General features: G+C 67.3%; 52 protein-coding genes, 1 tRNA gene and 1 pseudogene (2 of these 54 cut by a window edge). 23 read left to right on the forward strand and 31 right to left on the reverse strand.

From position 1 onward, the window contains the following. Positions 1–532, forward strand: the 3' portion of a protein-coding gene (locus ACTIGJ_RS12285; protein WP_439640611.1) for a FadR/GntR family transcriptional regulator. Its footprint begins 173 nt before the window's first position; the window shows 532 of its 705 coding nt (coding positions 174–705); its start codon lies off the left edge, out of view; the stop codon is at positions 530–532. A 28-nt stretch (positions 533–560) separates the two neighbouring features. Here the strand turns inward: ACTIGJ_RS12285 and ACTIGJ_RS12290 are convergent, their stop codons facing one another. The 4 genes from ACTIGJ_RS12290 to ilvN form a co-directional block, all read right to left on the reverse strand. Continuing rightward, a complete protein-coding gene (locus tag ACTIGJ_RS12290; RefSeq protein WP_439640612.1) occupies positions 561–2,294 on the reverse strand; it encodes a tetratricopeptide repeat protein in 1,734 nt (577 codons plus the stop codon). A gap of 9 nt (positions 2,295–2,303) precedes the next feature. After that, a complete protein-coding gene (locus tag ACTIGJ_RS12295; protein WP_439640613.1) occupies positions 2,304–2,597 on the reverse strand; it encodes a hypothetical protein in 294 nt (97 codons plus the stop codon). 131 nt (positions 2,598–2,728) lie between these two features. Next, on the reverse strand, positions 2,729–3,745 hold the full coding sequence (gene ilvC / locus ACTIGJ_RS12300) for a ketol-acid reductoisomerase (RefSeq protein WP_439640709.1): 1,017 nt from the start codon (positions 3,743–3,745) through the stop codon (positions 2,729–2,731). A gap of 94 nt (positions 3,746–3,839) precedes the next feature. After that, the gene (ilvN, locus tag ACTIGJ_RS12305) at positions 3,840–4,352 is read right to left on the reverse strand and encodes an acetolactate synthase small subunit (RefSeq protein ID WP_439640614.1); all 513 of its coding nucleotides are present in this window, start codon (positions 4,350–4,352) and stop codon (positions 3,840–3,842) included. A 145-nt stretch (positions 4,353–4,497) separates the two neighbouring features. On the opposite strand from ilvN, the gene ilvB reads away from it, so the two are divergent. Continuing rightward, positions 4,498–6,351 carry a biosynthetic-type acetolactate synthase large subunit gene (gene ilvB / locus ACTIGJ_RS12310; RefSeq protein WP_439640615.1) on the forward strand — a complete coding sequence of 618 codons (1,854 nt, stop codon included), beginning with the start codon at positions 4,498–4,500 and terminating at the stop codon, positions 6,349–6,351. Then, on the forward strand, positions 6,351–7,121 hold the full coding sequence (locus ACTIGJ_RS12315; protein WP_439640616.1) for an ATP-binding protein: 771 nt from the start codon (positions 6,351–6,353) through the stop codon (positions 7,119–7,121). The genes ilvB and ACTIGJ_RS12315 overlap by 1 nt, the downstream gene beginning before the upstream one ends. Positions 7,122–7,238: 117 nt before the next feature. Here the strand turns inward: ACTIGJ_RS12315 and ACTIGJ_RS12320 are convergent, their stop codons facing one another. From ACTIGJ_RS12320 to ACTIGJ_RS12345, 6 genes are all read right to left on the reverse strand, one after another. Then, a complete protein-coding gene (locus ACTIGJ_RS12320; RefSeq protein ID WP_439640617.1) occupies positions 7,239–7,496 on the reverse strand; it encodes an acyl-CoA-binding protein in 258 nt (85 codons plus the stop codon). 81 nt (positions 7,497–7,577) lie between these two features. Beyond that, a complete protein-coding gene (locus ACTIGJ_RS12325) occupies positions 7,578–8,063 on the reverse strand; it encodes a dihydrofolate reductase (RefSeq protein ID WP_439640618.1) in 486 nt (161 codons plus the stop codon). Further along, positions 8,060–8,857, reverse strand: a complete 798-nt coding sequence (locus tag ACTIGJ_RS12330; RefSeq protein ID WP_439640619.1) for an alpha/beta fold hydrolase — start codon at positions 8,855–8,857, stop codon at positions 8,060–8,062. The genes ACTIGJ_RS12325 and ACTIGJ_RS12330 overlap by 4 nt, the downstream gene beginning before the upstream one ends. 66 nt (positions 8,858–8,923) lie before the next feature. Further along, complete coding sequence (locus ACTIGJ_RS12335; RefSeq protein WP_439640620.1) at positions 8,924–9,718, reverse strand: thymidylate synthase; 795 nt, start codon at positions 9,716–9,718, stop codon at positions 8,924–8,926. 4 nt (positions 9,719–9,722) lie between these two features. Further along, positions 9,723–10,532, reverse strand: coding sequence for a prolipoprotein diacylglyceryl transferase (lgt, locus tag ACTIGJ_RS12340; RefSeq protein ID WP_439640621.1), 810 nt, complete (start codon positions 10,530–10,532; stop codon positions 9,723–9,725). A 42-nt stretch (positions 10,533–10,574) separates the two neighbouring features. Next, a complete protein-coding gene (locus ACTIGJ_RS12345) occupies positions 10,575–11,771 on the reverse strand; it encodes a class I SAM-dependent rRNA methyltransferase (RefSeq protein WP_439640622.1) in 1,197 nt (398 codons plus the stop codon). A 170-nt stretch (positions 11,772–11,941) separates the two neighbouring features. Between ACTIGJ_RS12345 and ndhC the strand changes: the two genes are divergently transcribed. The 13 genes from ndhC to nuoN all read left to right on the forward strand — a co-directional run bounded on the left by ndhC (position 11,942) and on the right by nuoN (position 26,768). Further along, positions 11,942–12,391 (forward strand): NADH-quinone oxidoreductase subunit A, encoded by a 450-nt coding sequence (ndhC, locus tag ACTIGJ_RS12350; protein ID WP_439640710.1) that lies wholly within the window; start codon positions 11,942–11,944, stop codon positions 12,389–12,391. Positions 12,392–12,403: 12 nt separating this feature from the next. Continuing rightward, positions 12,404–13,066, forward strand: coding sequence for a NuoB/complex I 20 kDa subunit family protein (locus ACTIGJ_RS12355; protein ID WP_439640623.1), 663 nt, complete (start codon positions 12,404–12,406; stop codon positions 13,064–13,066). Positions 13,067–13,080: 14 nt separating this feature from the next. Continuing rightward, complete coding sequence (gene nuoC / locus ACTIGJ_RS12360) at positions 13,081–14,868, forward strand: NADH-quinone oxidoreductase subunit C/D (protein ID WP_439640624.1); 1,788 nt, start codon at positions 13,081–13,083, stop codon at positions 14,866–14,868. Between the two features lie 85 nt (positions 14,869–14,953). Next, positions 14,954–15,415: an NADH-quinone oxidoreductase subunit NuoE gene (gene nuoE / locus ACTIGJ_RS12365; RefSeq protein ID WP_439640711.1), complete on the forward strand. Its 462-nt coding sequence runs from the start codon at positions 14,954–14,956 to the stop codon at positions 15,413–15,415. After that, positions 15,412–16,734 (forward strand): NADH-quinone oxidoreductase subunit NuoF, encoded by a 1,323-nt coding sequence (nuoF, locus tag ACTIGJ_RS12370; RefSeq protein WP_439640625.1) that lies wholly within the window; start codon positions 15,412–15,414, stop codon positions 16,732–16,734. Before nuoE ends, nuoF begins: the two co-directional genes overlap by 4 nt. 22 nt (positions 16,735–16,756) lie before the next feature. Beyond that, positions 16,757–19,495: an NADH-quinone oxidoreductase subunit NuoG gene (gene nuoG, locus ACTIGJ_RS12375; protein ID WP_439640626.1), complete on the forward strand. Its 2,739-nt coding sequence runs from the start codon at positions 16,757–16,759 to the stop codon at positions 19,493–19,495. Beyond that, the gene (gene nuoH, locus ACTIGJ_RS12380; RefSeq protein ID WP_439640627.1) at positions 19,492–20,484 is read left to right on the forward strand and encodes an NADH-quinone oxidoreductase subunit NuoH; all 993 of its coding nucleotides are present in this window, start codon (positions 19,492–19,494) and stop codon (positions 20,482–20,484) included. Before nuoG ends, nuoH begins: the two co-directional genes overlap by 4 nt. Before the next feature lie 6 nt (positions 20,485–20,490). Further along, positions 20,491–21,027, forward strand: coding sequence for an NADH-quinone oxidoreductase subunit NuoI (gene nuoI / locus ACTIGJ_RS12385; protein WP_439640628.1), 537 nt, complete (start codon positions 20,491–20,493; stop codon positions 21,025–21,027). A 19-nt stretch (positions 21,028–21,046) separates the two neighbouring features. Then, on the forward strand, positions 21,047–21,535 hold the full coding sequence (gene nuoJ, locus ACTIGJ_RS12390; protein WP_439640629.1) for an NADH-quinone oxidoreductase subunit J: 489 nt from the start codon (positions 21,047–21,049) through the stop codon (positions 21,533–21,535). 36 nt (positions 21,536–21,571) lie between these two features. Beyond that, positions 21,572–21,910 (forward strand): NADH-quinone oxidoreductase subunit NuoK, encoded by a 339-nt coding sequence (gene nuoK, locus ACTIGJ_RS12395; protein WP_439640630.1) that lies wholly within the window; start codon positions 21,572–21,574, stop codon positions 21,908–21,910. A 6-nt stretch (positions 21,911–21,916) separates the two neighbouring features. Further along, positions 21,917–23,770 carry an NADH-quinone oxidoreductase subunit L gene (gene nuoL, locus ACTIGJ_RS12400; protein WP_439640631.1) on the forward strand — a complete coding sequence of 618 codons (1,854 nt, stop codon included), beginning with the start codon at positions 21,917–21,919 and terminating at the stop codon, positions 23,768–23,770. Continuing rightward, positions 23,767–25,323, forward strand: coding sequence for an NADH-quinone oxidoreductase subunit M (nuoM, locus tag ACTIGJ_RS12405; protein WP_439640632.1), 1,557 nt, complete (start codon positions 23,767–23,769; stop codon positions 25,321–25,323). The genes nuoL and nuoM overlap by 4 nt, the downstream gene beginning before the upstream one ends. After that, positions 25,320–26,768 (forward strand): NADH-quinone oxidoreductase subunit NuoN, encoded by a 1,449-nt coding sequence (gene nuoN / locus ACTIGJ_RS12410; RefSeq protein ID WP_439640633.1) that lies wholly within the window; start codon positions 25,320–25,322, stop codon positions 26,766–26,768. Before nuoM ends, nuoN begins: the two co-directional genes overlap by 4 nt. 132 nt (positions 26,769–26,900) lie before the next feature. On the opposite strand, the gene ACTIGJ_RS12415 is transcribed toward nuoN, so the two are convergent. From ACTIGJ_RS12415 to ACTIGJ_RS12430, 4 genes are all read right to left on the reverse strand, one after another. Then, positions 26,901–27,422 (reverse strand): hypothetical protein, encoded by a 522-nt coding sequence (locus ACTIGJ_RS12415; protein ID WP_439640634.1) that lies wholly within the window; start codon positions 27,420–27,422, stop codon positions 26,901–26,903. Between the two features lie 164 nt (positions 27,423–27,586). Continuing rightward, the gene (locus ACTIGJ_RS12420; RefSeq protein WP_439640635.1) at positions 27,587–28,333 is read right to left on the reverse strand and encodes an amino acid ABC transporter ATP-binding protein; all 747 of its coding nucleotides are present in this window, start codon (positions 28,331–28,333) and stop codon (positions 27,587–27,589) included. A gap of 11 nt (positions 28,334–28,344) precedes the next feature. After that, positions 28,345–29,295 carry an amino acid ABC transporter permease gene (locus ACTIGJ_RS12425; protein WP_439640636.1) on the reverse strand — a complete coding sequence of 317 codons (951 nt, stop codon included), beginning with the start codon at positions 29,293–29,295 and terminating at the stop codon, positions 28,345–28,347. A gap of 118 nt (positions 29,296–29,413) precedes the next feature. Further along, the gene (locus ACTIGJ_RS12430; RefSeq protein WP_439640637.1) at positions 29,414–30,745 is read right to left on the reverse strand and encodes a sensor histidine kinase; all 1,332 of its coding nucleotides are present in this window, start codon (positions 30,743–30,745) and stop codon (positions 29,414–29,416) included. Between the two features lie 168 nt (positions 30,746–30,913). On the opposite strand from ACTIGJ_RS12430, the gene rfbB reads away from it, so the two are divergent. After that, a complete protein-coding gene (gene rfbB / locus ACTIGJ_RS12435; RefSeq protein WP_439640638.1) occupies positions 30,914–31,993 on the forward strand; it encodes a dTDP-glucose 4,6-dehydratase in 1,080 nt (359 codons plus the stop codon). Here the strand turns inward: rfbB and ACTIGJ_RS12440 are convergent. Together ACTIGJ_RS12440 and ACTIGJ_RS12445 are read right to left on the reverse strand one after the other, a co-directional pair. Next, a complete protein-coding gene (locus ACTIGJ_RS12440; RefSeq protein ID WP_439640639.1) occupies positions 31,980–34,904 on the reverse strand; it encodes a valine--tRNA ligase in 2,925 nt (974 codons plus the stop codon). The two genes, rfbB and ACTIGJ_RS12440, sit on opposite strands and share 14 nt — an antisense overlap. A gap of 179 nt (positions 34,905–35,083) precedes the next feature. Beyond that, the gene (locus ACTIGJ_RS12445) at positions 35,084–35,839 is read right to left on the reverse strand and encodes a DsbC family protein (RefSeq protein ID WP_439640640.1); all 756 of its coding nucleotides are present in this window, start codon (positions 35,837–35,839) and stop codon (positions 35,084–35,086) included. Positions 35,840–36,034: 195 nt separating this feature from the next. On the opposite strand from ACTIGJ_RS12445, the gene ACTIGJ_RS12450 reads away from it, so the two are divergent. Together ACTIGJ_RS12450 and ACTIGJ_RS12455 are read left to right on the forward strand one after the other, a co-directional pair. Then, on the forward strand, positions 36,035–37,762 hold the full coding sequence (locus ACTIGJ_RS12450; protein ID WP_439640641.1) for a potassium/proton antiporter: 1,728 nt from the start codon (positions 36,035–36,037) through the stop codon (positions 37,760–37,762). An 87-nt stretch (positions 37,763–37,849) separates the two neighbouring features. Continuing rightward, positions 37,850–39,160 carry a NupC/NupG family nucleoside CNT transporter gene (locus ACTIGJ_RS12455; protein ID WP_439640642.1) on the forward strand — a complete coding sequence of 437 codons (1,311 nt, stop codon included), beginning with the start codon at positions 37,850–37,852 and terminating at the stop codon, positions 39,158–39,160. A gap of 37 nt (positions 39,161–39,197) precedes the next feature. Here the strand turns inward: ACTIGJ_RS12455 and ACTIGJ_RS12460 are convergent, their stop codons facing one another. The 8 genes and pseudogenes from ACTIGJ_RS12460 to ACTIGJ_RS12495 all read right to left on the reverse strand — a co-directional run bounded on the left by ACTIGJ_RS12460 (position 39,198) and on the right by ACTIGJ_RS12495 (position 47,695). Next, on the reverse strand, positions 39,198–41,774 hold the full coding sequence (locus ACTIGJ_RS12460; protein WP_439640643.1) for a DUF1329 domain-containing protein: 2,577 nt from the start codon (positions 41,772–41,774) through the stop codon (positions 39,198–39,200). Between the two features lie 20 nt (positions 41,775–41,794). Continuing rightward, positions 41,795–42,967 (reverse strand): annotated as a pseudogene (locus tag ACTIGJ_RS12465) (cation:proton antiporter domain-containing protein); the annotation flags it as partial. A gap of 44 nt (positions 42,968–43,011) precedes the next feature. Next, a complete protein-coding gene (locus tag ACTIGJ_RS12470) occupies positions 43,012–43,794 on the reverse strand; it encodes an energy transducer TonB (protein ID WP_439640644.1) in 783 nt (260 codons plus the stop codon). Between the two features lies 1 nt (position 43,795). Then, positions 43,796–44,209 (reverse strand): ExbD/TolR family protein, encoded by a 414-nt coding sequence (locus ACTIGJ_RS12475; RefSeq protein WP_439640645.1) that lies wholly within the window; start codon positions 44,207–44,209, stop codon positions 43,796–43,798. 10 nt (positions 44,210–44,219) lie between these two features. Next, positions 44,220–44,759, reverse strand: a complete 540-nt coding sequence (locus ACTIGJ_RS12480; RefSeq protein WP_439640646.1) for a MotA/TolQ/ExbB proton channel family protein — start codon at positions 44,757–44,759, stop codon at positions 44,220–44,222. Beyond that, positions 44,756–46,114, reverse strand: a complete 1,359-nt coding sequence (locus tag ACTIGJ_RS12485; protein ID WP_439640647.1) for a MotA/TolQ/ExbB proton channel family protein — start codon at positions 46,112–46,114, stop codon at positions 44,756–44,758. The genes ACTIGJ_RS12480 and ACTIGJ_RS12485 overlap by 4 nt, the downstream gene beginning before the upstream one ends. Next, positions 46,111–46,908, reverse strand: a complete 798-nt coding sequence (locus tag ACTIGJ_RS12490) for a DUF3450 domain-containing protein (protein WP_439640648.1) — start codon at positions 46,906–46,908, stop codon at positions 46,111–46,113. The genes ACTIGJ_RS12485 and ACTIGJ_RS12490 overlap by 4 nt, the downstream gene beginning before the upstream one ends. A gap of 4 nt (positions 46,909–46,912) precedes the next feature. Next, complete coding sequence (locus tag ACTIGJ_RS12495) at positions 46,913–47,695, reverse strand: SDR family oxidoreductase (protein ID WP_439640649.1); 783 nt, start codon at positions 47,693–47,695, stop codon at positions 46,913–46,915. Positions 47,696–47,797: 102 nt separating this feature from the next. Between ACTIGJ_RS12495 and ACTIGJ_RS12500 the strand changes: the two genes are divergently transcribed. Together ACTIGJ_RS12500 and ACTIGJ_RS12505 are read left to right on the forward strand one after the other, a co-directional pair. Then, the gene (locus ACTIGJ_RS12500) at positions 47,798–48,172 is read left to right on the forward strand and encodes a rhodanese-like domain-containing protein (RefSeq protein ID WP_439640650.1); all 375 of its coding nucleotides are present in this window, start codon (positions 47,798–47,800) and stop codon (positions 48,170–48,172) included. Positions 48,173–48,273: 101 nt separating this feature from the next. After that, positions 48,274–48,350: transfer RNA gene (locus tag ACTIGJ_RS12505), tRNA-Met, on the forward strand. Between the two features lie 83 nt (positions 48,351–48,433). Here ACTIGJ_RS12505 and ACTIGJ_RS12510 read toward each other — a convergent pair. The 5 genes from ACTIGJ_RS12510 to ACTIGJ_RS12530 are packed head-to-tail and all read right to left on the reverse strand — an operon-like array spanning position 48,434 to position 52,827. After that, a complete protein-coding gene (locus tag ACTIGJ_RS12510) occupies positions 48,434–48,712 on the reverse strand; it encodes a hypothetical protein (RefSeq protein WP_439640651.1) in 279 nt (92 codons plus the stop codon). Next, on the reverse strand, positions 48,703–50,535 hold the full coding sequence (gene feoB / locus ACTIGJ_RS12515) for a ferrous iron transport protein B (RefSeq protein WP_439640652.1): 1,833 nt from the start codon (positions 50,533–50,535) through the stop codon (positions 48,703–48,705). Before feoB ends, ACTIGJ_RS12510 begins: the two co-directional genes overlap by 10 nt. Next, positions 50,532–50,777, reverse strand: coding sequence for a FeoA family protein (locus ACTIGJ_RS12520; protein WP_439640653.1), 246 nt, complete (start codon positions 50,775–50,777; stop codon positions 50,532–50,534). Before ACTIGJ_RS12520 ends, feoB begins: the two co-directional genes overlap by 4 nt. A 41-nt stretch (positions 50,778–50,818) precedes the next feature. Continuing rightward, positions 50,819–52,066: a Coenzyme F420 hydrogenase/dehydrogenase, beta subunit C-terminal domain gene (locus tag ACTIGJ_RS12525; protein WP_439640654.1), complete on the reverse strand. Its 1,248-nt coding sequence runs from the start codon at positions 52,064–52,066 to the stop codon at positions 50,819–50,821. Next, positions 52,063–52,827 carry a competence/damage-inducible protein A gene (locus ACTIGJ_RS12530; protein ID WP_439640655.1) on the reverse strand — a complete coding sequence of 255 codons (765 nt, stop codon included), beginning with the start codon at positions 52,825–52,827 and terminating at the stop codon, positions 52,063–52,065. Before ACTIGJ_RS12530 ends, ACTIGJ_RS12525 begins: the two co-directional genes overlap by 4 nt. A 323-nt stretch (positions 52,828–53,150) precedes the next feature. Here ACTIGJ_RS12530 and ACTIGJ_RS12535 point away from each other — a divergent pair, with 323 nt between their 5' ends. Beyond that, on the forward strand, positions 53,151–53,708 hold the full coding sequence (locus tag ACTIGJ_RS12535; RefSeq protein WP_439640656.1) for a DJ-1 family glyoxalase III: 558 nt from the start codon (positions 53,151–53,153) through the stop codon (positions 53,706–53,708). 56 nt (positions 53,709–53,764) lie between these two features. Continuing rightward, on the forward strand, positions 53,765–55,285 hold the full coding sequence (locus tag ACTIGJ_RS12540) for a capsule assembly Wzi family protein (RefSeq protein ID WP_439640657.1): 1,521 nt from the start codon (positions 53,765–53,767) through the stop codon (positions 55,283–55,285). A 15-nt stretch (positions 55,286–55,300) separates the two neighbouring features. Here the strand turns inward: ACTIGJ_RS12540 and ACTIGJ_RS12545 are convergent, their stop codons facing one another. Both ACTIGJ_RS12545 and flgE read right to left on the reverse strand, forming a co-directional pair. Continuing rightward, entirely contained in the window at positions 55,301–56,041 is a 741-nt protein-coding gene (locus tag ACTIGJ_RS12545) for a flagellar basal body rod protein FlgF (protein WP_439640658.1), read from the reverse strand. A 29-nt stretch (positions 56,042–56,070) separates the two neighbouring features. Beyond that, positions 56,071–56,174, reverse strand: the final stretch of a protein-coding gene (gene flgE, locus ACTIGJ_RS12550; RefSeq protein ID WP_439640659.1) for a flagellar hook protein FlgE. It continues 1,120 nt past the right edge of the window; the window shows 104 of its 1,224 coding nt (coding positions 1,121–1,224); its start codon lies beyond the right edge, outside the window; its stop codon occupies positions 56,071–56,073.

The raw sequence follows: 56,174 nt of genomic DNA on the forward strand, positions 1-56,174 counted from the left end.
GCTGAGCCGCCGGCAAGGCGCCGGCACCTTCATCCTCGATGACACCGATCGCCGCACCGCCGAGATCTGGTCGGACATGGTCGAGCGGCATCCCCGGCTGCAGGAAAGCCTGATCGAGTTCCGCACGATGATGGAATGCCGCAGCGCCGAGCTGGCGGCGACACGGCATACCGCCGCCGATCGCCGACGCTTGCAGCAAGTGGCGCGCGATGTCGATGCCGCCTACGGCGCCAGTGACCGGCGCGCCCAGATCGAGGCCGACGTGGCCTACCACCGCGCCATCGCCGACGCCGCGCGCAACCCGGTTTTTTCCTACCTGATGGGTTCGCTACTGAACCTGCTGCACGACCACGTCCAGCTCAGCATTGCCGGCCTGCAGCCGGACACCGAACCGTCGCGACAGCTGCGTGCGCAGCATCAGGCCCTGATCGACGCCATCCTGTCCCGCGATGCCGCCGCCGCCGGCCGTGCCGCCGGCCGGCACATGGACTACGTGCGGGTGCAGCTCAACGATCTGCGCAGCGCCGCGTAGCGCCGCCTGCCCTCGCGAACCAGCGCGGTCAGCGCGCTTCGGGCGGCTGATTCTGCCGGGCGATCGCGGCTTCGGTTGTCGCCAGCGCCTGCTTGAAACGCGGGTCATCCCGGTAGCCGTCCCAGACCGGCGACAGGCGCAGGTCGGCGATGTTCAGGACGGCGGGATCGTCGGCCAGCCGGATCAAGGCATCGAGCGCCTCGTCGCGCAGTCCCGCCAGCGCCAGGACGGCCGCCTCGGTACTGCGCAGCGAAATCCTCGAGAACGCGTCGTTGCCGGCCAGTTCCACGCCGAGCCGGGCGTCGCGGCGCGCGGCATCGACGTCGCCGAGGCCGGCTTCGATCATCGCCAGGCTCGTGGCGATGTAGCCGTTGTCGCCCCAGTGGGCGCGCAGGGCGTTCAGCTGAGACAGCCCTTCCCTGAACGTGGCGGTCGCCGCCGGCAGGTCACCCTGCCAGCGCAGCGACCAGCCCAGCAGCGGGTAGTAGATGAACGTCCAGCCGTCGAGTGCGAAACCCGGCGCCGTCATCGCAGCGCGATAGCCCTTGCTGACTGCCGCATAGTCGCGGCAAACCGTCGCCAGCCAGAGCTGCACGCCCAGCAATGAGGGATCGTCGATATTGACCGAACGCGGATCCAGCAGGCGGCCCGCCGCTGCGATATCCCCCTCGACGAGATGGTTGCCGGCCTTCTGGGCGATCAGGTAGACGTTTCCCGGCTCCAGCGCCAGCCCGCGGTCAAGCCAGCGCTGCGCTGCCACCGTGCGGCCGATGGTGGACAGTGTTTCGGCGAGCATCGACAGGTAGGAGATGTTGCCCGGGTCGAGCACGATCGCCTGCTGAGTCAGTTCGATCGCCTGCTGGTAGTTGCCGGCGCGGCGCTCGACGAGCGCACGCGCACTGAGTGTTTCAGCGCTGTTCGGCAAGCGCCGGCTGGCTTCGGCAAGGGCCGCCCGCGCGCCATCGAAGTCAAGCGTGCGGTACAGGAAATAGCCCTTGGCCAGCCAGCTTTCGGCGGCATCCGGCGCCAGCTGCATGGCCTTGTCCGCACCGCTGCGGGCGGCTTCCAGGCGTTCGGCGGCGCGATCCAGCGCCTGGAAGTAAAGCAGCCCGTCGACGATCGACTTGTAGGCCCAGGCCTGCGCGAAGCCGGGATCGAGTCGCACCGCTTCGGCGAAATTCTCCGACGCGGCGCGCAGCAGCACCGGCGAGAACGCGGCCTTGTGGCCTTCGAGGCCGCGCAGGTAGGCGTCGTAGGCGGCCGGGTTCAAGGTCGGCTTGCGCGCCAGCAGCTGCTGCTCTTCGCCGCTGAGCCGGGTGTCCAGCGTCCGGGCAATGGCGGTGGCCACCTCGCCCTGCACGCCGAGGATGTCGTCGGTGCTGCGATCGTAGATCTCGCCCCACAGATGGCTGTCGTCGGCGGCGCGGATCAGCTGCACATTGATCCTCACCTTGTTGCCGACCTTCTGGACACTGCCTTCGAGGATGTGCGCCACGCCCAGCTTCGCCGCGATGTCCTTGAGATTGCCCGGATGGCCGCCGTACTCGGCGGTCGAGGTCCGCGAGGTCACCCGCAGCGCGCCGACCGTGGCCAGCCGGGTCAGGATCTCGTCCTGGATGCCGGTGGCGAAGTAGGCGTTGTCGGCATCCGCCGACAGGTTCTCGAACGGCAGCACGGCGATCGACTTGTCAGCGGTGGCGGCGGTGGGCGACGGCGTCAGCAGCCGGTCGGTCAGCAGCAGCACCACGGCCAGCGCCAGCACCGCGATGATCTAGCGATCTATCGTCTTGCCCGTTTGCCGGGTCACCGAGACGCTGCGGTCGATCTCGCTTTCCAGCTTGATCCCCTGCGGCGTCCATTCGTAGAACCACGAGAACAGCAGCGCGAACGGAAAGCCGATGACCACGGCGATGACGACGATGCGCACCGTCTCGTCAGGAATGCCGAAGAACGGAAACACCTGGGTGGCCACCTGCACCAGCAGCCAGGCCGCCGCGGCATAGAACATTGCCGCCCGATGGACGTTGCGGCGCTGCAGTTCGACGAGTAGCGAAGGGCGACTCACAACGCTCCGAAGGGCCGGGTCATGACGGGGTGTCGACCGAAGAATAACCCGCCGGCCGGATTCCTCCGACCGAAACGGATCAGGGCGCCGAAGCGCCCTGATCGTTGCAGCCGTTCAGCTGAACCGCAGACTCAGTTCTTGGTCTTGTCGACCAGCTTGTTCTTCGAGATCCACGGCATCATCGAGCGCAGGCGGGTGCCGACTTCCTCGATCTGATGCTCGGCGCCAAGGCGGCGGCGGGCCTTCAGCATCGGCTGGCCGGCCTGGTTCTCGAGCACGAAGTCACGGGCGAACTTGCCGGTCTGGATGTCGGCCAGCACGCGCTTCATTTCCTTCTTGGTTTCTTCGGTGACGATGCGAGGGCCGGTCACGTAGTCGCCGTACTCGGCGGTGTTCGAGATCGAGTAGCGCATCGTCGAGATGCCGCCTTCGTACATCAGGTCGACGATCAGCTTCAGTTCGTGCAAGCACTCGAAGTAGGCCATTTCCGGCGCGTAACCGGCTTCCACCAGCACTTCGAAGCCGGCCTGCACCAGGGCGGAGGCGCCGCCGCAGAGCACCGCCTGTTCGCCGAACAGATCGGTTTCGGTCTCTTCGCGGAAATTGGTCTCGATGATGCCGGCGCGGCCGCCGCCGTTCGCCGAGGCATACGACAGGGCGATCTGCTTGGCGGAGCCGGAGGCGTCCTGGTGGATCGCGATCAGGCTCGGCACGCCGCCGCCCTGGGTGTAGGTCGAGCGCACGGTGTGGCCCGGGCCCTTCGGCGCGACCATGATCACGTCAAGGTCGGCGCGCGGCACGATCAGGCCGAAGTGGATGTTGAAGCCGTGGGCGAAGGCCAGCACGCCGCCTTCCTTCAGGTTGTTGACGACCGACTGCTCGTAGATCGCGCGCTGGTCCTGGTCCGGGGCGAGGATCATGACCACGTCGGCGGTCTTCACCGCTTCAGCCACTTCCAGCACCTTCAGGCCGGCATTGACCGCCTTGACCCAGCTCTTGGAACCCTTGCGCAGGCCGACGGTGACATCGACGCCGGAGTCCTTCAGGTTCTGCGCATGGGCATGGCCCTGCGAGCCGTAGCCGAGGATCGTGACCTTGCGCGACTGGATGATCGAAAGGTCGGCGTCTTTGTCGTAGTAAACGGAAATGCTCACAGCGGTTCCCTCTCGTGGGACGGATGAAGCGCGGATGCGTCTTCAGTGGATCGGATCGTTGTTGTCGTCGGCCGCAGCCGCCGCGTGTTCAGACCGGGGCGGCCAGCACGCTGACGCCGCGCTCCAGCGCGGCAGTGCCGCTGCGCACCAGTTCGAGCACACGGGCGGTGGTGCCGATTTCGGCGAGGAAGGCGTTCACCTCGGCGCCGGAGCCGGTCAGCTGCACGGTGCGGGTGGTGTCGGTCTCGTCGAGGATCTGGCCGTGGTGGCGCAGCACGCTGTCGACGACGCGCTGCAGGTTGTCGCCGTCGACCGCCACTTTCAGCATCACCAGCTCGGCTTCCAGGTGGTCGCGGCCGGCGAGATCGACGATCTCGACGATCTCGATCAGCTTGCGCGACTGCTTGATGATCTGCTCGACGACCGACTCGCTGCCGTAGGTCACCAAGGTGATGCGCGACAGGCTGGGGTCGTGGGTCGGCGCGACGGTCAGCGACTCGATGTTGTAGCCGCGGGCCGAAAACATGCCGGCGACGCGCGCGAGTGCGCCTGCTTCGTTCTGGAGCAGGATGGAAACGATGTGGCGTTGATCTTGGCGCATAGGGCGCGCACGGTAGCCGCAGCGCGCGTCGGACGCAAGACAGGAACGGGCCTGATCCGGCGGGGACATGCTATAAAAGCGCCCCTTTTCGTCTCCCTGACCCGTTGATGGGAGCCTTTTCGCGTCAGAACCCGAGCTTCGACAGATGAACGCACCGCAGCAGCACGACTTTCACCCTCTCGCCGGCCAGACGATGAGTGGTGCCGACATCATCGTCCAGGTCCTGGCCGATGAGGGTGTCGATGTCGTGTTCGGCTATTCCGGTGGCGCGATCCTGCCGACCTACGACGCGATCTTCCGCTTCAACGCCAAGCACCCGACCGCCGCCGGCGGCGATCCGATGCCACTGATCGTGCCCGCCAACGAGCAGGGCGCCGGCTTCATGGCTGCCGGCTATGCCCGCTCCTCGGGCCGGGTCGGCGTGGCGCTGGTCACTTCGGGACCGGGTGCGACCAACACGGTCACGCCGGTGCGCGACTCGATGGCCGACTCGACGCCGATGATCGTCATCTGCGGTCAGGTGCCGACCAGCGCGATGGGCACCGATGCGTTCCAGGAAGCGCCGATCAGCAACATCATGGCCGCCTGCGCCAAGCACGTGTTCCTGGTCACCGACCCGACCAAGCTCGAAGCCACCGTGCGTACCGCGTTCGAGATCGCCCGTACCGGCCGTCCGGGCCCGGTGGTGATCGACGTGCCGAAAGACGTGCAGAACTGGAAGGGTGTGTTCTCCGGCCGTCGCGATGTCGGCGGCCGCCTGCCAGTGCCGGGCTACCGCGCCCGCCTTCGGCTGACCGACGAGGCACGCATCGACGACGCGGCGCTGACCCGCTTCCACGATCTGCTGAAAGCGGCCAAGCGCCCGGTGATCTATGCCGGCGGCGGCGTGATCCACGCCGAGGCCTCCGAGCAGCTGCGCGCGTTTGCCAACGAGTACCGCATCCCGACCGTCGCCACGCTGATGGGCCTCGGCTGCTACGACACGACCGACCCGCTGTCGCTGCACATGCTCGGCATGCACGGCACCGCCTATGCGAACTACGCGGTTGATGACTGCGACCTGCTGATCGCCATCGGCGCCCGCTTCGACGACCGCGTCGCCGGCGTGCCGGCCAAGTTCGCCCGCAACGCCAAGGCGATCCTGCATTTCGACGTCGACGCCAGCGAGATCAACAAGGTCAAGCGGGTCAACTGGTCGCATGTCGGCAACCTCAAGGTGGCGCTGACCCAGGTGCTGGAAAAGACTCGCGCCGAAGGCTTCAAGCCGGACTACACCGAATGGCACGGCCACATCGCCGACCTGAAGCGCGTCCACGCGATGAACTACGACCGCACCTCGAAGACCATCCAGCCGTACGCGATCATCGAGGCGATCAACAAGATCACCGGCGGCGAAGCGATCATCGCCACCGGTGTCGGCCAGCACCAGATGTGGGCGGCGCAGTATTTCGACTTCAAGCATCCGCGCCTGTGGCTGACCTCGGGCTCGATGGGCACGATGGGCTTCGGCCTGCCGGCGGCGATCGGCGCGCAGTTCGCCAACCCCGGCAAGATGGTGGTCGACATCGATGGCGACGCCTCGGTGCGGATGAACATTGGCGAGATGGAAACCATCACCAACTACGGCCTGCCGATCAAGGTTGTGGTGCTGAACAACTCCGGCGACGGCATGGTCCGCCAGTGGCAGAAGCTGTTCCATGAAAGCCGCTTCTCGGCCAGCGACAAGACGCTGCACAAGAAGGACTTCGTGAAGTCGGCGCAGGCCGACGGCTTCGAGTACGCGGTGCAGCTGTCGAACCCGGCCGACATCGAGCGCGTGGTCGGCGAGTTCGTCGCCTTCCCCGGCCCGGCCTTCCTGGAAGTGATCATCGACCGCGACGCCGGTGTCTATCCGATGGTCGGCCCCGGCATGAGCTACGCCGAGATGATCACCGGCGACTGGATCGTCTCGCGCGAGCCGCCGAAGGTGCTCGACGTCTCCAAGACCCAGCTGTTCTGATGACGGCGGCTCCGAGTGCCGGCGACGCGATCGCCTATCGCTGGCGGAACGGCGCGCTACAGCCGATCGCCCATCCGGCGACCACCCGGCTCAACCAGCTGCTCGGCATCGACCGCCAGAAGGCGGCGGCGGTGGCCAACACCGAGCAGTTCGTCGCCGGCCGGCCGGCCAATCACATCCTGCTGACCGGCTCGCGCGGCACGGGCAAGTCGTCGCTGGTGAAGGCGCTGCTGACCGAGTTCGCGCCGCGCGGCCTGCGGCTGGTGGAAGTGCAGCCGCAGGATCTGGTCGATCTTCCGGAGGTGGTCGCGCCGCTGCGCGGCCGCGCCGAACGCTTCGTGCTGTATGTCGACGATTTCTCGATCTCGGCCAACGACAAGGCGCTGACCCAGCTGAAGGCCGCGCTCGATGGCGGCATCGAGGAGCCGGCCGAGAACGTGCTGATCTACGCGACCAGCAATCGCCGTCACCTGACGCCGCAGCTGAAGAGCGACAACGCGGAAGCCCGCTGGGAAAACGACGAGCTGAATCCGGGCGAATCGACGGAGGAAAAGGTCGCGCTGTCGGAGCGCTTCGGCCTGTGGCTGAGTTTCCAGCCGTTCACCCAGAGCCAGTACATCGATGCGGTGCGTCTGCATCTGAGCCGTCTCGGCGTCAGCGCGTGGAATGACGAGATCAAGGTGCTGGCGCAGCGCTGGGCGCTGAACCGCGCCTCGCGATCGGGCCGCGTGGCCCAGCAGTTCGCCCGGGATTACGCGGGGCGAAGCTGATCGGCTTGCCTTGAATGGCAAGCTGATCAGCTTCGCGCCCGGCCATGGATGGCCGGGCCGGCGCCGGAAGCGGAGACTGCACTCAGGACAGGGATGTCCGGGCCGAATGAAGCAGCCTCAGCCCAACAGCGCCTTGACCTTGGCGATGTACTTCTTCATCGCTTCGTCGGTCGAGGTGCCCTTGAGGCCGGCCCAGGCGTCGTACTTGGCGCGACCGACCATGTCGAGCATGCCGGGCCGCGAGCCGGTGACATCGCCGCTGCTGCCCTGCTTGAACAGCGAGTACAGCGTCAGCAGGTCGTCGTTGCTGGGCTTCTTGGTCAGGGTCTTGACGTCTTTCTGGGCTTGTTCGAACTGCGCTTTGAGGTCGGCCATCTCAGGCTCCGGTGGGTGCAAAAAAAGTGCACGAGTGTACCGGTGGCGAACGCCCACCGCAGCCGGTGATGGGCAATCCTTTCAGCCGCGGCGATCCAGGGTCACGAACCGGAAGGGCAGCGGATGGCGCTCATCGGCGATATGCGGCTCGGCGGCGGTTTCGATCCAGTCGGCCAGGTCGAAGGGAGGAAACCAGGTGTCGCCGTCGACCTCGGCCTGCACTTCGGTCAGTTCCAGCCGGCTGGCCAGCGGCAAGGTCTGGCGATACAGCTCGGCACCACCGATCACCATCAGCGCCCGCCCCTGGGCGGCGTTCAGCGCCTGATCGAGCGTGGCGAACACGGTGGCACCTGCCGGCTTGAACGCCGGGTCGCGGCTGAGCACCCAGTTGTCGCGATCCGGCAGCGGCCGCCCCAGCGAGTCCCAGGTCTTGCGGCCCATCAGCACGGTCTTGCCGACGGTCAGGCGCTTGAAGCGCTTCAGGTCGTCCGGCAGCCGCCACGGCAGATCGCCGTCGCGGCCGATCGTGCGGTTGGCGGCCAGCGCCGCAATCAGGGTCAGGTTCACGGTGCGGGGATTCCGGTGCGATCGAGCAGGTCAAGGATTTCGCGGGTGATCAGATCGGGCCGCTTCCAGACCACGAAATGTCCTTCGTCGGGCACCACGATCACCCTGCCGCCGGGCTTCGGCAGCACCGAGGCCGCGTAGTCGGCGGTCTTCGGGTCGACCAGTTCATCGCGCGCGCCCTGCACGACCGTGATCGGCATCGTCAGCCCGGCCCAGCGAGCCGTCTGCGCCTGCAGATCCTGCGGTAGCACCATGATCTCGTCGTTGGCCCAGGCAAATTCCTTCGGCATCAAGGCGCGAACCAGCCCGAACGTCATCGCGCGGTTGTACCAACGCGGCTGCTCGGTATTCGGATCGATCGACGGCGCCACCAGTACCGCCCCGCGCACCAGCGCCGGATGACGCATCGCCAGTTCGGCGGCGATCGGCCCGCCGAGCGAGTGCCCGACGATGACCGTTGGCTTGCCGGGGCCGTCCAGCAGCGGCGCCAGCAGGCGCGCCTGCTCGGCCATCCGGGGCGCCACCCGACCCGGATCGGAGGCGCCGAAACCCGGGCGATCGACGGCGATCAGCGTGGCTCGCTGCTGCAGCTGCCGGTCGGCCAGGTAATGCGCCCAGGCCTTCCAGTCGCCGGGTGTGCCGTGCACGAACAGGATGCGCGCCGGGCCGTCGCCGATCTGCCAGTAATGGATGGTGCGGTCGTCGATCCGGTACTCGTGCTCGACCGGCCGGGGCGGCGTCGGGAACAGTTCCTCGACGCTGCCGCGCGGATATGGCGGGTTCTTCGCCAGCACGCCACAACTCGAAATCGCCAGAAGAACAGCAGCCAAGACCCTGAAAGACATGGTCTTATGGACGAATCAGACGGCGACCGGCGCCTTGATGTGCGGATGCGGGTCGTAACCGGCGAGCGTGAAATCCTCGGGCCGGAACGCGAACAGGTCCGTCACCGCCGGGTTCAGCGTCATCGTCGGCAGCCCGCGCGGCTCGCGGCCGAGCTGCAACCGGGCCTGTTCGAAATGATTGCTGTACAGGTGGCAGTCGCCGCCGGTCCAGATGAACTCGCCGGGGGCCAGGCCGCAGACCTGGGCGATCATCAGGGTCAGCAGCGCATAGCTGGCGATGTTGAACGGCACGCCGAGAAAGATGTCGGCGCTGCGCTGGTACAGCTGGCAGCTCAGCCGGCCGTTGGCGACATAGAACTGGAACAGCGCGTGGCAGGGCATCAGCGCCATCTGGTCAAGTTCACTGACGTTCCAGGCGGAGACCAGCAGGCGACGGGAATCCGGCGTCTTGCGGATCTGCTCCAGCAGCTGCTGGATCTGGTCGATGTGGCGGCCGTCGGCGGTCGGCCACGACCGCCACTGACGCCCGTAGACCGGGCCCAGCTCGCCATCGGCGCGCGCCCATTCGTCCCAGATCGACACGCCGTTTTCCTTGAGCCAGGCGATATTGGTATCGCCCCGTAGGAACCACAGCAGCTCGACGATGATCGAGCGCAGATGCAGCTTCTTGGTGGTGACCAGCGGGAAGCCATCGGCCAGATCGAAGCGCATCTGGTGGCCGAAGATCGACCGCGTGCCGGTGCCGGTACGGTCGCTCTTGTCGCTGCCCGTATCCAGAACAAGCTTCATCAGATCAAGATATTGGCGCACAGACTTAATCCTGATTGCGGCGGTAGCCGATGATCATGAAGGCAGCGCCCAGAGCCAGCATCGGCAGGCACAGCTGCATGCCCATCGTGAACCAGCCGGTGCCGTAGAGGTAACCGAGCTGGCTGTCCGGCACCCGGACGAACTCGACCGCAAAACGGAACGTGCCGTAGAGGATCAGGAACAGGCCGCTGATCGCCATCCGGGGCCGCGGCTTCGAGCCGAACCACCACAGGATCAGCAGCATCGCCAGGCCTTCGAGCCCGGCTTCGTAGAGCATGCTCGGGTGGCGCGGAATGCCGTCCTTCAGCGCCGGGAACACCATGCCCCAGGGCAGGTCGGTCGGCGCGCCGAACAGCTCGCCGTTGATGAAGTTGCCGATGCGCCCGGTCAGCAGACCGAACGGCACGGCGACGGCGATGAAGTCGGTGACCGTCCAGAAGCTCAGGCGATGCTGGATTGCATAGACCTGCATCGCCACCAGCACGCCGATCAGGCCACCGTGGAAGGACATGCCGCCTTCCCAGATCCGGAAGATCACCGCCGGGTCCTTCAGGAAGATCAGGTGGCCGGCGGAATCGACGTTGTAGAAGAACGTGTAGCCGATCCGGCCGCCGAGGATCACGCCGATGACGCCGTAGAACAGCACGTCGGAGATCCGCTCCGGCGTCCAGAACGACAGCCACGGATAGCGCCCGCGACGCACGCTGAGCCAGTAGAAACCAGCGAAGCCGAGCAGGTACATGATCCCGTACCAGTGGATCTTGACCGGCCCGAGCGCGAGCGCGACCGGGTTGATGTCGGGATGGGTCAGCATGCGGTTCTGGGAGAGTGGGTGGTGACCCGGCAGCCCGCGATGCTAGCCGACCTGCTCGTGGATCGTGGTGACGATATAGCCCTTCAGGTAACGGGTTTCCGGAATCGCCGGATGGACCGGATGGTCCGGCCCCTGTTCCAGCGTTTCGAGGATCTGCAGGCGCTTCGCAGCCGCCCGTGATTCGCGCAGCAGCACGCGCTGCAGCTCATCGGCGGCCAGATGGTGCGAGCAGGAGCAGGACACCAGCACGCCGCCCGGCGTCAGCAGGTTCAGCGCCGCACGGTTCAGCCGGCCGTACAGGCCCAGGCCTTCCTCGTGATCCCGCTTGCGCTTGATCAGCGCCGGCGGATCGACGACGACGACGTCGAACCGGCGGCCGTCGACCGCCAGTTGCTTCATCACGTCGAGCGCATCGCCCTTCAGCGTTTCCAGCGTGCGGCCGTTGAGCGCGGCATTGCGCTCGGCGGCGGCCAGCGCCGGGGCCGAGGAATCGACGCAGGCCGCGCTCGCTGCGCCGTGGCCGAGGCTGCGCAGCGCCCAGCCGCCGGCGTAGGAGAAGACGTCCAGCACCGCCGAATCCGGCTTAATGTAGCGGGCCAGCCGGTCGCGGTTGTCGCGCTGGTCGAAGAACCAGCCGGTCTTCTGGCCGCCACGCATGGCGATCTCGAACTTCACGCCGGATTCCTCGATGACCACCGTTTCCGGGACATCACCGACTTCCTCGACGTACAGCGGCAGGTTCTCGGCCTCGCGGGCGGCGCTATCGTTGCGCAGCACGATGCCGCGCGGCTGGAACGTCGCCTGCAGGGCCTCGATCAGCCGGCCTTTCAGATGCTCCATGCCGGCGGTCCCGATCTGCACCACCAGCACATCGCCGTAGCGATCGACGACCAGCCCCGGCAGGCCGTCGGCTTCACCGAACACCAGTCGGTAATGCGGGGTCGAATACAGCCGCGCGCGCAGCGCAGCGGCGGCCGCCAGGCGCCGGGACAGCCAGTCGGCGTCGAACACGGCATCGTACTGCCCGGTCAGCAGGCGGCCGCAGAGCAGCGCCTGCGGATTGATGTAGCCGGCGCCGATCGGCTTGCCGCGGCCATCCTCGAAGCGGCACAGGCTGCCCGCCGCGACACCCTTGATCGGCGTGCGCGCGGTGTCGATTTCGTTGGAATAGATCCACAGGTGGCCGGCGCGCAGACGCCGATCCTCCTGGGCTTTCAGGCGGATGATCAGATTGGACAAGGAAGGGTCGTCGCGTGGAGCCCGAGACAGGGTGTCATCGGGAAGTTGTTCTGCGTATCATACCGATCATCTGAAAAAAGACCCCTTGCCGCGACGTTTTGAGGCTTCATCGACGTCGGGATTCGGGCTAAGTGCCAGCGATCTTGAGAGAACGATCAGACGTGGAATTCCTGACCGCGTTTACACCCCAGACCTGGGCCTTCGGCATTTATGTCGCGGCGGTCATCTTCGTCGTGGCGCTGATGGTGGGCCTGTCATCGCTGCTCGGCAGCCGGAACAACGGCCGCGCGAAAAATGAAGCTTTCGAATCGGGCGTCGTCGGTGTCGGCGGCGGACATTTGCGTTTTTCGGCCAAGTTCTACCTGGTCGCCATGTTCTTCGTGATTTTCGATCTCGAAGCGGTGTTCCTGTATGCCTGGGCGGTATCGGTTCGCGAAAGCGGCTGGGCCGGTTTCATCGAAGCCTGCATTTTCATTGGGGTCCTGCTGATCGGCCTCGTCTATGTCTGGCGGCTGGGTGGCCTGGACTGGGCGCCGAAGTCGCGTGCCGGGAAACGCAGCCTGCCGCAGCTCGATCCGCCGGCCGACATCGTCGTGCCGCCCGCGCCTATCAAGAACTGAACCTTCGCGACCATGGAATACGCTCTCAAGCGCATCGACAAGAACGGCAAGACGCACTCCCCGACCCCGCCCGGTGTCAACGCTGGCGAGGGCTACATCGAAGACGAGGTTCGCAAGAACATCGTCCTGACCAAGCTGTCGGACCTGGTCAACTGGAGCCGCAAGAACTCGATCTGGCCGTACAACTTCGGCATTTCCTGCTGCTATGTCGAAATGGCCACCGCGTTCACGGCGGTGCATGACCTGGCCCGGTTCGGCTCGGAAGTGATCCGCGCGTCGCCGCGCCAGGCTGATCTGATCGTCATCGCCGGCACCTGCTTCCAGAAGATGGCGCCGGTCGTGCAGCGCCTGTACGAGCAGATGCTGGAACCGCGCTGGGTGATCTCGATGGGTTCCTGCGCCAACTCCGGCGGCATGTACGACATTTACTCCGTGGTCCAGGGCGTCGACAAGTTCCTGCCGGTCGACGTCTACATTCCCGGCTGCCCGCCGCGCCCCGAAGCTTTCCTGCAGGCGCTGATGCTGCTGCAGGATTCGATCACCCAGGAACAGCGTCCGCTGTCGTGGGTGGTGGGTGATCAGGGCGTCTATCGCAAACCGATGCCCGCCGAACGGGATCGCAAGCAGGCGGAACGCAACGCGCAAACGATCCTGCGCAGCCCCGATTCCGTCTGAGGCACCTTTAACCGATGGCCGACGACGCCCCTCGCAATCCCAACATTCTGCCGCCGGTGGTGCTGCCGCCGGTGGTCCGTGAGCTGTTCGATCGCTTCGGCGAGCAGAACCTCGTCTACCAGCAGGGCAAGGACGACGCCCCCACTGTCTGGGTGCCGCTGGAACTGCGCGACCCGGTGCTGGTGTTCCTCAAGCACCACGTGCCGAAGCCGTACAAGATGCTGCTGGACTTCCATGCGGTCGACGAGCGCATGCGCCGTCATCGCGAAGGCCTGCCGCCGTCCGACTTCACGCTGTTCTACCACCTGCTGTCGATCGACCGGAATTCCGACGTCCGCATCAAGGTGGCGCTGCTCGGCGAGTTCCCGGCCGTCAAGTCGATCGTGCCGATCTACGCGAACGCCAACTGGTACGAGCGCGAGACCTGGGACCTGTTCGGCATCAAGTTCGAAGGCCATCCGAACCTGCAGCGCATCCTGCTGCCGCGCTATTGGAAGGGTCATCCGCTGCGCAAGGAGTATCCGGCGCGCGCAACCGAGTTCGATCCCTATCTGCTGACCGCCGGCCGCCAGGACGAGGAGCAGAACGCGCTGATGTTCAACCCCGAGGAATGGGGCATGAAGCGGTCCGAGAAGGACCACGACTACATGTTCCTGAACCTGGGTCCTAACCATCCTTCGGCCCACGGCGCGTTCCGCATCGTGCTGCAGCTCGATGGCGAGGAGATCGTCGACTGCGTGCCCGACATCGGCTACCACCATCGCGGTGCCGAGAAGATGGCGGAACGCCAGTCCTGGCACACGTTCATCCCGTACACCGACCGCATCGATTACCTCGGCGGCGTGATGAACAACCTGCCGTACGTGCTGGCGGTCGAGCGGCTGGCCGGCATCAAGGTGCCGGCGCGGGTCGACACCATCCGCATCATGATGGGCGAGTTCTTCCGCATCACCTCGCACCTGCTGTTCCTCGGCACGTTCATCCAGGACGTTGGCGCGATGACGCCAATCTTCTTCATGTTCACCGACCGGCAGAAGGCCTACGACGTCATCGAAGCCGTCACCGGCTTCCGCATGCATCCGGCCTGGTACCGGATCGGCGGCGTCGCCCACGACCTGCCGCAGGGCTGGGACCGCAAGGTCAAGGAATTCCTCGACTGGTTCCCGAAGCGGCTCGACGAATACCAGCGCGCCGCGCTCGACAACTCGATCCTGCGCAAGCGCACCCGCAACGTCGCCCAGTACAACGGCGCCGAAGCCGTGGAATGGGGCATCACCGGCCCCGGCCTGCGTGCCACCGGTGTCGACTACGACCTGCGCAAGAAGCGGCCGTATTCCGGCTACGAGAACTTCGAGTTCGAAGTGCCGCTCGGGCACCATGGCGATGCCTTCGATCGCGCGATCGTCCGCATCAACGAGATGCGCGAAAGCTGCAAGATCATCCGTCAGTGTCTGAACCACATGCCGGCTGGCCCGTACAAGGCCGATCATCCGCTGACCTGTCCGCCGCCGAAGGACCGCACGCTCAAGGACATCGAAACGCTGATCACCCACTTCCTCGGCGTCAGCTGGGGTCCGGTGATGCCGCCGAACGAGTCCTGCCAGCTGATCGAGGCGACGAAGGGCATCAACAGCTACTACCTGACGTCCGATGGCTCGACGATGAGCTACCGCACGCGCATTCGCACGCCGAGCTTCGCGCACCTGCAGGCGATTCCCTACATCATCAAAGGCGCACAGATTCCTGACCTGATCATGCTGCTCGCCACCATTGACTTCGTGATGGCCGATGTCGACCGCTAACTCCAGCTCGAACCCGAGCGCCGATGTCATCAAGCTGGCCGACCTGGTCGCCAGCGCCTCGCTGCCGCCGACCGACGGCTACCGGATGTCCGATGAGGAACGTCACGAAATCGAGGAATGCCTGCATCACTATGACGACAACCGCGCGGCCTCGATCGACGCGCTGAAGATCGTCCAGAAGAAGCACGGCTGGGTGCCGGACGGCGCGATCGCCGAGATCGGCAAGGTCATCGGCATCCCGGCGGCGGACGTCGAAGGTGTGGCCACCTTCTACAACCTGATCTTCCGGCGGCCGGTCGGCCGCAACGTCATCAAGATCTGCGACAGCATTTCCTGCTACCTGACCGGCTACGACGAGGTCCGCAACGCGATCAGTGCGCACCTGCGGATCAACCTCGGCCAGACCACGCCGGACAACCGCTACACGCTGCTGCCGATCTGCTGCCTCGGCGCCTGCGACAAGGGCCCGGTCGCGATGATCAACGACGACACCCACGGCAACCTGTCGCCGGAAACGATTCCCGCGCTTCTGGAGCAGTACAAGTGAGCCCCACCCCGAGCAATCTGGCCGAAACCCGGCCGCTGACCGCCAATATCGTGGCCGGACGCGGGCCGCTGAACCTGAAGGACTACCAGGCCGCCGGCGGTTACCGCGCCGTCCGCAAGGCCCTGAAGGAACTGACGCCAGCCGACGTCACCAAGGCAGTCAAGGACGCCAATCTGCGCGGCCGCGGCGGCGCTGGCTTCCCGACCGGCGTCAAGTGGGGTCTGGTGCCGAGCCTGGAGAAGGCACCGGGCAACCGCTACCTGGTCTGCAATGCCGACGAGATGGAGCCGGGCACCTTCAAGGACCGGCTGCTGATGGAGTCCGACCCGCACCAGCTGGTCGAGGCGATGATCGTTTCCGGCTACGCGATCCAGGCCACCCGCGCCTACATCTTCCTGCGCGGCGAGTACATCGAGGCGGCGAAGAACCTCAATGCCGCGATCGCCGAAGCGAACGCCGCCGGCTATCTGGGCCGCGACATCCTCGGCTCCGGCTGGAGCATGGACCTGCATGTCCATACCGGCGCCGGCCGCTACATCTGCGGCGAGGAAACCGCGCTGATCAACTCGCTGGAAGGCCGCCGCGCCAACCCGCGCGCCAAGCCGCCGTTCCCGGCGATCGCCGGTCTCTGGGGCCGGCCGACGGTGGTCAACAACGTCGAATCGCTGTGCAACGTCCCACACATCGTCAACAACGGTTCGGACTGGTTCCTGGGCCTGAACCAGGGCAAGTCGAAGGACGGCGGCACCAAGCTCTACGGCTGCTCCGGCCGCGCGAAGCGCACCGGCATCTGGGAACTGCCGATCGGCACCACGGCCCGCGAGATTCTCGAAGAACATGCCGGCGGCATGAAGGACGGCCTGAAGCTGAAGGCCTGGCTGCCGGGCGGTGCCTCGACCGACTTCCTGATGCCCGAGCATCTCGACCTGGCGATGGATTTCGACACCATCGCCAAGGCCGGCTCGCGCATGGGTACCGGCCTGCTGACGGTGGTCGACGATCGCCAGAACATGGTCAGCGTGGTGCGCAACCTCGAAGATTTCTTCGCCCGCGAATCCTGCGGCTGGTGCACGCCGTGCCGCGATGGCCTGCCGTGGACCTACAAGACGCTGGTGGCGATGGAAAAGGGCGAAGGCCGCCCGGGCGACATCGAGCAGCTCGAAAAGATGACCCGCTTCCTGGCGCCCGGCCGCCCGTTCTGCGCGCATGCGCCGGGCGCAATGGAGCCGCTGCAATCGGCGCTGAAGTTCTTCCGCGGCGAATTCGAAGCAACGATCAAGAAGATCGACCAGACCGCTGCAACGCACGCAGCGGCCTGATCACAACGGATACGACACCCACGTGGCCATCATTCACGTAGACGGCAAGGAACACACGGTCAACGGAGCAGACAACCTGCTCAAGGCCTGCCTGAGCCTCGGACTCGACATCCCCTATTTCTGCTGGCACCCGGCACTCGGCAGCGTCGGCTCCTGCCGGCAGTGCGCCGTCAAGCAGTACCGCGACCAGAACGACACCGTCGGCCGCATCGTCATGTCGTGCATGGCGCCAGCCAGCGACGGCACCTGGATCTCGATCGACGATGCGGAAGCCAAGGCCTTCCGTGAAAGCGTCATCGAGTGGCTGATGTCGAACCACCCGCACGACTGCCCGGTCTGCGAGGAAGGCGGCCACTGCCATCTTCAGGACATGACCGTGATGACCGGCCATGCCTCGCGCAGCTACCGCTTCACCAAGCGCACCCACAACAACCAGGAACTCGGGCCGTTCATCGGTCACGAGATGAACCGCTGCATCGCCTGCTACCGCTGCGTCCGGTACTACAAGGATTACGCGGGCGGCAAGGATCTCGGCGTCTACGGCTCGGCCAGCCGCGTCTACTTCGGTCGTGCCGAGGACGGCGTGCTGGAATCCGAGTTCTCGGGCAATCTCACCGAGGTCTGCCCGACCGGCGTGTTCACCGACAAGACCCACAGTGAGCGCTACAACCGCAAGTGGGACATGCAGTTCGCGCCCAGCGTCTGCCAGGGCTGCTCGGTGGGCTGCAACATCTCGCCCGGCGAACGCTACGGCGAGCTGCGCCGCATCGAGAACCGCTACAACGGTTCGGTCAACCACTATTTCCTCTGCGACCGCGGCCGCTTCGGCTACGGCTTCGTCAACAACAAGGACCGTCCGCGCCAGCCGCTGGTGAAGCGCGGCGATGCACGGGTCGCGGTCAGTGCCGACGAAGCGCTGCTGAACGCGGTGAACCTGGTGAAGACCGCCAAGGGCCTGGTCGGCATCGGCTCGCCGCGCGCCAGCCTGGAATCGAATTTCGCGCTGCGCCAGCTGGTCGGCAGCACGAACTTCTTTGACGGCCATGCCGACGCCGAAGGCCGGCTGGTCAAGCGCGTGGCCGACGTGCTGCGCACCGGGCCGGTGCCGGCAGCCACGCTGCGCGGCATCGAATCGGCGGACGCCGCGCTGGTGCTTGGCGAGGACGTCATCAACACCGCGCCGCGCGTCGCGTTGGCCTTGCGTCAGGTGGCACGCGGCAAGGCCACCCAGATGGCGGCCGAAAAGCACATCCCGGACTGGCAGGCGATCGCGATCGCCGACATCGGCATGCATCACAAGCATCCGATCTTCATCGCCACGCCGGATGCAACGCGGATCGACGAGATTGCCAAGGACGCCGTGCGCGCCGCGCCGGCCGACATCGCCCGCCTCGGCTACGCCGTCGCCCATCTGATCGACCCGGCCTCCCCTGCGGTTGCCGACCTCGACGCCGCGAGCGCCGAACGCGCACGGCAGATCGCCGACACGCTGCTGGCCTCGACCAAGGCGGTGATCGTCTCCGGTACCGGCGCCGGTTCGGAATCGGTGATCAATGCCGCCGCGAACGTCGCCTGGGCGCTGCACGGCCGTGGCAAAGTCGTCGAACTGGTGCTGGCCGTGCCGGAAGCGAACAGCCTCGGCACCGCGCTGATCGGTGCGCCGGGCCTGGACGAAGCCTTCAAGGCGATCGAATCCGGCCGCGCCGACACGCTGGTGGTGCTGGAGAACGACCTCTACCGCCGCGCGCCGAAGGCGCGTGTCGACGCCGTGCTGGCCAAGGCGCGGCTGGTGGTCATCGACCATCAGCTGACCGACACCGCCGCTCGCGCCGAGCTGCTGCTGTCGGCCGGCAGCTTCGCCGAAGCTGATGGCACCCTGGTGTCCAACGAAGGGCGCGCGCAGCGCTATTTCCAGGTCTACGAGCCGGCCTACTACAAGCCGGACACGGTGATCCGCGAAAGCTGGAACTGGCTGCATGGCATCCGTGCCCAGCAGCTCGGCCAGGCGACTGTCTGGACCCAGCTGGATCATGCGACGGCCGAAATCGCCGCCGTGCTGCCGGCGCTGGCACGGATCACCGAGGCGGCGCCGAACGCCCAGTTCCGCATCACCGGGCTCAAGATCGCCCGCGAACCGCATCGCTATTCCGGCCGCACGGCGATGCGCGCCAACCTGTCGGTGCACGAGCCGCGTCAGCCGCAGGACGCTGACACCGCGCTGGCCTTCTCGATGGAAGGCCACAACGGCGTGCAGGCCGGTGATCGCCCCGCCGCGCTGACGCCGTTCGCCTGGGCGCCGGGCTGGAACTCGCCGCAGTCTTGGAACAAGTACACCGACACGGTCGGTGGTCATTCGCTTGGCGGCGATGCCGGCGTGCGGATCATCGAGCCGGCGGCCAATGCGCCGAAGGCGCCGGCCTACGCCAACCACGTGCCGGCTGCGTTCAAGGCCAGCACGGCGGAACTGCAGGTGGTCGCCTCGCAGCACATCTTCGGCAGCGACGAGCTGTCGGCAAAGGCGGCGCCGGTGCAGAGCCGCATTCCGGCGGCCCATGTTGCGCTGAATGCGGCCGACGCCGCAGCGCTGGGACTGAAGGACGGCGCGCTGGTCGACGTGCAGCTGGATGGCCAAACGCTGCGCCTGCCGCTGCAGCAGCGCGCCGAACTGGCTCGCGGCCTGCTGGTGCTGCCGGTGCTGCCGGGCGTGCCGTTCGCTACCGTCGGTGACGTGGCCCGGATTACCGGAGCAACCGGCGCATGAACGGTCTCATCGAGTTCCTGAAGTCGCCGGCGTTCATCGCGATCCTGGTCGAGGTCGGCAAAGGCCTGGTGATCCTGTTCGGCATGGTGATCGTCGCGGCGCTGCTGATCTGGATCGAGCGCCGCCTGCTCGGCCTCTGGCAGGACCGCTACGGGCCGAACCGGGTTGGTCCGTTCGGCTCGCTGCAGGTGGTGGCCGACATGGTCAAGATCTTCTTCAAGGAAGACTGGATTCCGCCGTTCGTCGACAAGCCCACCTTCATCCTCGCGCCGATGATCGCGATGGGCACGCTGATGCTGGCGTTCATGCTGATTCCGGTCACGCCGACCTGGGGCGTGGCACCGGACCTGTCGATCGGCGTGCTGTTCTTCTTCGCCATCGCCGGACTTGAGGTCTACGCGGTGATGCTCGGCGGCTGGTCGTCGAACTCCAAGTATTCGCTGCTCGGCGGCCTGCGGTCGGCCGCGCAGATGGTCAGCTACGAAGTGTTCATGGGTCTGGCGCTGATGGGCGTGGTCATGCAGACCGGCTCTTTCGCGCTGTCCGACATCGTGGCCGCGCAGAAGGATCTGTGGTTCATCGTTCCGCAGTTCTTCGGCTTCTGCACCTTCGCGCTGGCCGGCATTGCCGTGGTGCACCGCCACCCGTTCGACCTGCCGGAAGCCGAGCAGGAACTGGCGGCCGGCTACCACACCGAATATTCCGGCATGAAGTTCGGCATGTTCATGGTCGCCGAGTACATCGGCGTGATCCTGATCTCCTCGCTGCTGGTGACGCTGTTCTTCGGCGGCTGGCAGGGGCCGGTGCTGCCCCCGATCGTCTGGTTCGTGCTGAAGACCGCGTTCTTCGTGATCCTGTTCATCCTGCTGCGCGCCGCGCTGCCCCGTCCGCGCTATGACCAGGTGATGGCGGGCGGCTGGAAGTTCTGCCTGCCGCTGGCCGTGATCAACATGCTGGTCACCGCGGCATTCGTGCTGTCGAATCCGTAATCCGACATGAAAGCAATCCTGAGCGGTATCTGGAGCAACCTGCGCAGCATGGTGATGGTGTTCACCCACAGCTGGCGCAAGCGCGACACCCTGATGTACCCCGAAGTGCCGATCTACGTGCCGCCGCGTTACCGCGGCCGCATCGTGCTGACCCGCGATCCGGACGGCGAAGAGCGTTGCGTGGCCTGCAACCTGTGCGCGGCCGCCTGCCCGGTTGGCTGCATCAGCCTGCAGAAGGCGGAGCGCGAGGACGGCCGCTGGTACCCGGAGTTCTTCCGCATCAACTTCTCGCGCTGCATCTTCTGCGGCTACTGCGAGGAAGCCTGCCCGACCACCGCGATCCAGCTGACGCCGGACTACGAACTGGGCGAGTACCGCCGCCAGGATCTGGTCTACGAGAAGGAACACCTGCAGATCGCTGGTCCCGGCAAATATCACGACTACAACTTCTACCGCATGTCGGGCATGGCGATCTCGGGCAAGCCGAAGGGCGCTGCCGCCAACGAGACGCCGCCGGTCGACGTCAAATCCCTGCTGCCCTGAACCGGACCGGACGACCATCGTGGAAATCGCGTTCTATCTTTCCGGCTTCGTCGCGGTGCTGGCCACCGTGCTGGCGATCACCAACACCAACCCGGTTCATGCGCTGCTGTACCTGATCGCCTCGCTGCTGGCCGTGGCGATGGTGTTCTTCTCGATCGGCGCGCCGTTTGCCGGTGCCCTCGAAGTGATCGTCTATGCCGGCGCAATCATGGTGCTGTTCGTGTTCGTGGTGATGATGCTGAACCTCGGCCAGGCGGCGATCGAGCAGGAGCGCCGCTGGCTGACGCCGAAGACCTGGATCGGTCCGGGCCTGCTGTGCGGCGTGCTGATGGTGGAAATGATCCGGGTGCTGTCGCCGACGGCCGGCGGCGCCATCGGGGCCGGCGTGATCGACGGCAAGGCGGTCGGCATCGCGCTGTTCGGGCCCTACCTGCTGGTGGTCGAGCTGGCGTCGATGCTGCTGCTGGCGGCGCTGGTGGCCGCCTATCACATGGGCAAACACGACTGACCTGCCACGCGCCCGTCAGCGATCACAACCAGAACCATGACCAATAACGAAATCGCGACCACCGCCGCAGCGACGGTTCCGCTGGAACACGCGCTGATTCTTGCCGGCATCCTGTTTTCTCTCGGGCTGCTGGGTCTGCTTGTCCGCCGCAACATCCTGTTCGTGCTGATGTCGATCGAAGTGATGATGAACGCCGCCGCCGTCGCCTTCGTGGCCTCCGGCAGCCGCTGGGGCGCAGCCGATGGCCAGGTGATGTTCATCCTGATCCTGACGCTGGCCGCCGCCGAAGCCAGCGTCGGCCTCGCCCTCGTGCTGCAGCTGTATCGCCGCTTCGAGACGCTCGACACCGATGCCGCCAGCGAAATGAAGGGATAAGCAGACATGTTCGATCTTCTGTTCCTGGTTTTCCTCGCGCCGATGGTCGGCTTCCTGTTGCTGGCCTTTGGCCGCGACAAGTGGAGCGAGAACGCGGCCGCCGCGATCGGCGTCGGTTCGGTCGGCATCTCGGCGGCGGTGGTCGCCGGCTGCGTGTTCCAGTTCATGACCAGCCCGCCGGACGGCGGCGTGTTCAGCCAGCAGCTGTGGACCTGGATCGATGTCGGCAGCTTCAAGCCGGAGCTGCGCCTGCGGCTCGATGGCCTGAGCCTGACGATGATCTCGGTGATCTGCGGCGTCGGCTTCCTGATCCACCTGTTCGCCTCCTGGTACATGCGCGAAGACCCCGGCTACGGCCGCTTCTTCTCGTACATGAACCTGTTCGTGATGAGCATGGTGTTCCTGGTGCTCGGCGATAACCTGCTGCTGCTGTATCTCGGCTGGGAAGGCGTCGGTCTGGCGTCGTACCTGCTGATCGGCTTCTGGTACAGCGACGCCGCCAATGGTGCCGCCGCCCGCAAGGCCTTCGTGGTCACCCGTGTCGGCGACACCTTCATGGCGATCGCACTGTTCCTGCTGTGGCGCGACCTCGGCACGCTCGATATCCAGGAGATCCTCAAGGCCGCGCCGGCGTTCTATGCCGACAAGCCGGATCTGATCACCGCGATTGCGCTGCTGATGCTCGGCGGTGCGGTCGGCAAGTCGGCGCAATTGCCGCTGCAGACCTGGCTGCCAGACGCGATGGCCGGCCCGACGCCGGTCTCCGCGCTGATCCACGCGGCCACGATGGTCACCGCCGGCGTCTATCTGATCGCCCGCACCCACACCTTGTTCGAGCTATCGCCGTTCGCGCTGTCGATGGTCGGTGCCACCGGCGCGGTGACCCTGCTGATCGCCGGCTTCACGGCGATGGTGCAGACCGACATCAAGCGCGTGCTGGCCTACTCGACGATGAGCCAGATCGGCTACATGTTCCTGGCGCTCGGCGCTGGCGCCTGGAGCGCGGCGATCTTCCACCTGATGACCCACGCGTTCTTCAAGGCGCTGCTGTTCCTGGCCTCGGGCGCGGTGATCCTCGGCTGCCACCACGAGCAGAACATCTTCCACATGGGTGGCCTGCGCAAGAAGCTGCCGCTGGCGTTCTGGAGCTTCGTGATCGGCGGTGCTGCGCTGGCGGCGTTGCCGTACATCACCGCCGGCTTCTATTCGAAGGACGAGATCCTGATCGGCGCCTGGGCCGGCGGCAATCACCCGCTGTTCTACGCCGCGCTGTTCGGTGCCTTCCTGACCTCGATCTACACCGCGCGGCTGATCTTCATCACCTTCTTCGGCAAGTACCACGGCCATGCCGACGTCCATGCCGGCCACGGCATTTCCTACAACCTGCCGCTGCTGGTGCTGATCGTGCTGTCGACGGCGGTCGGCGGCTTCATCCACCCGCCGGTCGATGCTGTGCTGCCGGCCAGCCCGCATGCCGAGCACAGCCTGCACACGACGATTGCGCTGGTGTCGGGCGGTGTCGCGCTGCTCGGTGTCGGCATCGGCTATCTGCTGTTCTTCGGTGAGCGCCGCTTCGTGACCGCGCTCGGCAAGAACCCGACCGCCAAGCTGATTGCGAAGTTCTGGTTCAGCGCCTTCGGTTTCGACTGGCTGTATGACCGGCTGTTCGTGAAGCCCTTCATGTTTTTCGTGCACCTCACCCGCAAGGACGCCTTCGACACCGTCGTCATGAGCCTCACCCAACCGCTGACTGCCCTGAACGGCCTGCTGGCCCGCACCCAGACCGGCCAGATCCGCTGGTATGCCGCCAGCATGGCCGGCGGCGCCGTGCTGATCATCGCCCTGGTGGTGTTGTCATGATCCTTGTCTGGCTGATGGTGATCCCGTTCGTCGGCGGCTTCCTGTGCTGGCAGGGCGAGCGTTTCGGTCGCGGTTTCCCGCGCTGGGTCGGCCTGATCACGATGTCGATCGTGCTGCTGATGTCGCTGTACCTGTGGCACGTCGGCGACTACACGCAGACCCTGCTGAATCCGTCGAGCCCGCAGTGGGTCGCCGAGTTCAAGGCCGACTGGATTCCGCGCCTCGGCATCAGCTTCCATCTGGCGCTCGACGGCCTGTCGCTGGTGCTGATCGTGCTGACCGGCCTGATCGGCGTGCTGGCGATCGCCTGCTCGTGGAATGAAGTCCAGCGTAACGTCGGCTTCTTCCACCTGAACCTGCTGTGGAACCTGGCCGGCGTGATCGGCGTGTTCCTCGCCATGGATCTTTTCCTGTTCTTCTTCTTCTGGGAAATGATGCTGGTGCCGATGTACTTCCTGATCGCGCTGTGGGGACACAACATCCCCGGCGGCAAGGGACGCGTGTTCGCCGCCACCAAGTTCTTCATCTTCACCCAGGCCTCCGGCCTGCTGATGCTGCTGGCGATCCTGGCGCTGGTGTTCGCCCACTATCAGGCCACCGGCACGATCAGCTTCGGCTATCCGGACCTGCTCGCCTGGACTCGTTCGGGCGCGATGTCGGCCCAGCTGGAGTGGTGGCTGATGCTCGGTTTCTTCGTCGCCTTCGCGGTGAAGATGCCGGTGGTCCCGGTGCATTCCTGGCTGCCGGACGCCCACTCGCAGGCGCCGACCGCCGGTTCGGTCGACCTTGCCGGCATCCTGCTGAAGACCGCCGCCTACGGCATCCTGCGCTTCGGCGTGCCGATGTTCCCGCATGCCTCGCAGGAGATCGCGCCGGTGGCGATGTGGCTCGGCGTCGCCGGCATCATCTGGGGCGCGGTGCTGTCGCTGTCCCAGCACGACGTCAAGCGCTTCGTCGCCTACACGTCGGTGTCGCACATGGGCTTCATCCTGGTCGGCATCTATTCCGGCACCGAGCAGTCGTTGCAGGGTGTGGTGATCCAGATGCTGGCGCACGGCATTTCCGCCGGTGCGCTGTTCATCCTGTGCGGCGAAATCTACGAACGCCTGCATACGCGCGACATGCGCGAGATGGGTGGCCTGTGGTCGCGGCTGCCGTTCCTGCCGCCGATCGCGATGTTCTTCTCCGCAGCTGCCCTCGGCCTGCCCGGCATGGGCAACTTCGTCGGCGAATTCCTGATCCTGGTCGGCAGCTTCCCGATCAACCCGGTGATCACCATCGTGTCGGCCACCGGCCTGATCCTGGCCGCCGTCTACTCGCTGATGATGATGCAGCGCGCCTTCTTCGGCGCCGCGAAATCGGACGAGAAGCTGCGTGACCTCAATGTCCGCGAAATGACCACCATGCTGAGCCTGATGGCGCTGATCCTGTTCATGGGCCTGTATCCGCAGCCGATCCTCGATGTCACCAAGGCCACCATGGCTGGCGTGCAGACCATCTACGCCACCGGCCTCGTGCCGCCTGCCGCTTCCGTGGCCGAGGTGCTGCCATGAGCCGCGACCAGCTGCTGGCCCTGCTGCCGATCCTGTTCAGCAGCGCCACCGTCGTCTGGGTGATGACGGCGATCGCGATCCGCCGTCATCACTGGTGGAACGCGACGTTCTCGGTGGTCGGCCTGAACCTGGCGCTGATTGGCTGCGTGGTCGCCTACTTCGTGTCGCCGCAGATCGTCACGCCGCTGCTGGTCGTCGACAGCTACTCCTGCCTGTACATGGCGATGGTGCTGGCCACCGGCCTTGCCACGGCAACGCTGTCGCATGCGTACATGGAAGGCTTCGACGGCAACAAGGAAGAGGTCTACCTGCTGCTGAACCTGTCGGTGCTGGGCGGCCTGGTGCTGGTCTGCGCCCGCCACTTCGCCAGCTTCTTCATCGGCCTGGAACTGCTCAGCGTGCCGCTGTACGGCCTGATCGGCTACCTGGTCAAGGAACGCCGCTCGCTGGAAGCGAGCATGAAGTACCTGGTGCTGTCGGCTGCCGCGTCGGCGTTCCTGCTGTTCGGCATGGCGCTGATCTACTCGCAGACCGGCGCGCTTGGCTTCGCCGACATCGGCGCCCGCACGGCCGCGATCACGGCTGGCGCGCCGCACACGGTGCTGGTGATTGGCGGCGCGATGATCCTGATCGGCATCGGCTTCAAGCTGTCGCTGGCGCCGTTCCACCTGTGGACGCCGGACGTCTATGAAGGCGCGCCGGCGCCGGTCGGCGCCTACCTCGCCACCGCCTCGAAGGTCGCCGTGTTCGCAGTGCTGCTGCGCTTCTTCGTCGAAGCCAAGGCCTACCAGTACGGGCTGCTGCTCGACGTGCTGTCGGCGCTGGCGATCATCTCGATCGTCGCCGGCAACCTGCTGGCACTGCTGCAGGAAAACCTGAAGCGCCTGCTGGCCTACTCGTCGATCGCCCATTTCGGCTATCTGCTGGTGGCCTTCATCGCCGCCGGCCAGTTCGCCACCGAAGCGGTGGGCATCTACCTGCTGACCTACGTCGTCACCACGCTGGCGGCTTTCGGCGTCGTGACCTTGGTGTCGAGCCCGTACAAGGGCCATGACGCCGACCGCCTGTGGGACTACCGCGGCCTGTTCTGGCGTCGTCCGTACCTGACCGCGATCCTGACGACGGCGATGCTGTCGCTGGCCGGCATCCCGATGACGGCCGGCTTCATCGGCAAGTTCTACGCGATCACCGCCGGTGTCGAGAAGCGCCAGTGGTTGCTGCTAGCAGCGGTCGTGTTCGGCAGCGCGGTCGGCCTGTACTACTACCTGCGCGCGATGGTGCAGCTGTACCTGCGTACGCCTTGGGTGCGGAAGTACTCCGCGCCACTGGACTGGGCCTCGGGCACCGGTGGCGCGATGGTCGTCGCGCTGATGCTGCTGATGATCGTGCTGGGCATCTACCCGCAACCGTTCATCACTGCGATCCAGGCGGCCGGCCTGCACTAGCCGGCCCTTGCCCCGCCGCTGGGATCTGCGGCGCGGCCACAAAAAAGGCGGGCATCTCGCGATGCCCGCCTTTCTTGCTTTCAGGCGCCCGGCAGCATCGTCAGCGGCTGCCGGGTACTTGGTCGCGGCGGCTCAGCGCCGGAACGACAGCCCCTCGAGGCCCGGCAGCGAGGCGCCGGCGTTCGACGAACGCAGGTTGCCCAGCCGCAGCGCTGTGCCGTCGATGGCGATGGCGAGCTGCACGGCAGCGTCGGCGATCGTCGCACCGACCGGCGTCAGCAGCGGTTCGGCCGGCGTGGTCAGCCGCACCAGCACCGGATCGGCGGCCTGATACAGCGGCAGCAGCGTGTCGTAGAAGGTGTTGAACATCTTCACCGAGGTATCACGCAGGCCGTGCAGGCGCGGCGTGTCGGCGGTCAGCACGATGACGGCGCTGCTGAAGCCGTTGCGGCCGGCGGCAAAGCCGTCGACCGAGTTGCCGGCGAAGAACAGCGGAACCGAGTTGCCGAGGCCACCCGGCAGGGCCGGCGTGCCAGCCAGCAGCGCAGCGGTGGCACCGCGGCCATTGAGCAGACCGAACTGCGGCGCGGTCGGGGCGGCAGCGGCGCTGCCGGCAGCCAGCAAAAGAGCGGCAGCGATGAGTGAACGCTTCATGTCGAAAACCCTCCGGAAGACTTCTGATTTGAATTCGTAGGGGTCGGGCCGATGACCCGCCCCGCACACTTGAGGCCTGCAAAGCTTGCGCGGCACGACGTTCCCGTGCAAGCCGCAGAAGGAGAGTATGGCGGAATCAGGCCGTGCTCGGTCCGCCGCCACGCTCAAAGCACCTGCCGAAGGAAGCTCTGCAGCCGTTCGTGCCGGGGCGCGCCGAAAAAGGTCTCCGGCGCGTCCTCGCAAAGAATTTCGCCGCCGTCCATGAAGATCACCCGGTCGGCGACCGCGCGGGCAAAACCCATCTCGTGGGTGACCACGCACATGGTCATGCCGTCGACCGCCAGTTGCTTCATGACTTCCAGCACCTCGCCGACCATTTCCGGATCGAGCGCGCTGGTCGGCTCGTCGAACAGGATAACCGCCGGCTGCATCGCCAGCGCCCGGGCGATCGCCACCCGCTGCTGCTGGCCACCGGACAGCTGCGCCGGATAGCAGTCCCACTTGTTCGACAGCCCGACCTTGGCCAGCAGCGCCCGCGCCCGCTCGTCGGCCTGCGCGGCGCTCAGCTTCAGCACCTTGACCGGTGCCAGGCACAGGTTTTCCAGCACGGTCAGATGCGGAAACAGGTTGAACTGCTGGAACACCATGCCGACCCGCTGGCGCAGCGCGCGCAGATCCGCCGAACGCTGGTGCAGCACGTGACCGTCGACGACGATCTCGCCGCCAGTGATCACCTCCAGACCGTTGAAGGTGCGCAACAGAGTCGACTTGCCGGAGCCGCTGGGCCCGACGATCACCACCACCTCGCCTGCCTTCACCGACAGCGAGGCCCGCTTCAGACCGAGCACGCCGTTCGGATAGCGCTTCTCGATGTCACGCGCCTCGATCAGCACTGTCGCCGGCTGGTCCATCGTCGCCTCCGTCATCCCTGCACCGCATAGCGGCGTTCCAGCCGCCGCACCGCGACCGACAGCACGCCGGTCAGCAGCAGGTACATCAGCGCCACCACGAACCAGACCTCGAACGGGCTGAAGGTCGACGACACCACTTCGCGGCCGGCCTTGGTCAGGTCGGTCAGCGCCATCACCGACACCAGCGAGGAATCCTTGATCAGGTTGATCGACTGCCCGGCCAGCGGCGGCAGGATGCGCCGGGTCGCCTGCGGCAGGATCACGTAGCGCATGGTCTGGAAGCCGGACAGGCCGACGCTCTGCGCGGCCTCGGTCTGGCCCTTCGGCACCGCTTCGATGCCGGCGCGGACGATCTCGGCGACATAGGCGGCGGTGAACACCGCCAGCGCCACCACGCCGGCCGCGAACGCCGACAGCTGCAGCACCGTGCCGATGAAGAAGTAGACGATGAAGATCTGCACCAGCAGCGGCGTGCCGCGAATCACCTCGACATAGAACGCCGCCAGGTCACGCGCCGCCGGATTGCGCGATACCCGGCCGAGCCCGACCAGCAGGCCTAGCAGCAGCGCGAACACCAGCGACAGCGCGGAGATCTTCAGGGTCAGCCACAGGCCGACCAACAGCGGGCCAGCGCTGATGGCGTCGGTCTTGGCGATCACGTCGCCTTCGAAGACCAGGTCGCCATTGCCGGCGACGATCCGGCTGAAGCCGGTGAACTCGGCCGTCTCGGCGCCGCGCAGCGCCGTCATCGACAGCGCGCGCCCGTCTTCCGACACTGCGACGAAGCCATCGAACGGCGCTTTCTGGTCGTCGCCTTCGGTGGAAATCAGGTATTGCGGAATCCGCTCCCAGCGCCAGGTGTAGTCGATGCGCTTGCTGGCCAGGTACAGGCCGCTGCCGATGGCGACCAGCAGGGCGGCCGCAACGGCGTGCCAGAGCCAGCGAGAGAGTGAGGGCGACATCGGACGTGGGCGTGGCAGGCCCGCGCGATCTGCGGGCAGGTCATGAACAGATGGTTGCTCGGACGATACCGGTTTTGCCGGACCCTGTTAAGAAAGCCGGCCGCGCATGGCCGCCGTGTCAGCGGGCAACCGGCAGGCTCAGGCTGACGCACAGGCCGCGACCGCCCGAGCCTTCGCTGTCGCCGGCATTGGCCAGCAGGATGCGTCCACCATGGGCTTCGGCGATCTCTCGGGCCAGCGCCAGCCCCAGGCCGGTGCCGCTGCGCTTGGTCGAATAGAACGGCAGCAGCGCATTGGCCAGCACCGTCTCGCTCATGCCCGGGCCGCCATCGCGCACGTCGATCCGCCATTCACCGCCGAGACGCTGTACCGACAGCACGATGGCCTCCGGCGCGCTGCCGGATTCATGGGCGTTGCGCAGCAGGTTGATCAGCACCTGCTCGATCTGCGCGCGGTCGATCAGCGCCGGTTCGTCGGGCACCGGGCCCTCGATACGGAACGGCCATTGCTCCTGCAGACCCGCGAGAAATGCACGCCAGACCACCGGCTGCCGCTGCGGCGCCGGCAGCTTGGCGAAGCGCGCATAGCCGCCGATGAAGGTATGCAGGTGCCGGGCCCGTTCACTGATCGAGGCGAACACCGCGCCGACCCGCGCCAGCTCGCCGCGTCGCGCCAGTTCGGCGCCGGAATGGGCCATCGAGGAAATCGGCGCCAGCGAATTGTTCAGCTCGTGGCTGATGACCCGGATCACCTTCTTCCAGGTCGCCACTTCCTGCCGCGACAGCTCGCGGGTCATGCGCCGGAACAGCAGCAGCCGGTGCGGCTGGCTGGCCAGCCGGAAGCCGCGGGTGGAGGCGTGGTACATCTCCTCCTGCCCGGCCAGCTCGACGCCGAACAGCGCGTCCTCGCCGCGTGTCACGGCATCCTGCAGCGCCGGCGGGCAGTGGCCGAGAATCGCCGCGAAATCATGGCCATTCATGCTTCGGCCTTCATTGAGCAGCTGGCGGGCCGCGATGTTCGAGTAGGCCACCCGATTGCCGGCATCGACCAGCACCAGCGCCACCGGCGTGTTCTGCACCACGGTGTCGAGCAGCAGTTCGCGCTGCACCAGGTTCTGGCGCTGCTCGCGCAAGGTCGCACCGAGCGCGTTGTGGGCGCGCGCCAGCTCGCCCAGCTCGTCGCCCCGGCGGCTCGCCAGCGAGATGCTGAAATCGCCATCGCGATAGCTGTCGACCAGCGCCGTCAGACCGCGCAGCAGCTGCATCACCGGATCGATCAGCGAACGCGCCGCCACCAGCACCACCGGCATGCCCAGCAGCAGCGCCGCCGCCACCGCCACACGGCGATCGGCGAACAGCTGGCCGAAACCCACGCCCAGCAGCACGCCGAACGCCACGGCCAGCGACAGCGCGGCAGCGAGCTTGCCATGCAGAGAAAATCGGCGGTTCACGGATCGGCGCGCAGCGGTTCGAAGGTCGAGGCCGGAAGGCTAACCGACGTCCCTGCCCGGCGGCGAAGCGGGTGCCGAGCCACGGGCCGCGCCGCGACGTCCGGACGCCGCGCGTCAGGCTTCATACTGCCGGCCTGCCCTGCATCCCCGTTCCCGCCACCAGCTGACATGAGCGCTTCCCGCCCCCGCCGCGTGCTGGTCACCGGTTGCGCCGGCTTCATCGGCTCGGCCCTGGTCGGGCAATGGCTGCGCGAAACCGACTGGCAGCTGTTCGGCGTCGACAGCCTCGGCTACGCCGGCCTGCGCGCTTCGCTGATCGAAGCGCTCGGTGATCCCCGTTTCTCGCTGACCGTCGCCGACATCGCCGACGCCGCCGCGATGCAGGCGCTGTTCGCCCGCGCGCAGCCGGATGCGGTCATCCACCTGGCCGCCGAAAGCCATGTCGACCGCTCTCTGGAAGGTCCGGCGCCGTTCATCCACACCAATCTGGTCGGCATGGCGGTGCTGCTCGACGCCGCCCGCAGCCACGTCGACACGCTGGATGCCGACCGGCGTGCCGCCTTCCGCTTCGTCAACGTGTCCACCGACGAAGTGTTCGGCGCGCTCGGCGCCAGCGGCCGTTTCGACGAAGCCTCCCGGCATGCGCCGAACTCGCCGTACTCGGCGACCAAAGCCGGCGCCGACCATCTCGCCCGCGCCTGGCACCGCTCCTACGGCCTGCCGGTGATCACCACCTACTCGCCGAACAACTACGGGCCCCGGCAGCTGCCGGAAAAGCTGATCCCGCGCGTGATCACCGCCGCGCTGGCCGGTGAACCGCTACCGATCTACGGCAGCGGCCAGCAGGTGCGCGAATGGCTGCACGTGGAAGATCACGCTGCCGCGCTGCGCGCCGCACTGCTGCATGGGCGTGTCGGCGAGTCCTACTGCATCGGCGGCGGCATCGAGCACAGCAACCTGCAACTGGTCCAGCAGCTCTGCGCGCTGCTGGACCTGCGCCGGCCCGAACGCGCACCGCACGCCGGCCTGATCCGCCATGTCGACGACCGTCCCGGCCACGACTGGCGCTACGCGCTGGACGGCACGAAGTTCGCGCGCGACACCGGCTGGACCGCGAGCCGGGAGTTCGCCGCCGGGCTTCAGGAAACCGTCGACTGGTACCTGGCGAACCCGGACTGGCTGGCCGCTGCTACGGCCTCGCTGGCGGCAGCAACAGGCCAGCGCCCGCCGTCAATCACAGCGCGCTGATCCGCGCTTCCTGCTCGGCCAGCGTTGCCAGCTCCGCCTTCTGCTGGGCGACGCGGGCACGCTCTTTCTCGATCACCGCGGCCGGGGCGCCATTGACGAACTTGTCGCTGGCCAACCGCGCCTCGTTGGTTTCCAGATCCTTCTGCAGCTTGGCCTTGAGCTTCGCCAGCCGCGCCAGTTCGGCAGCCTTGTCGATTAGCCCGGCCATCGGCACCAGGATCTTCATGCTGCCGAGCAGCGCGGTGGCCGACTGCGGCGCCTCGTCGCTCGCCGACAGCACGCGGATCGACTCCAGCCGCGCCAGGAAGCTGACCGAATCGGTAAAGCGCGCGATCCGCTCGGCATCATCAGCGCTGGCGTTCTGGATCAGCACCGGCACCGGCTTGCCCGGCGCGATATCCATCTCGCCGCGAATCTGGCGCACGCCGAGCATGAAGCCCTTGAGCCATTCGACATCGGCCTCGGCGGCCTCGTCGATCCTGGCCAGATCGGCGACCGGATACGGCTGCAGCATGATCGTGCTGCCGGTCTTGCCCGCCAGCGGGCCGACGCGCTGCCAGATCTCCTCGGTGATGAACGGCATGATCGGGTGCAAGAGCCGCAGCGCGACTTCCAGCACCCGCACCAAGGTGCGCCGCGCGCCGCGCTTAGCCGCTTCGTCCGTGCCCTGCATCACCGGCTTGGTCAGCTCCAGATACCAGTCGCAGTACTCGTTCCAGATGAACTGGTAGAGCGCGGCGGCGAGCAGATCGAAGCGGTAATCGGCGAAGTGCTGCGCGGCCTCGGCTTCCAGACGCTGCAGCCGCGAGATGATCCAGCGATCGGCGGTCGATAGCCGCGCCTCGCCGTCCAGCGACACGCCGGCCAGCTCGGCGCCGGTTTCCGGATCGAGCGCACCGACATTCATCAGCACGAAGCGCGAAGCGTTCCAGATCTTGTTGCAGAAGTTGCGATAGCCCTCGGCGCGCGCCGCGTCGAAGCGCACGTCGCGGCCGTTGGTGGCGAGTGCGGCGAAGGTGAAGCGCAGCGCGTCGACGCCGACCGCCTCGATGCCCTTCGGATAGTCCTTGCGGGTCTTGACCTCGATCTTCGGCGCAGTGGCCGGGTTCATCAGCCCGGTGGTGCGCTTGGCGACCAGCGCATCGAGCGTGATGCCGTCGACGACATCGAGCGGGTCGAGGACATTGCCCTTCGACTTCGACATCTTGTTGCCTTCCGGATCGCGCACCAGACCGGTGATGAACACGTCCCTGAACGGCACGTCGTTCATGAAGTACTGGCCCATCATCACCATCCGGGCAACCCAGAAGAAGATGATGTCGAAGCCGGTGACCAGCACGCTCGACGGGTAGTACTTCTTCAGCGCTTCGGTGTTGTCCGGCCAGCCGAGCGTCGCCATCGGCCAGATGTCGGAGGAGAACCAGGTGTCGAAGACATCCTCGTCCTGCTTCAGCGACACGCTGTCACCGAGACCGTGCTTGGCGCGCACTTCGGCCTCGTCGCGGCCGACGTAGACCTTGCCGGCCTCGTCGTACCAGGCCGGGATGCGATGGCCCCACCAGAGCTGGCGGCTGATGCACCAGTCCTGGATGTTGTTCAGCCAGTGGAAGTACGTGGTCTTCCAGTTGTCCGGCACGAAGCGGATGCGGCCGGATTCCACCGCGTCGATCGCAGGCTGGGTGATCGCCGCCCGCCCGCCCTTGCCCGGCTGGCCGTCGTGGCGCGTGTCGCGGGTCAGGTCGACGAACCACTGATCGGTGAGGTACGGCTCCAGCACCGCGCCGCTGCGGTCACCTCTGGGCACTTTCAGCTTGTGCGGCTCGATCTTGTCGACCAGCCCGCGCGGGTAGACCGGCTTGCCATCGGCGTCGAGCGCGGCCGCAGCCGCGCCCGGCAGGTCGGCAGTCGCTTCGAGATCGGCGATGACACGCTTGCGCGCGTCCATGCGGTCTAGGCCGCGATACGGCTCCGGCACGGCGTCATTGAGGCTGGCGGTGCGGGTCAGGATGTTGATCAGCGGCAGCTGGTGCCGCTGGCCGAGCTGGTAGTCGTTGAAATCATGCGCCGGCGTGATCTTCACGCAGCCGGTACCGAACTCGCGATCCACGTAATCGTCGGCGACGATCGGAATGCGGCGGTCGCACAGCGGCAGGATCACGTCCTTGCCGACCAGATGCCGGTAGCGCTCGTCTTCCGGATGCACCGCCACCGCGGTGTCGCCGAGCATCGTTTCCGGGCGCGTGGTGGCGACCACGATGTAGTTCAAGGTGCGGCCTTCGGCGTCGACATAGATCACGCCGTCGGCGAGCGGATAGCGGAAGTGCCAGAGCTTGCCGTTCTCCTCTTCCTGCACGACTTCCAGATCGGAGATCGCGGTCTGCAGCACCGGGTCCCAGTTGACCAGACGCTTGCCGCGGTAGATCAGGCCATCCTCGTGCAGGCGCACGAAGTGCTCGATCACCGCCTTCGAATAGGACGGGTCCATCGTGAACGCTTCGCGGGTCCAGTCGACACTCGACCCCATGCGGCGGATCTGCTGGCCGATGGTGCCGGCCGAGTACTTCTTCCAGTCCCAGACCTTTTCGAGGAACTTCTCGCGACCGAGTTCGGCGCGGCTCGGCTCGCCGGCCAGCTTCAGGTTGCGCTCGACCACCATCTGGGTGGCGATGCCGGCGTGATCGGTGCCCGGCTGCCACAGCGTGTCGTCGCCCGACATCCGGTGATAGCGGGTCAGCGCGTCCATCACCGTGTGCTGGAAGGCATGGCCCATGTGCAGGGTGCCGGTGACATTCGGCGGCGGGATCATGATCGCGTACGGCGTGCCGCTGCCGCTCGGCTGGTAGCAGCCGCCAGCTTCCCAGTCCTGGCACCAGCGGGCCTCGATGGGCTTGGGATCGAAGGTCTTGTCCATGCGTGTTGGTCGGTCGTGATCGGTCGCGGCAGCCGCCGGTGACCGGCGCTGCGAGGGGCGACATTGTAGGGCGGCGGCGCGGTCGTGACCGGCCCGGAACGCCGCCTGCCGCCGATGAAAACGAATACGGCCCGGCGCCTGAAGGCACCGGGCCGCTCGGGCCTGCGGTCGCTGGGCGGTCAGCCCTTCGCCGGGCTCTTCGGCTTGCTGCCGAGTTCGGCGAGCTTGGCCGCCAGCTGGGCGGCCGGCACGTAGCCTGGGAAGACATCGCCGTTCGGCAGCACCAGCATCGGCGTGCCGCGAATGCCGAGATCGGTCGCCAGCTGGTATTCCTCGGCCACCGGGTTGTTGCAGGCCTTGCCCTTCAGCTTGATCTGCGCGCCGGCCTTGGCGTCGGTCAGCGCCTTGCGCTGGTCGGCCGAGCACCAGACCGCCTCGGCGCTGTACCAGGATTCGGTGTCCGGCCCGGAACGCGGGAAGAACGCGTAGCGGATCGCGATGCCCTTGGCGTTGAACTGGGCAATCTCCGAATGCAGCTTGCGGCAGTAGCCGCAGTCGATGTCGGTGAACACGGTGACCGTGTACTTGGTGGCCATCGGCGGTGCCGGCGCGAACTCGATCAGCTTGTCGCTGCCGAGCTTGGCCAGCACGTCCAGGCGGTCGACGCGGCGGCGGTTCTCGGTCAGTTCCTCGCCGGTCTTCATGTCGACCAGATCGCCGCGCAGCAGGTAGCGGCCGTCGGCCGTGGCGTAGGCGAATTCGCGCTGGTGCTGGATTTCGTAGAGGCCGGCGACCGGCGACGGCCGGACGTTGTCGGCGCTGATGCCGAGCGCCTTGGCGATGGTGGCGGCAGCGGCGGCGTCATCGGCGGCCCGCGCCGGCATCACGGAGGCAGTGCAGGCAAGCAGGACGGCGGCAAGGAGCGTTGATTTCATGGATGGCAAGCGGCGGCGAGAGTCGCGGCGAGTATGACAAAAAGCCTCCCGGCCAGTTCCCGCAGCGTCGGCACAGCTCGCCGTTGGCGCTGCTGCCGCGCCGATTGCTGCGCCTTGCAGCATCAAGGCGGCGCGATCCGCTAGCATCGACTCCGGTGCCGCGCCTGCGGCCGACACCCCACCTGCCCGATCGTCATGGAAGAAGTTGCCAGTCACGCCATCCTGGTTGCGGGAACGCTGTTCCTGATCTCGATCCTGGCCACGGCGATCACGCCGCGCCTCGGCGTGCCGCTGCTGCTGGTGTTCCTGATCGTCGGCCTGCTGGCCGGCGAGGATGGCCCCGGCGGCATCCATTTCACCGACTACAAGACCGCCAACGTCGCCGGCACCGCCGCGCTGGCGGTGATCCTGTTCGACGGCGGCCTGCGCACGCCGATGTCGAATTTCCGGGTCGGCCTGCGGCCGGCGCTGATGCTGGCGACAGTCGGCGTGCTGATCACCACCTCGATCGTCGGCGCGCTGGCGGCCTGGCTGTTCAGCCTGCCGATCGCCGAAGGCCTGCTGATCGGCGCGATCGTCGGCTCCACCGACGCAGCGGCAGTGTTCTCGCTGCTGTCGACCCGCGCGGTGCGCCTGAACAACCGCATCAGCTCGGCGCTGGAAATCGAGTCCGGCACCAATGACCCGATGGCCGTGATGCTGACCATCGGCCTCGTCCATTACCTGCTGGCACCGGAACATTACGGCGCGCTGGAAGTGGCCCAGCTGCTGAGCATGCAGGTGGTGTTCGGTGTGGCGCTCGGCTACGCCGGCGGCTACCTGCTGATCCGCACCCTGAACGAGGTGACGCTCGGCGATTCGCTGTACCCGCTGCTGGCGATGTTCGGCGGCCTGCTGATCTACGGCGTCACGGCCACCGTCGGCGGCAGCGGCTTCCTGGCGGTCTACCTCGCCGGCCTGATGCTCGGCAACCAGCCGATCCGCGCCTTCGCCAGCATCAAGCGCTTCCACGACGGCATCGCCTGGCTGGCCCAGATCGGCATGTTCCTGGTGCTCGGCCTGCTGGCCACGCCAAGCCGCATGGTCGAGGTCGCCGTGCCGGCGCTGATCACCGCCGCCGTGCTGACCTTCATTGCCCGCCCGATCGCGGTCGGCATCTCGCTGCTGCCGTTCCATTTCCCGTGGCGCGAGCAGGTCTACATGAGCTGGGTGGGCCTGCGCGGCTCGGTGCCGATGGTGCTGGCCACCTTCCCGCTGCTGGCCGGCCTCAAGAACGCGACGCTGTTCTTCGACGTCGCCTTCTTCATCGTGCTGGTGTCGCTGATCGTGCAGGGCTGGACCGTGGCGCCGGTGGCGCGGCTGCTGGGCCTGCAGATGCCGCCGGTCTCGACCCGCGTGCGCCGCGCCGACATCGATCTGCCCGGCACCCGCGGCTACGAGATGGTCAGCTACCGGCTGGCGCGGACCAGCGCGCTGATCGGCAAGCGGCCCAAGCAGCTGCCGCTGGAAGACAGCTCGCGGATCGTCAGCCTGACCCGCGCCGGCAAGCTGATTCCGTATCGCGACTGGGGCGTGCTGAAAGGCGGCGACTACCTGTCGCTGATCGTTTCCAAGGCCGAGCTGCCGGAGCTGGACAAGCTGTTCCAGCAGACCCGCGGCAACCAGGGCGTGGAGCAGCAGCGCTATTTCGGCGAATTCATCATCAGCCCCGAAGCCCTGCTCAGCGAACTGGCCGAGGCCTACGGCCTCGACGTGCCGTCGTCGGCGGCCGACTTCACGCTGGCCGCCTTCGTGTCCAGCGTGGTCCACAAGCCGGTGGTCGGCGACCGCCTGCGCCTCGGCGAGATGGAACTGGTGGTCCGCAAGATGGAGGCCGATCGGATCGTCGAACTGGGCCTGCGCCTGCCGCACGAACGCCACTGAGCCACCGGCGCCGGGCAAGCCGATCTGGTCCGCTTCGTGCGGACTGCAAGCGACACGACAGACGACGGTTCGAGGAGACGCAGGTTCATGCTGGATACGCTGGCGCAGATCGGATTCGGGCTGTTCGGACTGGCGATGCTGCTGTCGATCGCGCTGCTGTGCTCCAACAACCGCCGGGCGATCGACCGCCGGCTGGTCGCCACCGGCGTGCTGCTGCAGATCGGCTTCGCGACGTTCGTGCTGAAGGTGCCGCTGGGCCGCGACATCTTCGACACCCTGGCCGGCGGCTTCGTGGCGCTGCTCGGCTATGGCCGGGTCGGCACCGAGTTCATCTTCGGCAGCCTGATCAACTCCAAGGAACTGGGCTTCATCTTCGCTGTGCAAGTGCTGCCGACGATCGTCTTCTTCGCCTCGCTGACCGGCGTGCTGTACCACCTGGGCGTGATGCAGAAGATCGTCCAGGTGATGGCCTGGGCGATCACCCGGGTCATGAAGGTGTCGGGTGCTGAAACCACCTCGGTCTGCGCCAGCGTCTTCGTCGGCCAGACCGAAGCGCCGCTGACCATCAAGCCGTACATCGAGCGGATGACCGAGTCCGAGCTGATGACGGTGATGATCGGCGGCATGGCGCACATCGCCGGCTCGGTGATGGCGGCCTACATCGGCCTGCTCGGCGGCGGCGATCCGGCGGCCTCGGCGTTCTACGCCAAGCACCTGCTGGCGGCCAGCGTGATGGCGGCACCGGCGACCATCCTGATCGCCAAGATCCTGCGGCCGGAAGTCGGCGAGCCGCTGACCCGGGGCGAGGTGCGGGTGCCGGTGGAGCGCGACACCGCCAACATCATCGACGCCGCCGCCGCCGGTGCCGGCGAAGGCCTGAAGCTGGCGATGAACGTCGGCGCGATGCTGCTGGCCTTCGTCGCGCTGATCGCGCTGATCAATGCGCCGATCTCCGCGCTCGGCCATTTCGAGGTCGGTGCGGGCACCACGGTCAACCGCTGGCTCAGCGACCTCGCCGGCCACGACGTTCAGTTGAGCCTGCAGATGCTGCTCGGCTACCTGCTGGCGCCGGTGGCCTGGCTGATCGGCGTGCCCTGGCAGGACGCCACGCTGATCGGCAGCTTCATCGGCCAGAAGATCGTCATCAACGAGTTCGTCGCCTACGTCGAGCTGTCCAAGCACCTCGGCAGCCTGCTGCCGGAAAGCCGGGTGATCGCGACCTACGCGCTGTGCGGCTTCGCCAATTTTTCGTCGATCGCCATCCAGATCGGCGGCATCGGCGGGCTGGCGCCGTCGCGGCGTGCCGATCTGGCCCGGCTCGGCCTGCTGGCGGTGCTCGGCGGCACACTGGCCACACTGATGACCGCCACCATCGCCGGCGTGCTGTCGCAGTTCTGAACCTGGCCGGCGGACCGTCGAGCGGAGCCGGCCGAGATCAGCGGCTGTACTTGTTCTTGACCGCTGCCGGCAGGAACTCCTGATCGCTCATCGGCAGGCCGTACTGGATCGCCGGCGATTCCGAGAACAGCCGCTCGGCGAAGTAGCTGCCGGCCTTCAGGTCGTAGGTCAGGCCCGGCACCGCAAACGCCGCCTGCACGTCGTACAGCGGCAGCAGATGGCCTTCCTGGAAGCGCCACAGCGCGCCGGACGGATCGTGGTTCTCGACCAGCACGACGTTCCAGCTGTCCTCGTCGACGTAGAACACGCGCTTGCCGAAGCTGTGCTTGTTGCCCGGCCGCAGGCTGGCCTCGACCACCCAGACGCGGTGCAGCTCGTAGCGGGTGCCGGCCTGGTTGAAGTGGCCGCGGGTCAGCAGGTCCTTGTTCTTGTAGCGGCCGTCGCTGAGCCGGTAGCTGTTGTACGGGATGTACAGCTCGCGCTTGCCGGTGAGCTTCCAGACGTAGCGGTCGAACAGGCCGTTGTACATGTCGACCATGTCGATGAACTGGATCGCGTCGGTCTCCGGATACGGCTGGTCGTAACCGATCGGCGGCACCCGGAACATCTTGCCGGCGTTGACCAGCAGCACCCAGATGCCACGCGCCCGCTGCAGCGAGTTGGCGGTTTCGTGGAACAGCGCGACAAACTCCGGCCGCTGGCCCGGCCGGGCGACGCTGAAGGTGCCGTAGGCGATCATGTTTTCCCGCTCGACATCGCCCGGATCGCGCAGGTTGCCGTAGCGGAACAGCACCCGGAACACGGCATTGCCGGGCGAGCGGATCGCGCCGTCCGGCGCCACCACGGCCTGCTGGTACTGCAGCTGCGCGCTGTCGCCGCGATAGCGCACGCGGTGGTTCCACAGCACTTCCACGCCGGTCTTCGGCTGCGGGAACGGGAAACCCAGCTTCGCGCCCTCCAGCGAATCGGCGGCCGGCGCCTTGGCCCGGCCGTTATTGGCCCGGGTGGCGTCGAGGATCGCCTGCGGGAAAGCCACCGAACGCCGGGTTTCGTAGACCGGCATCGTGTAGTCCGGATAGCGGGCAAACAGCGCGCGATGCCCGTCCGACAGCCGGCTGGCGTACTGCGCCAGGTTGGCGGCGGTGATGGTGAACTTCGGCCGGTCGCCGGGGAACGGATCGGCCAGCTTCTGGCCGGGCTGGTAGCCGGCCGGCCACTGCGAACGGGTCAGGCCGCCGGTGTACGGCGGAATGCTGCCGTCACGATTGCCGCCCTGTTCGGCGCCGACGGCGGTCAACCCGCCGCTGCCGACCGACACCCCCGGCTCGACGGCCTCCGGTGTCGCCGGCATTGCGGCGTCGGCCACCGTCACCGGGCCTTCAAGCAGGCCGGTCGCCAGCTGCGGGCCCTCGTCCTGCGGGCGATCCCGGCGCTGGGCCAGCGCGGCGATCGCCTGCTCGCGGGCGCGGCCGGAGTCGAGGTACTTCACCCACTGCTCGGCGAGCTTGCGGCTGGCTGGGTACTGCGTGGCGCTGCGGAACGCGCTCGCTGCAGCATCGACGTCAGCCTGCTGGTACAGCGCGACGCCGAGCGTCATGTAGGCCGGCCCGGTCTTCGCGCCGAGCGCGATCGCCTGCCGCAGCGCCTCGCTCGCCTTCGGATACGCCTCGCGATCCAGATGCAGCTGGCCGAGCTGCAGGTACAGCTCGGGCGCGGCGGCGGCGCGGATCGCGTCCTCCAGCGCCGGGATCGCCAGCGTCGCCTCGCGCGCCGCCACCCACAGTGCCGCCAGCGAACGCAGGTTGGCGGCGGATTTCGGCAGCTTGCCGGCCTCCAGCCAGCCCTTCAGCAGCGAGCCGGCGGCGTACGGCGCGCCGATCTGGGCGGTCAGGCCGACCAGCTGCAGCCGCTGTTCCTCGGTGCTGATGTAGCCGAGCCGGCTGGCCACTTCCATCGCCGCCTGCGCGCGGCTGCTGTCGCCGGCCTTCAGGTACAGCGCCGACAGCCGGAACCAGTCGTCCTTCGCGCTCGGCTGGTCGCGGACCACGGTTTCCAGCACCTTGGCCGCCTCGCCTTCCTGGCCGGCGCCGACGTAGGCCGCATACAGCGCCCGCCGCCACGACAGGTCCGGCTGCGGCCTGGCGGCGACACCCTTGGCCAGCGGGCCGACCGCATCGCGATAGCGCTTCTGCTGCAGATAGGCGGCGCCGAGCGCCACCATCTGCTCCGGCGGCAGCGGCTTGCCGGCCTTCCAGGCCGGTTCCAGGCCCTTGATGACGCTGGCCGGATCACCCTTGCCGACCCGCAGCCGGCCGAGCGTTGCCCGCATCTCGTCGGCCGCCGGCCCGGACAGCGCGCCGGTGGCGATCGCCTGCTCCAGGTAGCGGGCGGCGGCGTCGAGATCCTTGCGGTTCGCGGCCTGCCCGGCCAGCTCGCGGAGCAGCAGCGCACGGGCATACGGATCGGTGGTGTTGCCGAGCTGGGTCGCCAGATCCTGCGTCGCCGGCTTGCCGCCACCGCCGTCCGGGATGCGCGCCTCGCTCTTGTACTGGTCGGCCGCCAGCGGGGCCGCCAGCAGCCCGGCCAGCAGCGCGACCGGCAAGACTGCCCGCATCAGCGGAAGCGGACCGTGAAGCGCAACACCATCGGATTGACCGCGATGGAAATCAGCGCACCGGCCACCGCCAGCGCCTGCGCCTGTGGCGGCAGCAGGTTCAGGGTCAGGCCGAGTCCGATCAGGATGAAGCTGAATTCGCCGATCTGGGCCAGTGCGGCCGACACGTTCAGCGCCGTGCCGTTGGACCAGCCGAGCAGCCGCACGATCACGTAGGCGGCCAGCGACTTGCCGATCACGATCACCGCGACCACGGCCAGCACCGACAGCGGCGAGCTGATCAGGATCATCGGATCGAACAGCATGCCGACCGACACGAAGAACAGCGCCGCGAAGCTGTCCTGGAACGGCCGCAATTCATCGGCCGCGCGATGGCTCAGGTCGGACTCGTTGACGACGATGCCGGCGAAGAAGGCGCCCAGCGCAAAGCTGACGCCGAAGGCCTCGGCCGACAGGAAGGCCACCCCGAGCGACAGCGTCACCGCCGCCAACGTGAACAGCTCGCGCGAGCCGCTCTTCTGCACCTGCGCCAGCAGCCACGGGAACAACCGGCGGCCGACCACCAGCATCAGCGTCACGAACAGCGCGATCATCGCCAGGGTCAGGCCCAGCGAGCGCAGCAACGCGTTCAGATCCAGCGCCTCGCCTCGGAGCGGGCCGGCCAGCGCCGGCAGCATCACCAGCGCCAGCACCATCACCAGGTCCTCGACGATCAGCCAGCCGACGGCGATCTGGCCGTCTTCCGAATGCAGCATCCCGCGTGCTTCCAGCGCCCGCAGCAGCACCACGGTGCTGGCCACCGACAGCGCCAGCCCGAACACCAGCCCGGCGCCGAGCGACCAGCCCCAGTATTCGGCGAGGCCCATGCCCATCACGGTGGCGACCGCGATCTGGGCGATGGCGCCAGGAATGGCGATGCCCTTGACCCGCATCAGGTCGCGGATCGAGAAATGCAGGCCGACACCGAACATCAGCAGGATCACGCCGATCTCGGCGAGCTGCGGCGCGAGGCTGGCATCGACGATCAGCCCGGGCGTGAACGGGCCGACCGCGACGCCGGCCATCAGGTAGCCGAGCAGCGGCGGCAGGCCGATGCGGAAGGCGATGAAGCCGCCGACGAAGGCGAAGCCGAGGCCGATCGCCAGGGTCTCGATCAGCGCCACGTCGTGAGCGTCGGTCGAGGCGAATGCCAGGGTCGGCAGCAGCAGCAGGCTGGTCAGCAGTGTTCGGATCATGGTCAGCGGTAGTTGTAGGCACAGTCGGCGGGGTCCATCTCGACCCGCTGCTTCACTTCGGCAGGCGTCTTTCCTTTTGGATAGATCCAGTTGCCGACGCTTTCAATGGCCGCACCTTCATAAACGCCGCGCGGCTCGGCATCGACGATGCGGACATTCTCGACCTGGCCGCCCGGTGTCACCACGAACACCACCTCGACCCAGCCGCGAATCTTCTTCTTGCAGGCCCAGTCCGGCATCTGCGGACGGGCGGTGGACAGCGGCACCAGCTCGCGGCCCTTGAAACCGCCATCGCCCCGGCCGCCACCTCCGCCGCCACCACCACCGTTGCCGGAGCCGTTGCCGCCGCCGGCAAAGCCGCCGAACACGCCGCTGCTGCCGAGCCCGGCGCCGATGCCGAGATCCGCGCTGCCGATGCCGACGGCGGCGACATTGACCTCCGGCACCGAGATCGGGATCGACGAGGTCGGGATGTTCGGCAGGCTGGCGCGGGCCAGCGACGGTGGCGAATCCGGCGGCGGTGGCGGCGCCAGCTCCGGCAGGCGCGCCGCAGCCTCATCGGCTTCCGGCGGCTTCTGCTGCTCCGCCTTGACGATCTGCGAGACCGGCAGGCTGTCGTCGCCCGGCGGGCCCTCGAGATGCGGCGAATCGATCATCCAGCGCATCACCACCACCATCAGCAGCACCAGCAGCGCCGCCAGCGGTATCAGCAGCAGCCAGCGCCACGGCCGCCGCCCGACATCGACGGGTAGCGGTGCGATCGCGGAAGGAGCGACCGTCGCCATCTCAGGGCGCTGCTGCCGGCGTGGCTGAAATCGCAACGTCCGGTGCACCGGCCAGCCGCGCCTGATCCATGGCCTCGACCACCAGCCCGGCGCGGGCGTCGCGATCAGCCTGGATCACCACCGGCGATTTCGGCTTCTGGGCGCGCAGCCGCTCGATCGTGGCGCGCAGCAGGCGGATGTCGACCCGGCCGCGGTCGACGAAGATGTCGCCGCTGGCGGAAATGCCGACGAAGATCGCCGAGTTGTCGAGCTTCACCGCTGTCTGCGCGTTCGGGCGGTTGATCTTGAGCCCGGACTCCGACACGAAGGCGGCGCTGATGATGAAAAAGATCAGCAGGTTCAGGAAGAAATCCAGCATCGGCGCGAGGTCGATGTGGGTGTCCTCGCGGACCTGGGAATGGCGGCGGACTTTCATGGCCGGGCGCTCATTCGGTCACGAAGCGATCGGGCAGCCGGTCCGACTCCCAGCGCACGCGCGCGGCCAGCCGCACCGAGAAGAACAGCCCGAGCAGGCTGACGACGAGGCCGGCCAGGGTCGCCACCATCGCGTGCGACACGCCATAGGCCATCGCCCGGACATCGGCCTGGCCGGCGGCGGTCATCGCGTCGAACACTTCGAGCATCCCGGCCACGGTGCCGAGCAGGCCCAGCAGCGGCGCCAGCGGCACCATCACCTTGATCAGCGGCATGGTTGCCGACATGCCGACCTTCAGCTCCGACAGCAGCTGCTCGCGGATGCGCTGCGCGGTCCACGAGCGGCGATCGCCACGCGACGACCACTCGGCCTTCTTCTCCGCCAGCCGCTGCGGGTGAATGCGCTTCAGGTACCAGTAGCGCTCCAGGATCAGCGTCCACATCGCCAGCGCTGCCACCAGGATCACCTGCACGACCCAGCCGCCGAGGCGCAGGAAATCCTCCCAGGAATCGCGCGGCAGCTCGAAGGCGATGTGCAGCAGCTCGTTCACGGCGCACCGCCCTCGCCGATCCGCGCTTCAAGCCGGCGCGCCAGCAGGCCGGCGGCCTGTTCGTCCAGGATCTGCACCAGCACCCGCGAACGCGCGCCAAGCACGCTGTTGATGAACAGGATCGGGATCGCGATCATCAGGCCGAGCACGGTGGCGATCATTGCCTGCGAAATGCCGCCAGCCATCACCTTGGGATCGCCGGCGCCGACTTCGGTGATCACCTGGAAGGTGATGATCATGCCGGTGACGGTGCCGACCAGCCCGAGCAGCGGTCCTGCCGCCACCACCATGCTGAGGAAACTCTGGAAGCGCTCGATGCGCGGCAGTTCCCGCAGCACCGCTTCGGAGACGCGGGTTTCCAGCACTTCCGGATCGTGCGCGCGGCCGTCGTCCTTCAGGCAGGCCAGCACCCGGCCCAGCGGATTGTCCGGTTGCGGCGCATCGATGGCCTTGAGCTGGCGGCTCATCCGGCCGCCGACGATCGCCAGATACCAGAGCTGGTACAGCGCCAGGCCGACGCCGACCAGGCCAAGCAGGATGATCACGTAGCCGACTTCGCCGCCCTGGTGGATGCGCTCGAGGATGTCGGGCCGCAGGGCCGCCAGCCGGAACAGGTTGCCACGCGTCGGGTCGACCGCCACCGGCAGCCATTCGCCTGCCGCAGCTTCCGCGAAGGCTTCGGCAGGGCCGCGCGGCTGCTCGCTGCGCTGCGGCGTGATCAGGCCGCCGCCGGGCTGCGCGACCAGATAGTCGCCGCCGGCAATCGCCCCGAACGCGCCGATGCGGGTCACGGTCTGCGGCGTCGTGGTGCCGTCGGCCGCTGCAACCGGCGCCTGGAAGCGCACCACCTTGCCGTTCTCACCCAGCTCCTGCTGCAGCAGGAACCAGAAATCCTCCAGTTGCTGGTTGCTCGGCAGCCGGGCCGGATCGGCCAGCTGGTCGAGTACCTTCAGCCGCTCCGGGAACTGCGCGGTGACATAGGAATCGGCCGCTGCCGCGCGGAACTGGGTGGCCGCCTCGCGCACCGCCGCGTAGACCTGACCAAGGTCGCCGCTCTGCGCCGACAGCTGCGCCTTGAACTCGCTGATCGCCTTCTGGTTGGCTTCGTAGCGGCCGCGCACGGCGGCCGCCTTCGCTTCGGCGGCGCGCAGTTCAGCCTCCGCCTGCGCCAGCTGCGCCTGCTGTTCGGCCTTGTTGCGCAGGAAGCGCGCTTCACGCTCGGCGTTGATCTTCGCGTTCTGCGCGCTCGATTCGCGGATCGATTTCAGAAGCTCGTCGATGCCGGCCGCCTGCTGCGCCTGCGCGTTCGCCGCGACCAGCAGCAGCGCCGCAGCCAGCCAGGACCGCGCGCTCACTTGGCCACCGCCTTCGCTGCAGTGGCCGTCGGCGTCGGCACCGGCAAGGTCACCACCAGCGGTGCCGCCGTTTCGCGGGCGATGCGCAGTGCCTCGCGAATCTCGCCGCGATGCTGCTCGGCCAGCGGCAGCCAGGCCTTCTTCGGCGCATCCCAGGCCAGCGCCTCGCGACCATCGAGCGTCATCGCGTACATCGCGGTGCGGCCCATGCGCAGCACGTCGACCAGCTTGCGCGCGCCATCGACGTCCAGCTCCATGCGCTCGGCGCCGAACACGCGGCCATAGTCGGCCTCGATGCGATAGGCCTCGACGACGCGCCGGTACTTCTCGCCCTGGGTCACCGCCGGATCGGTCATCAGCCGCTTCAGGCCGGCGATGCGCTCCTTGCGCTCGGCGACCAGGAACGGCAGGTCGAGCGCGATGAACTTGTCGAGGCTGTCGATCATCTTCAGCAGCAGCGGCGTCAGGTCACGTGTGTTGGTGGCCAGCTCGCGGGCCTGAGCGGCCAGCGCGGCGCGTTCGGCATCCTGGGTGGCCAGCAGCGGCTCGACCTGTTCGGCATAGACCTTCAGCTGCTGCGATTGCCAGATCGCCGCGCGGTAGCGTTCCAGCAGGCTGCGCGTCTGGTCATCAAGCGCATCGATGCGCGCCTGCGCAGCCTTCGCCGCATTGTTGGCCTGCACGGTGGCATCGACCGCCGGCGAACCGCCGCCCTGCGCCAGCAGCGACGACGCGGTCAGCAGGGCGGCTGTCAGCAGCGCGGCGGTCGGGATGAAGATCGGGAGGCGTGTCATCGTGCTAGTAGCCGGTGACCAGCTTGGTCGAGAACCGATTGACCATCGCCGGCAGCAACTTGTTCGACCAGGCCAGCAACTTCGTCTGCAGGCCCGGATACCAGTGGGTGCGCGGCCACAGCCGCCATTGCGACGCCGACCAGACCATCGCCGCGATGTCGTCGGCCTTCAGGTTGATGCCGAGCCGGCCGACGCTGGCCGGCGGCGCTGCCACGTTGTGCACCATCGGCGTGGCGACGAACAGGGGCAGCAGGTCCATCACCCGGATGCCGTGCTGTGCCCATTCGATGCTCAGCGCCTCGGTCAGTCCCTTGACCGCGAACTTGGTCGCGCCGTAAGTCGCGAACGCTGGCGTGCCGTTGATCGCCGAGGCCGAGGCCATGTTGATCAGCGCGCTGCGCCGCGTCTGCTTCAGGTACGGGAAAGCCGCGTGCGCGCCGTTGATCACGCCCTTGAGATTGACGTCGACCAGCGCGTGGTGACGGGCCAGCGACATCTCGGCGAAGTCACCCGTGTGCAGGATGCCGGCGTTGTTGAACATCACGTCGAGCCGGCCGGTCTTGGCCCAGAAGCGGGTCAGCGCGGCTTCCAGCGCGGCGGCATCGGTGACATCGAGGCTTTCGGCGATCGCGAACTCTGGCCCAAACTTCTGCCGAAGGCCCTCGCAGGCGCTGCCGGCCAGGTCGTACAGGCCCACGAACCAGCCTTTCGCCGCATACAGCTCGGCGGTGGCGCGGCCAATGCCCGCAGCGGCACCGGTAATGAAGATTGCGGGTCGGTCGATCATTCAGGCTCGCACTTTGATGGTCATTTCCAGCGGCTTCATTGGCCGCCTCGCACTGCAGCGGTAATCTAACCCGCCCCTCGCCGAAATGTCCGAAACCCGCTCATGGCCGCCCAGCACCCACCCGCCTTCCTCGCCCTGGTCGACGACGCCAAGACCCGCATCCGCGAAGTCCACGCCCGCGATCTGGCCGCCACGCTCGCCGCCCATCCCGACGCGAAGCTGGTCGATGTCCGTGAAGAAAGCGAATACGCCGCCGGCCACGTCGCCGGCGCGCAGTGGATCGGCAAGGGTGTGATCGAACGCGACATCGAAGCGCTGTATCCGGACAAGGCCACGCCGCTTTACTTGTACTGCGGCGGCGGCTTCCGCTCGGCGCTGGCCGCCGACAACCTGCAGAAGATGGGCTACACGCAGGTGGTGTCGGTCGACGGCGGCTGGCGCACGCTGAAGGATGTGATGCCGACCGCCTCGAAATAGGTCTTCCGGGAAAATTCGCGATCGCCACGCAAAAAAGCGCGAAAAGCTGTCGAAATGCGTTGTCGCGCTCCGACGAACCCCCTACAATCCGCGCCTCGCGTGGCTAGGTAGCTCAGATGGTTAGAGCGCGGCACTCATAATGCTGAGGTCGGCGGTTCGATCCCGCCTCTAGCCACCACCTGATAAAAAAGCCCCGTCCGGAGCATTTCCGGACGGGGCTTTTGTTTGGACGACGCAGCCGGCCGTTGTCAGCGCTTCGGGTCAGCGCTTCGGCGCTTTCGGCTGGAAGCTGATCGGGACTTCGTCTGCCGTGCGGCGGGTCGGTGCGCTGCTGCCGCAGTTTTTGCAGCTGCCGCAGCCGCTGTTGCAATCGGTTGTGGCGGCCGGTGGCGGCGCGAGTCCGAAGATGGCGCGCAGTCGGGTGAGGCCGCGACGGCTGAACCCGGGGAACAGCTGGAACAGCGCACGCAGCGCGAATGCCAGCACGATCAGGCCGACCGCCAGCGATTCGGCCGTCATGCCGGTGGCGCTCAGGTCCATGCGCTGGCGATCCGGAACGTCAGGAACGAGGCGCCGTAGGCCAGCGCGAACAGGTAGACGGTGGCGATGCCGACGATCTTCCAGGAACGCGTTTCGCGGCGGATCACGGCGAGCGTCGACACGCACTGCGGGGCGAACACGTACCAGACGATCAGGCTGAGCGCAGTAGCCAGCGACCATTGAGCCGCGATCAGCGGCAACAGCTGGCCGGCGGCTTCGTCGCCGGTGGCGGCGACGGCGTAGACCGTAGCCAGCGAACTCACCGCCACTTCGCGCGCCGCCAGTCCGGGAATCAGCGCGATGCAGATCTGCCAGTTGAAGCCGATCGGCGCGAACACGGCTTCCATCGCGCGGCCGATGCGGCCGGCATAGCTGTAGTCGATCGCCGGGCCGGCGAAATCAGCCGGCGCAGCGGGGAACGTCGACAGGAACCACAGCAGCACAGTCAGGGTCAGGATGATGCCGCCGACCCGCTTGAGGAACACGCTGGCGCGCTCCCAGAGACCGATCAGCACGTCGGTGACGTGCGGCACGCGATACGACGGCAGTTCCAGCAGCAGCGCGTGCTCGGTGCTGTCGCGGCGGATCAGCTTCATCGCATAGGCCACGACCAGGGCCGAGACGATGCCGGCGACATACAGCCCGAACAGCACCAGGCCCTGCAGGTTGAACAGGCCGGCGACTGTCGCCTTCGGGATGAACGCGCCGATCAGCAGCGCGTAGACCGGCAGCCGCGCCGAGCAGGTCATCAACGGGGCGACGAGGATGGTCGCCAGCCGGTCGCGCGGGTCCTGGATGGTCCGCGCGGCCATGATGCCCGGCACCGCGCAGGCGAAGCTCGACAGCAGTGGAATGAACGAGCGGCCGGTCAGCCCGGCGCCGACCATCAGGCGATCGAGCAGGAAAGCCGCACGCGGCAGATAGCCGGATTCCTCGAGCACCAGGATGAACAGGAACAGCAGCAGGATCTGCGGCAGGAACACCACGACGCTGCCGGTGCCGACCAGCATGCCGTCGACCAGCAGGCTGCGCAGCGTGTTGTCCGGCAGCATGGCCTTGAGCTGGTCGGCCAGCGCGCTGACGCCGGCGTCGATGCCGTCCTGCAACGGCGCGGACCACGAGAAGACAGCCTGGAAGATCAGGAACATCACCACGGCCAGCAGGGCCAGACCGAACACCGGATGCAGGGCCCAGCGGTCGATGGCGTCGTCGATCTCGCCGGTCGGGCGCGGCACCTGCACGGCCACCGCCAGCAGCCGACGAACCTCGGCGTGCAGGTCGGCCGGCGCGCCGCTGGGCGCGAGCGGCGGCAACTCGCTGTCGATGCGTGCCATCAGTGCGGCAGCACCATCGGCCCGAACGGCGATCGTTTCGATGACCGGCACCCCAAGCTCGGCTTCCAGCCGGACCCGGTCGACGACAATGCCGCGCTTTTCGGCGGCATCGCACATGTTCAGCGCCAGGATCATCGGCAGCCCGAGCGCGCGCACTTCGAGCACGAAGCGCAGATGCAGGCGCAGGTTGGTGGCATCGGCCACGCAGACCAGCAGATCAGGCCGCGCTTCGCCGGCCATGCGGCCGAGGCAGACGTCGCGGGTGATCGCCTCGTCCGGGCTGGTCGCAGCCAGAGAATAGGCGCCCGGCAGGTCGAGCAGCTGGACCTGCCGGCCGGACGGCGTGCGAATGACGCCGGCCTTGCGCTCGACGGTGACGCCGGCGTAGTTCGCCACCTTCTGGCGGCTGCCGGTCAGCCGGTTGAACAGCGCGGTCTTGCCGCAGTTCGGATTGCCGACCAGCGCCACCTGCGAGGCCAGCGCGCTCATGCGGCCTGCCTCACGAACACGCGCGCGGCCTCGGCACGGCGCAGCGCAAACCGCGTGTAGCCGATCTGCACGACCAGCGGATCGCCGCCCAACGGCCCGCGCGCCACCAGCCGCACCGGTTCGCCGGCCACGAAGCCGAGATCGCGCAGCCGTTCGGCGATCGGATCAGGCGCGCTGGCGTCCTCGACACGTTCGACGACGGCATCGATCCGCAGCGGCAAATCCCGAAGGCGTTGTTCCACGACCTGGCACGTTAATGAGAATGGTTCGCAAGCATACGCGATCAGCCTGCGTTCGGCTCTGCCGGTTCCCGAGGCTTGCCGGCTTCGCCTTCCGCCGGCTTCAGTCCATACGCGGCAACCATCGCCCAGACGTGCTTCGGGATCATCGATTTCATCCGTCGCGGCTGTTCGCGACGTAGATGAATGACCGTTTCCACCGCCTTCATCTCGACCCGGGCGCGCGCGAATTCGAGGCCGCGCGGGCCGACCCTCGGCATCAGCCAGCCTACCAATGGCTTCAGCCACGCCGGCATCCGGCGCAGCGGCAGGCCACCGGCGGCACGTTCGGTATTGGCCAGAAAGCCCTTCACCGGTCCGGCCCGCTTGCCGTGGCTACCCGGTGCCGACAGCCGTACTTCGTCGCCCAGCAGCGCCAGCAGCTCTGCGCCGCGCGCGTTGCGCACCAGCAACCACTGCTCGCCCTCGCCGCCCATGTAGCCGACCGTGATGTCGGCCAGCACGTTGGTGTAGTCCACGCAGGTCCGGCAGGTCAGCGGGAAGAAATCGCGCGGCAGCTTCGAGATCGGCAGCTGCAGGAACGGAATGGTCTGCTGACGGCCGTCGTCGAAGCGCAGTTCGACGTGATAGTCGGCGCGGAATTCCAGATAGCGGATGGTGTCCGGCCGGTCCGACAGCAGGTCCAGAAAGGTGTGGAAGCTCTCGGTGGTGGTGTTGTCCGAACACGGCGTGCCGATCACGTACAGCTTGTCGAAGCCGAGTTCGGCTTCCAACGCACGCAGCGCATAGACCTGACAGGGAATACCGATCACCGCCAGACGCCGATGGCCAGCCGCACGCGCCGGTTCCAGCAGCGCCAGCAGCGGCGCATAGCCCATGCGCATGCCACGGCAGGCGGCCAGATCGGCGGCTTTCGTGACCAGCACCGGCACCGGCCGCCAGCGGTCGTTCGGATCGGCGGTCATCGTCAGCACGGCATCGACGGCGCCGGCTTCCAGCAGCCGTTCGGCGATCCGCGTCGTGATGCCGGTCCACTGGGCGTCGGGACGGGGGGCGCGCAGCGCAGCGCGGTGCATCTGCTCGAACGGCCCGAAGAAGGTTTCGTCCGGCCGCGCCGGATCACGGCTGCGGCCATGTACCTGGGCTTCGAGGCGCGGGTAATCCGGCTTGATGAACTGGCAGGCGCGGCCACAGCGACTGGCGTCGGCGGTCCGCGAGATGCCGCAGTCGGTGCACAGGTCGCGCGGCACCGCCGGACGCGCCAGCGCGGCCGCCACCCGGGAATCGTTCACGGGCGGCTCAGATCCTCGATGCGAATGTCGCCACGCGCCAGCAGGCGTTCGCGGAACCAGCGGGTGGCGGCTTCGGCCTCGGCGCGCGGGCCCTTGATGCCGAACTCGATGTGCCGTTCACGCTCGGCGTTGCCGCGAAACGGCAGGCTGGCCAGCTTGATCGGCGGATAGGCGTTGAGCGTGGCTTCCATCAGGTCGATCAGGTCGCCCTCGCCGCCCGAGCCGTAGGCGCGGAACGTGAATTCCACCGGCGGCTCGGCGTTGTGCAGGCCGCCCAGTCGGACATCGAGCACCCATTCCAGCATCGGCCAGGCCATTTCCGGAAAACCGGGCACGAAGTAGCAGTTGCCGACGTAGAAGCCGGCGATGTTGTTGACCGGATTCGGGATCAGGCCGGCGCCGAGCGGGAAATCCGCCATCAGCACGCGATTCGGCCAGGCCTTGTCGCCGTACTGCTTTTCGATGATCGCCAGCGCTTCGGGATGACGGGCGATCGGCACATCGAAGGCGCGGGCCGCCGCCTGCCGGGTGCGGTCGTCGGGCGTGCCGCCGATGCCACCGCACGACAGCAGCACATGGCCACGATGCTGGGCGCTGCGGATCACCTCGGCGATCTGGCCTTCGTCGTCGCCAGCGAAATGGGCCCATTCCAGACTCATGCCGCGGACGTTGAGCAGCTCGATGACTTTCGGAAGATGCTTGTCCGGTCGCTTCCCGGACAGCAACTCGTCGCCCACGATCATCAGACCTACCGATGACATGCCTCGCTCCTTCAGTTCTTGTTCGTTGAATGATCGACGCTGCGGGCCTCGGTCCTCACCGATGGCCGCCGGGCATCCGTCGTAGCAGGCCCGCCGGGCAGCGTCGTCGGCGCGTAGTCTTACCGATCAACACGCCTAGCGCGATAGCCACCCGACGCGCCGTTCGCCCGGCAGCCGCCGCCGCTGCAGACCGGTCGTCGGCGATCGTGTCGAACGGCGTCGCCACGGCGGCGCTGTGACCGAAGTCGCCTTTCGCGGCGCCAGCCGCACCCTGGCCCGATGCTTGCCGCTAGGCTCTGCGCTGTCCTCATTCGGAAGTTCCCATGTCCTCGCAAGCCCCGGTGCTGGTGCCAGTTGCCCACGGCTCGGAAAGTCTGGAGACGATCACTGTCGTCAACCTGCTGCGGCGCGCCGAGCTGGCGGTGACGATGGCCTCGATCGAAGCCACGATGCTGATCGACGGCACTCGCGGCATCCGCTTCATGGCCGATGCGCGGCTGGCCGAACTGCCGGCTGCGCCGTGGTCGATGCTGGTGCTGCCCGGCGGCGCGGCCGGGGCCGACGCGCTGGGCCGGCATCCACCGCTGGTGGCGATGCTTACCGCCCGCCGCGATGCCGGCTTGCCGATCGCCGCGATCTGCGCCGCACCGGCGCGGGTGCTGGCCGCCAACGGCCTGCTCGAAGGCCGCCGGGCGACCGGCTACCCGTCGTTCCGCGCCGAGCTGCCGATCCCCGTCGATGCAGCCGTGGTCCGCGACGGCCCGTTCACCACCAGCCAGGGGCCCGGCACGGCGATCGCGTTCGCGCTGGACCTGATCGAGCAACTGTGCGGCCGCAGCCGTCGCGACGATGTCGCGGCCGGCCTGCTGGTGACGCCGTGAACGTTCACTTGCGTCCGCTACCCTTGCATGACTCACCTTTGTCCTTCGAACCCGCCATGACAATGCATCCGCTGCTTGAGGCTGTTCACCGATCGTTCCGCCACCGGACGCTTGCCGCCCTGCTGATGATTGCCGCCAGCCTGCCGGCGACATTTGCGGTCGCCGCACCCTGGGCGGAAGTCGGTGATCGCGGCCTGCGCAGCGACATCGAGCTGCTGGCCGCGCATCAATTGGTCGACGGCCCGATCACCACCTGGCCGATCCCGGTCGGCTACTTCGCGGCGCTGCGCGATCGCGCCAATCTCAGCGACCAGCCGGAACATGTACGCCTCGCCGCCGCCCGGGTGCTGGCCCGTCTCGACGGCCCGACCGGGCTGCGGCCGGCGGCGGAACTGCGGCTGGCGACCGAGCCGAACCTGATCCGCGATTTCGGCGCCGCCGCGCGCGACGAGGTCGATCTCCGGGCCGGCCTGAACTACGACAGCGACCGCTTCGCCGCCCAGCTGCGGGTCGGCGCGCTGACCGGACTCGACGGCGACGGCTACCGCTTCGCGCTCGACGGCAGCTACGCCAGCGCACTGCTCGGCAACTGGCAGCTGTACGGCGGCACGATCGACAAGTGGTACGGCCCCGGCCACAGCAGCAGCCTGATCCTGTCGAACAATGCGCGGCCGTTTCCGAAGATCGGCATCACCCGCAACAGTCCCGGCGCCTTCGAGACGAAATGGCTGAGCTGGCTCGGAACCTGGCAGCTCGATTTCTATGTCGGCATCCTCGAAGAAGACGCCCGCGTGGAATCCAACACCGGCGTCGGCTCGCTGCGCTTCAGCTTCATGCCGGTGACCGGGCTGGAAGTCGCGATCACCCGTTTCGTGCAGTTCTGCGGCGGCGGCAACAACTGCAATCCGCTGGAAGCCGCGTTCGCAATCAACAACACTGATTCCGACCGCAACAACTCCAACGATCAGGCGACCATCGAGTTCAAGTACGTCCGCCGCTTCCAGAACCTGGCCGTGTCGCCGTACGTGCAGTTCCTCAACGACGACACCGGCCCGTTCACCCATTCCTACACGAGCTATCTGGGCGGCCTGCACGCGGCCGCACCCTGGGGCAGCAACGGCGCACTGTGGGAACTGACGGCCGAGTACACCGACAGCCGCGCGACGCTGGACTGGTTCACCTTCGGCAAGCGGCTGCCCGGCTTCGCCTACAACAACGATGAGTATGTCGACGGCTTCCGCTATCGCGGCCGCACGCTGGGCTTTTCGCTGGACAGCGATTCGGTGCTGTTTTCGCTGACCGGCGCACTCACCGACAGTGCCGGTCGCCAGTACCGGCTGGGCTACCACAATGCCCAGATCAGCACCCAGGAACTGGCGGCGATCCAGGCCACCGGCAGCTTCCGCCGCAACGTCGTCAGCGCCCAGCCGGTGCAGGTCAACCAGGTCGAAGGCGGCATCCGCCTGCCGTGGAACCGGCTGCTGTTCGACCTGTCGGTGCGCTGGCAGGACCAGCAGCCGTTCCCGGATGCCGGCGCCAAGCTCAATGTCGAGGCCGGCGTGCAGCTGCACTTCTGAGCGGGCGGCGGCGCCTCAACCCAGCTTGAGCAGGCCGGTGGCGGCCTGGGCATTGTCCTCGGCAGCGCGCATCACCTTCGACTGCAGCTCGAACTGCCGGGCGAGGTTGATCATGTTGACCATCGCACCGGCCAGATTGACGTTGGCGCCTTCCAGCACGCCGCTGGCCAGCACGTCGCCGGCGGCCGGGTCCAGCGTTACGCCGGGCTTGGCGCGCATCAGGCCGTCGACGCCGCGATCGAGCTGCGCCTGGCTGCCGCTGACCACCTTGAGCCGGCCGATCGTCACCGGCGCGGCGGCGCTCTGCCCGTTCGGCACGGCGCTGAGGGTGCCGTCGTTGCCGATGGTGACCGCGGTCGATGCCGGAATCGCCAGCGGGCCGGCATCGCCCAGCACGGCCAGTCCGCCCGCAGTGCGCAGCTGGCCGTTGGCATCGAGCCGCAGGTCACCGGCACGGGTGTAGGCCTCCGAGCCGTCCGGCGTCTGCACGGCCAGCCAGTGGTCGCCCTTCAGCGCGATGTCCAGCTGGCCGCCGGTCTGCATCAGGTTGCCCTGCTGCGCGTCCCAGCTGTTGTCGCCAAGCTGGGCGTTGACCCGCGACTGGAAGCCCGGGCCGTCGACATTGATCGCCTGCGCCGCCGCCAGCTCGGCGCGGAAGCCGACGGTGCCGGCATTGGCCAGGTTGTGGCTGTTGGCCGTCTGCGCCCGCAGCGTGGCAATGGCGCCGGACATGCCGACATAGAGCGCGCGATCCATGGCGTTTTCCTCGGTCGATCAGGCGCGCATCAACGGATGTTGATGATCGTCTGGGTGATCTGGTCGGTCGTCGAGATCATCTGCGCATTGGCCTGGAAGCTGCGCTGCGCGACGATCATGTTGACCAGCTGCT

The sequence above is a fragment of the Nevskia sp. genome, assembly GCF_051860985.1.
Lineage (GTDB): Bacteria > Pseudomonadota > Gammaproteobacteria > Nevskiales > Nevskiaceae > Nevskia.

What these genes read in the sequence shown, in the direction of transcription:
- ACTIGJ_RS12500 (WP_439640650.1), top strand. Translation starts at nt 47,798, where the DNA reads ATGGCCGCCCAGCACCCACCCGCCTTCCTCGCCCTGGTCGACGACGCC.
- ACTIGJ_RS12320 (WP_439640617.1), bottom strand. Translation starts at nt 7,496, where the DNA reads ATGGCCGACCTCAAAGCGCAGTTCGAACAAGCCCAGAAAGACGTCAAG.
- nuoM (WP_439640632.1), top strand. Translation starts at nt 23,767, where the DNA reads ATGATCCTTGTCTGGCTGATGGTGATCCCGTTCGTCGGCGGCTTCCTG.
- ACTIGJ_RS12460 (WP_439640643.1), bottom strand. Translation starts at nt 41,774, where the DNA reads ATGCGGGCAGTCTTGCCGGTCGCGCTGCTGGCCGGGCTGCTGGCGGCC.
- ACTIGJ_RS12425 (WP_439640636.1), bottom strand. Translation starts at nt 29,295, where the DNA reads ATGTCGCCCTCACTCTCTCGCTGGCTCTGGCACGCCGTTGCGGCCGCC.
- ACTIGJ_RS12445 (WP_439640640.1), bottom strand. Translation starts at nt 35,839, where the DNA reads ATGAAATCAACGCTCCTTGCCGCCGTCCTGCTTGCCTGCACTGCCTCC.
- ACTIGJ_RS12530 (WP_439640655.1), bottom strand. Translation starts at nt 52,827, where the DNA reads ATGTCATCGGTAGGTCTGATGATCGTGGGCGACGAGTTGCTGTCCGGG.
- ACTIGJ_RS12420 (WP_439640635.1), bottom strand. Translation starts at nt 28,333, where the DNA reads ATGGACCAGCCGGCGACAGTGCTGATCGAGGCGCGTGACATCGAGAAG.
- ACTIGJ_RS12470 (WP_439640644.1), bottom strand. Translation starts at nt 43,794, where the DNA reads ATGGCGACGGTCGCTCCTTCCGCGATCGCACCGCTACCCGTCGATGTC.
- nuoN (WP_439640633.1), top strand. Translation starts at nt 25,320, where the DNA reads ATGAGCCGCGACCAGCTGCTGGCCCTGCTGCCGATCCTGTTCAGCAGC.
- ACTIGJ_RS12540 (WP_439640657.1), top strand. Translation starts at nt 53,765, where the DNA reads ATGACAATGCATCCGCTGCTTGAGGCTGTTCACCGATCGTTCCGCCAC.
- nuoL (WP_439640631.1), top strand. Translation starts at nt 21,917, where the DNA reads ATGTTCGATCTTCTGTTCCTGGTTTTCCTCGCGCCGATGGTCGGCTTC.
- ACTIGJ_RS12495 (WP_439640649.1), bottom strand. Translation starts at nt 47,695, where the DNA reads ATGATCGACCGACCCGCAATCTTCATTACCGGTGCCGCTGCGGGCATT.
- ACTIGJ_RS12355 (WP_439640623.1), top strand. Translation starts at nt 12,404, where the DNA reads ATGGAATACGCTCTCAAGCGCATCGACAAGAACGGCAAGACGCACTCC.
- nuoE (WP_439640711.1), top strand. Translation starts at nt 14,954, where the DNA reads ATGTCCGATGAGGAACGTCACGAAATCGAGGAATGCCTGCATCACTAT.
- rfbB (WP_439640638.1), top strand. Translation starts at nt 30,914, where the DNA reads ATGAGCGCTTCCCGCCCCCGCCGCGTGCTGGTCACCGGTTGCGCCGGC.
- ilvN (WP_439640614.1), bottom strand. Translation starts at nt 4,352, where the DNA reads ATGCGCCAAGATCAACGCCACATCGTTTCCATCCTGCTCCAGAACGAA.
- ACTIGJ_RS12475 (WP_439640645.1), bottom strand. Translation starts at nt 44,209, where the DNA reads ATGAAAGTCCGCCGCCATTCCCAGGTCCGCGAGGACACCCACATCGAC.
- ACTIGJ_RS12510 (WP_439640651.1), bottom strand. Translation starts at nt 48,712, where the DNA reads ATGGACCTGAGCGCCACCGGCATGACGGCCGAATCGCTGGCGGTCGGC.
- ACTIGJ_RS12490 (WP_439640648.1), bottom strand. Translation starts at nt 46,908, where the DNA reads ATGACACGCCTCCCGATCTTCATCCCGACCGCCGCGCTGCTGACAGCC.
- ACTIGJ_RS12415 (WP_439640634.1), bottom strand. Translation starts at nt 27,422, where the DNA reads ATGAAGCGTTCACTCATCGCTGCCGCTCTTTTGCTGGCTGCCGGCAGC.
- ACTIGJ_RS12450 (WP_439640641.1), top strand. Translation starts at nt 36,035, where the DNA reads ATGGAAGAAGTTGCCAGTCACGCCATCCTGGTTGCGGGAACGCTGTTC.
- ACTIGJ_RS12315 (WP_439640616.1), top strand. Translation starts at nt 6,351, where the DNA reads ATGACGGCGGCTCCGAGTGCCGGCGACGCGATCGCCTATCGCTGGCGG.
- nuoI (WP_439640628.1), top strand. Translation starts at nt 20,491, where the DNA reads ATGAAAGCAATCCTGAGCGGTATCTGGAGCAACCTGCGCAGCATGGTG.
- feoB (WP_439640652.1), bottom strand. Translation starts at nt 50,535, where the DNA reads ATGAGCGCGCTGGCCTCGCAGGTGGCGCTGGTCGGCAATCCGAACTGC.
- lgt (WP_439640621.1), bottom strand. Translation starts at nt 10,532, where the DNA reads ATGCTGACCCATCCCGACATCAACCCGGTCGCGCTCGCGCTCGGGCCG.
- ACTIGJ_RS12455 (WP_439640642.1), top strand. Translation starts at nt 37,850, where the DNA reads ATGCTGGATACGCTGGCGCAGATCGGATTCGGGCTGTTCGGACTGGCG.
- ilvB (WP_439640615.1), top strand. Translation starts at nt 4,498, where the DNA reads ATGAACGCACCGCAGCAGCACGACTTTCACCCTCTCGCCGGCCAGACG.
- ACTIGJ_RS12545 (WP_439640658.1), bottom strand. Translation starts at nt 56,041, where the DNA reads ATGGATCGCGCGCTCTATGTCGGCATGTCCGGCGCCATTGCCACGCTG.
- ACTIGJ_RS12440 (WP_439640639.1), bottom strand. Translation starts at nt 34,904, where the DNA reads ATGGACAAGACCTTCGATCCCAAGCCCATCGAGGCCCGCTGGTGCCAG.
- ACTIGJ_RS12535 (WP_439640656.1), top strand. Translation starts at nt 53,151, where the DNA reads ATGTCCTCGCAAGCCCCGGTGCTGGTGCCAGTTGCCCACGGCTCGGAA.
- nuoH (WP_439640627.1), top strand. Translation starts at nt 19,492, where the DNA reads ATGAACGGTCTCATCGAGTTCCTGAAGTCGCCGGCGTTCATCGCGATC.
- nuoC (WP_439640624.1), top strand. Translation starts at nt 13,081, where the DNA reads ATGGCCGACGACGCCCCTCGCAATCCCAACATTCTGCCGCCGGTGGTG.
- nuoK (WP_439640630.1), top strand. Translation starts at nt 21,572, where the DNA reads ATGACCAATAACGAAATCGCGACCACCGCCGCAGCGACGGTTCCGCTG.